The sequence below is a fragment of the Sphingobacterium sp. UDSM-2020 genome (assembly GCF_016132525.1).
GTDB lineage: Bacteria > Bacteroidota > Bacteroidia > Sphingobacteriales > Sphingobacteriaceae > Sphingobacterium > Sphingobacterium anhuiense.
Genome location: NZ_CP066166.1, coordinates 950,223 through 1,007,893 on the forward strand (window position 1 = coordinate 950,223; position 57,671 = coordinate 1,007,893).

Genomic DNA, 57,671 nt, shown 5'->3' on the forward strand with positions numbered 1-57,671 from the left:
CGTTGGGACTGCAAAGGTAGAAATCTTTTTGGTTTCTCCAAAATAAATGTGAAAATTTATTTTTTTTGTTTTCCTGCTGTTTCTGCGTTTAACCTGAATTAAACCCTTCTTTTTTCAGTGCCTATCCTTTCGGATCAACCGTTCCTCCCTTGCGGAGTGGTGCAAAGATAGCGACTTTTTATAATCACTTCCTAATCTTTTCCGGAAATAGTTTGCCGTGAACGGGTAAACGGCTTATAACCTGACCAATAAATTTACCTATGATCTGTTCTCGGCGCTGAGAAACGGGTAATCCTGGCTTTATACTGTAAAAAAGGGTATATGGGCGGATGGTTCGTCCTGGGCCGTCTTTTATGGATGCAGTATGCTTTTAGGGAATAGCCAAGTGGAAATTATATCTTTTTCGGAGTATTGATACAACGGCATCATCGACACTATATATACTATAATACTATTACTGATAAGGTGATTCATGTCTCCTCATGCTGCCCGCAGGGCCGACATCTTTACTTTATACTATATAGTATATACTACAAAATATACTACAAAAGGGATCCTGAGAAGTGCTGCCGCTTTGCAATAGCCAGCTATCCCCCGTCAGATACTCAGGAATAAGGCATATTATAACCTGATCCGGAATTGAAAGGGAACTGATTATTACTTAAATTGGGATTTATAGAGAGATTACTGAGATTTTATAGGGGGTTAATAGAGCTTTACCCCTACTAACCCCCTATAAACCCCCTCTTATCCCCCTGTTATACCTCTATTATATTCGAACAAGATCCCTACTTGCTTATAACATGATATCACCCTGCTAACAATGGTAGGTTTCTAACAATATGCCTCACATGTTATCCTCTTCAACATCAAAAATTGTTTATGAACATCGAATAAAAAATCACTCTTACTATTGGCTATATGAATAGGATAATTATTCAAGATTTCTACCATAAACTTCTACTAAGCGGAATTTTCATTAAACCATCACTATACATTCATTTAAACATAGGTTGAAGGCATCGTAATACTGATTCATCTTAACGCTGCTATCCTTAAAAAAGTAAGAACAATATTATACTCATATTTCCATAATACCGGGATAATGTAAAAAACATCATTTATTCACATGTCCTTATTCATAAGGAAACATAGAGCTCCTTACTTTGAGAAAATGATTCATGATGATAAAAGTTGCTTTTTTTGCGGAGATAATGATTCCTGACTTTGACGGAGCTTCACGAACAATTTTTCAACTTGTCGACCGCATCGATAAAAAACGGTTTGAATTTTTGTTCATATATGGAACAGGGCCAGATCAAGTACAAGATTTCGAGTCCTTGAAAATTCCATCTTTAAGCATTCCGATACAACAGAACTATAGTATGGCGATTCCAGCGCTAGCAGATCAACGCTTAAAAAAGAAACTCCAGGATTTTAATCCCGATATTATTCATATTGCTACACCTTCTCTTTTAGGTTTCTACGGGCAGCGATATGCATTAAAAAATCAAATACCGGTCATCAGCATCTACCATACACACTTTGTCAGCTATATTGACTACTATCTCAAGCATTTTACTTTTTTGGTTGGCCCTACAAAGAAAAGAATTATCCAGACACAGAATAAATTCTATAATAACTGTGATAAAATCTATATTCCAACAAATAGCATCGTTTGCGAACTTACAAAAATGGGCATTAACCCAAGCTTGATGCAGATCTGGAAACGTGGGATTGACAACAGTCTATTTTCTCCAGACAAAAAAGATCACAATTGGCTACAAGAAATAACAGGAAACAGTCATCCGACGATATTATTTGCCAGTAGGCTGGTTTGGGAGAAGAATTTAAAAACCCTGATCGCGATCTACAGCTTATTAAAGCAACAGAACATTCTTTTCAATTTTATAGTCGCTGGAGACGGTTCTGCAATGGACTCTTGTCGACAGCAGATGCCTGAAGCTATCTTTCTAGGCAAATTGAATCATCATGTCCTTGCCAAGTTGTATGCTTCTTCAACCTTATTTGTCTTTCCTTCACATTCCGAGACTTATGGTAATGTCGTTATCGAAGCCATGGCATCATCGTTACCTTGTATTATTGCAGATGGCGGAGGTTCTGCAGATTTAATAACCGAAAGTGTAACAGGCTTTAAATGTAAACCGCAGGATGCGGCAGCTTTTGTTAATCGCATTATACACTTACTACAGGATATTAGATTAAGAAAGGAGATTGGACATGCGGGATTACAATTCAGCAAATCAATAGACTGGAGTTCTTTAGCTAACACCTATTTTGAAGACTTAGAACAAATGAACAGAACCGCTAATGATTCAATCATTAAATTTCAGGTTGGTTAATGCGTAAAAACATTTTCAAAATTACAATTAGTCTTGTCGTACTCTCTTCGTTGCTTGTCTTTATCAGTCACATTGATCTTAAGGCAGTATTAAAAGAAGTTACTAACATAGGGTGGAATCTCCTCTGGATTATAGTCATTACGGGTTTAGCCTATGTATTGGCTACAGCGGGATGGCAAAATTGCTTCATCGAAAAACCGAAACGGACTTCCTTATGGCAGCTATTCTGCATCCGACATATCGGGGAAACAATAGGACTATTCAATCCCACTAGCATAATTGGGGGCGATTATATAAAAACAGTCTTGCTGAAACCGACGGGTACATCTGAACAAGAAATTTTAAATTCAGTTTTAATATCGCGTTTTTTGACCATTATCACGCAATTTTCATTATTTGGAATTTCTGGTTTTTGGTTTTTAATGAGCTCTTTTAATCAAAATATTCCTAAACAGCTGCTAGCGGTACTGTGGATATTAGTGATTACATTTTTTTGTATTCCACTGATTATTTTTATTATTCTCAAGAAATCCAAAGAACTACAAGTGGCTTCTACGCTATCCTGGAAAGCACTCCGAAAACTAAGTATACGTATTCAGACGATCCTAAATGCGGTACTAACTTTTCATCAAAATCAGCCGTGCAAATGTTATCGTGCATATTTTTATTTTTTCTTACACTGGACTGTTGGTGCTTTGGAGCTTTTCCTCATCCTATACTTTTCAGGTATTACGATTCCGATTATCCTGAGTCAATTTATGGACATGGGTATAATTATTATCAAAAGCTTTGGCGCTTTTATTCCTGCTCAAATTGGGGTGGAGGAATTCGGGAATAAAATTTTACTGACCAGTGCTGGTATCTATACGGTTCAAATCTGGTTGATCATCGCTTTAATAAGACGTTCTAGACAAGTTTTTTGGATTGCATTTGGTTTTTTAGCTTATTTCGGAATTAAAAAAGGGGGGATACTATCCTAATATGGAAATTCTTTGTGTAAGTCATAAATTTCCGCCCACTATCGGAGGGATGGAAAAACAAAGCTTTGAGCTTATTAACGGATTGGCTCCCTATACAACTGTACATAAAATAGTTTATCAGGGGGATGAATCTATTATCAAATTTTTTTACCTTTTAAATAAGCGGATTCTAGCGTTGCTCTTATTACATCCTAATATAAAGGTTATTCATTTTAATGATGGTCTGATTGCGGCTGTGTCTTTAAGACATAAGGGTTATGAACAGTTAAAACGGGTGGTTACTGTTCACGGCCTTGATGTGGTTTTTCCTTTAGCCTATTTTCAACGTAAAATTATTCCTCAATTCAACAAATTTGACAAAATAATAGCTGTAAGTACTGCTACAAGAGAGGCTTCCATCGATCGTGGTATTCATCCCGATAAGATTGAAGTGATTCAAAATGGTGTAGACCATAGTCTTGTCTTGGATAACACTCTGGCTATTGAACCTGTCTTAACGAAATATGGAATTGCTACAAAGGCCGAGCATCTCATCATCGCCCTAGGCAGACCTGTGAAACGAAAAGGCATTTCCTGGTTTATTAAACATGTGCTACCTCAACTTCCATCAGATTATAAGCTGATCTTAATAGGTCCTTTTTCTCCAACCTCAACAAGGAAAGAGAAATTGCTTTATGCTCTCCCATCTTCTCTACGGCATCTAACGATGTTGTTCTTAGGATTTCCATCCGATCAAAAATCTATACGTCATTATTTACGGGATCCTAATTTCAAAGATCGGTTACAGCATATCGGAAAAATTCCTACGACTGATTTGCAATGCTTGTTACGCCACGCGGGATTATTCATTATGCCTAACATCAAAGTCGCAGGCGATATGGAGGGTTTTGGTTTGGTTTGCCTGGAAGCTAGTATCTGTGGGGCGACTGTATTTGCTTCGGATATTGAAGGGATCAGTGATGCGATCAGCCATCAGAAGAATGGAGTTCTTCTACCTCCTGAGCAGGAGAATTGTTGGATTTCTGAAATTAAAAATACGCTTGAACATCCTTCGCTTCTCAAGAACAGAAGCGAAGAATTTCAAGCATATTCTTTAGGACATTACAGCTGGGATAAAATGGTAAGGGCTTATTTTAATTTGTTTCAAAGCCTAATTGCACATTCTTAATGTTTCTTTTAGCTCCTCTCCCCTTCCTATTGTAGAAGAAAGCTGAGATATATGGTTTCAGATTTCCCTTCATGTTTATATTTAAAAGTAAACCATCTGTCAATACCTCAAGTCCTTGAGCAAATCAAAAGGCACTAATTCCTGTAATATCGTTACCTGTTATCAACAGGTGAATATCATGGGTTCCTTCGTAGGTTATCACAGATTCTAAGTTCATCATGTGACGCATCATCGGAAAATCTCCCACAATTCCCATGGCCCCTAATATCTGTCTTGATTCTCTAGCGATTTCTAATGCCATGTGTACATTATTACGTTTTGCCATTGAAATCTGTGCTGGGGTTGCTTTTCCTTCATTTTTCAGTACGCCTAAGCGCCACGACAATAATTGAGCTTTTGTAATCTCTGTGAGGAATTCTGCTAATTTCTTTTGTTGTAATTGATAGGATGCGATCGGTTTCCCGAACTGTTCTCGTTCTAATGCATATTTGACTGCAGTTTGGTAACAGTCTATTGCAGCTCCGATTGCTCCCCAAGATATGCCATACCGCGCGGAGTTCAAGCATGAAAAAGGTCCACGGAGCGAATTTACTTCTGGAAGAATATTTTCTGCGGGAATTGCTACGTTTTGAAAGATCAGCTCTCCGGTTTTGGAAGCGCGTAGTGACCATTTGTTTAGTGTTTCAGGAGTGGAGAAGCCATCCATACCTCGTTCTACTATGCACCCTCTTATTTTATCTTGTTCATCCCTTGCCCACACTATTGCTATATCACATATCGGAGCGTTGGTAATCCACATCTTTGCTCCATTAAGGATATATTGGCCGTCTTTTTTTAACAAACGGGTTTCCATGGCTGCTGGGTCTGAACCATGGTTCGGTTCTGTTAAACCGAAACTACCGATATATTCTCCTGAGGCCAGCTTGGGAAGATATTGTTTTTTTTGTTCTTCACTTCCAAATGTAAAAATGGGATACATGACTAATGATGACTGTACGGAAGCTGCTGACCGGATGGCGGAGTCTCCTGCTTCTAGCTCTTGCATAATAATACCATAAGCGATATGATCTAATCCTGCACCACCATATTCTACTGGTATATAAGGGCCCAAAGCTCCAAGAGCTCCTAATTTTAACATCAGATTGGGAATATCCTCATGATGTTGAGCGGCACGGTCTATAACTGGCTTTATTTCCGTAGTGACAAAATCACGAATGGATTGTCGGATGAGCTTATTTTCATCAGAAAATAGGGCATCTATATTAAAATAATCACATGTTGAATTCATATCTGTCATAATTTAATATCTAAATATAGCCAATATTTAGAATATAATTCATTATATTTAAAATATAAACGAATAATATAAACCATTATGATAAAACAAGAATTAAAAGAATTGGGCATTCTAGCGACCAATCTGGGTTCTTCTACGGGACAAAATTGGTTTGCAACTGGTGCGGATATTACTTCCAGTTCTCCCGTTGATGGTCAGGTAATTGCTACAGTAACTTGCTCCTCCCATAATGATTATAAAGATATCTGCGCTCAGGCGAAAAAAGCATATGCGATCTGGCGCCTTGTTCCTGCTCCGCAAAGAGGTGAAGTGATTCGGTTATTCGGGGATAAATTAAGGTCATTAAAACCTACGCTCGGAAAGCTTGTTTCTTATGAAATGGGAAAATCACTACAGGAAGGCATGGGCGAGGTGCAAGAAATGATTGATATCTGTGATTTTGCAGTCGGTTTATCACGTCAGCTTTATGGTTCAACGATTCATTCGGAACGTCCCTCCCATCGTATGTACGATCAATATCATCCTTTAGGTGTTGTTGGTGTTATTTCTGCATTCAACTTTCCTGTGGCTGTTTGGGCATGGAATACAGCACTAGCATTGGTATGTGGAGATGTTGTGATCTGGAAACCGAGTGAAAAAACTCCTTTATGTGCCATAGCTTGTCAACAGATTTTGGCAGGTATATTAAAACAGAAAGAATTACCAGAAGGCATCTCTAATTTGATAATTGGAGATAAGACTGTGGGTGAATGGTTAGTAAATGATACTAATATTCCTTTAATATCTGCTACAGGCTCAACTGCAATGGGAAAAACAGTAGCACAACATGTTGCTGCTCGCCTTGGCAGGTCTATTTTAGAACTTGGCGGAAATAATGCGATCATTATTACACCGGATGCGGACTTGAAGATGACGACGATTGGTGCTGTATTCGGCGCTGTAGGTACGGCCGGTCAGCGCTGTACTTCAACGCGTAGATTAATCATTCATGAAAGTGTGTATGAACAAGTCAAAGCATCATTGATAAAAGCATATGCTCAACTACAGATCGGAGATCCTCTACTTCCAGAAAATCATGTAGGTCCACTGATCGATCAAAAGGCAGTCGCACATTATTTAGATGCCCTATCTGAAATTGAGAAACAAGGGGGTAAGCTGATTGTCACCGGTGGTTTACTCACTGGAAAGGGATTTGAAAGTGGTTGTTACGTAAAACCTGCGATTGCTGAAGTGGAAAACCATTATGATATAGTTCAACAGGAGACTTTTGCTCCAATTCTTTATTTAATAAAATATCAAGGTGATGTCATGGAAGCAATCACTATCCAAAATGATGTGAAACAAGGGCTGTCTTCGGCTATTATGACGAATAATCTGCGCGAGGCGGAATTATTCCTCAGTGCACAAGGATCAGATTGTGGAATTGCTAATATCAACATCGGAACATCGGGGGCAGAGATCGGTGGTGCTTTTGGAGGTGAAAAAGAAACTGGTGGTGGACGCGAATCTGGTTCGGATGCCTGGAAAGCCTACATGCGGAGACAAACCAATACCATTAATTACAGCACCGAACTTCCTTTGGCACAAGGAATAACTTTTAACCTTTAAATGACAACGACATGAGTACAGTTCACGAAATATTATCTAAACATTTGCTCGCAGATGGTTTTCCAATTGTGATGGATATAGAAAAATCACATGGCTCTTATCTAGTCGATCAAAATGGAGATGCTTATTTGGATTTATTCAGCATGTTTGCATCTGTTGCTATCGGTTATAACCATCCCTATCTCCTAAAGCATCAAGATTTTTTAGGTAAAATGGCGATTAACAAACCTGCTTTATCGGATATTTATCCCAAAGAGTTCGCTGATTTTATGCAAGTCTTCGAACGCGTAGCGCTACCAAAGGAACTGCAGTATTGTTTTTTTATTGCAGGAGGAACTTTAGCCGTGGAAAACACTTTAAAAGCTGCTTTTGACTGGAAGACACGTTTAAATTTTGCTTCAGGAATTGAAAAGGAAGCTTCTCAGGTCATTCATTTCAAAGAGGCATTTCATGGGAGATCTGGTTATACACTTTCGTTGACCAATACGAAGGATCCTAGAAAACACATGTATTTCCCTAAATTTAACTGGCCGCGCATCAGCAATCCAAAACTAACATTCCCGATCACGGAAATTGTTTTAAAGGCAGTTATTGAAAAAGAAAAAACAGCCATTCGAGAAATCAGAAATGCACTTGACAATCATCCGAATGATATCGCCTGTATTATTATAGAACCAATTCAGGCAGAAGGGGGAGACAATCACTTCAGAAAAGAATTTCTACAGGCTCTGCGCGATATCTGTGATGAGCATGATATTTTATTGATTTTTGATGAGGTACAAACTGGAATTGGCTTAACAGGATCGATGTGGGCCTATCAAACGATTGGAGTTGTTCCCGATTTAATCGCATTTGGAAAGAAGACTCAGGTCTGTGGTTTGCTTGCCAACAAAGCAAAGTTTGACCGCGTAGAAAAACATGTTTTTAAAGAATCGTCCCGTATCAATTCGACTTTTGGAGGTGATTTTACTGATATGATTCGCTTTAAACTTATTTTAGAAGTGATAGAGCAGGAAAAATTAATTGAACAGATCCCTAAGAAGGGTGAACATTTTATTCAAAAACTGGAAGCTTTAGCAAGTAAGCATGAACAGATAAGCAATATAAGGGGAAAAGGATTGTTTATCGCTTTTGATTTTCCCAATGAGCAGGAAAGAGACAAGTTTATTAAGGACGCTTTTGCAAAGAAACTGATTTTACTGGGCTGTGGAGAAAGGACGATTCGTTTTAGACCGCATCTGAATATTCAGATGAACGAAATCGATGAAGCATTTACGATCATGGAAGGGATCTTATAGCATCTTATTTGTATAGATTCCCTATTTCAAATGAATCTCGTTACATTTGCCTTTATTATCAATATAAAATATGGATGCAAGTAAATTAGCGTTGGTTCAATTGGTGACTATTATCCATTTTGTATTAATGGCCATCGCATTATTCAGATTATTTAGGCTCAAGGATGTAACCGGGGGCTTTGTTATACTATCAATATTGGGCATGTGCGTTCCTATACTAGGTCCCTTTGGGCTTATCTTGATTGTAAACAAGAAGAAAAAAGAGATCGATCTAGCAGATACTAAGAAAAGAAGCTCTCCTGTACAAAAAAAGAAAAAAGCCCGAAAATAATATTTAAGGGCTTTTTTTATTTATCCAAGTGGTAGCTCAATTGCTTCACGTGGAACGAAATTTCCGCTATCATCTGTTATGAAACTCATCGGACTATCCGGATCCTTAATAATCTCAAATAAAATGAAACCCCAAGGTTTCCAGAAATTTTCCAATACCTGACCGTAAACCTTTACCTGCCAGTGATCAAAAATGGGCTTCATGGACATATCTGCCAAAGGCATCGGTTCGACATATATCATTTTGGTGGTATTTAGATAGGTATATTCTGGAAGACGGTTGAAGAGGTATACAGAATAAAAATAACGTGCTGCTATTTCTTCAAATTGAACTGGGTGCAGTGTTTTTCCTTCTACCATTTTTAAAATATCTTCATGGTAGATATTATTCGTTGCATTATCTTGTAAACAGGCAACAATTCCAAAGTCATTCATTCTCAAAGAAAAAATCAGGGTATTGATTTCATCGCGATAATTAAACGTTTCCGCAGGGTTATCTACTTTACTGATAAAAATTGAAAATGGATTGGTTCCTTCAAATTCCATTGGTTGCAGTAAGGACTGCAACATCGCATGCAAGTTTTTGAACTTCTGAACGAGCACCTGAGAGAAATTCATCTCTTCGCCTGTTAAGGTCTGTTGACGAATACCGGTCTGAATTTCATTAAATACAACACCATACAGTATTTTAGACATCCACTGAAATAGTGTGATCTGCGGTAATTCGTTTACAGCATCAAAACCTAGTGCAAATGCACGTTCTACCTCAGATTCCATTTTTTCAATTACCAATGCGGCCTCGACGGAACAAGGAAGTTTTAGACTTTTATAAGTGACGAGAGACTCGTCTAACATCTTAAAAGGCTTTTCTTCTAAATCAAAGGCACGCATCATCCATACTGGAAAAACCTGAATTTGTTCGTCCACAGATGAAAGCTCCTTCCCTGTCAAGAAACAGGTTTGGTTATCAAACTTAAATGTTTTAAATGGATTGTATAGTGATGTTGACATATAGGGCACAAAGGTACACGTTTTATAAAAAGTAAAGTCATCACAAAATAAAAATTCAGATCCTTTAATATAAATTAAAATAATTATCTTTCTTACATAAACCATCGTATCGATATTCAGGATACATATGTGCCAATTAAAATTGATAGACAATTAATTATCTAAATTACAAAATGAAACTAGCCCAGTTAGTACCAGCAGTACTTTTATATTTTATTTGCAATGTGGCTCTCTGTCAAGAAATTTACAAAAATAAAGAATTTGGTTTCGAGGCAGAAATCCCTAAAGATTGGTCCGTTTACAAAGAAACTCCTCCTCCCAGTTCGAATTACATGATTATAGCTTGGGGAATGCCAAAATTATATTCTGAAATGGAGAAAGAAGAAATTGAAAATTCAGTTTCCATAACTGCGATCAAATCCAGTAGCATTAAAGATGCGGCCGAGCTCGCCGAAAAAGAATATAAAAGAGTAAGCGGTTTTGCCATGAAAGTTGATAGAACAAAAATCAATTCAACGGAAGACGTATGTTTCATAACAAGTTCTATTATAAAATTTAGATCCTACGTTTCTAAGCAATATTTTTTCTATAAAAAGGGAACTGGATATATTTTAACTTTCACCGCCACCCCAGGAACATACACCGAGAATGAACCAAAATTTGATGAATTTTTTAAATCTGTAAAATTTGACTAATCAAAATTGTTAGTTTTGATCTTATCTCAATAAAATAAAAAGGGCATCTCTTGTGGAGATACCCTTTTTATTTTATTGAGATAAACAATTTACGCTACTCCTACCTTAAAATTTTCAAAAGTCAAAGCAGCATCTACAGTATTTCCCTCTTTTGTCTTCACGCCTTTTAAAGTTGATGTCTTTCCTTTTTCAAGCAGGTTTTTCATCTCTTTTTCTTCCAGCATAATGCCATTCAAGGTGCGCCATATTTTGAAATCACACCCTCTTGCATAATGGTCACATTGTGCGACTTTGTCAAATAACTGAATTTGCCCTGCTGCACATTTTGGACATTTTATCTTTCCTTTCTGCAACGGTTTGATTTCTTCATGGGCAATAGAAATTCTTAATTGCAACAGTTCTTTTGTAATGCGTTCGGTGTAGTCTTTGATATGCTTCATAAAGACCTCATACGAAACTTTATTGGCCCGCATTTCTTCCAGTTTCTGTTCCCATTTACCCGTTAGCGTTACTTTGGCTATGGAGCGGTCTTTTACCAGGTTATAGACGGTCAACCCTTTATCTGTGGGAATGAGTTTCTTTTTATCGCGCTTAATATAATCTCTTTGAAACAGCGTTTCAATAGTTGCTGCCCGCGTAGCTGGAGTTCCCAATCCACAGTCTTTCATAGCCTGACGCATTTCATCGTCATCGATTTCTTTTCCCGAAGTTTCCATTGCTTTTAACAATGATGCTTCAGTGTGTATCGGCTTTGCCTTGGTAAATCTTTCGGATAGTTCTAACGATAAGATTTCCAATAACTCTTCTGGTGTCAATTTAGGTAATTGAGCATTTTCATTATCTTGATCTTCGGTATTTTTATCTTCGTCAGGTAGTTCAACTTGATCTGCTGATAGGCGCCACCCATACTGCTTGATAACTGTTCCTTTTGCAATTAACTCGACACCTCCTGCATTGATCACAACCGTGGTAATATCTTTTAAACAGACATCGGAAAAACTTTCTACCATACGTTTAGCAATCATATTGTAGATATTGCGCTGCTCCTGAAGCAAAGCTCCTGGCTTTTCATCGGTCACTAATAATGCGTGGTGATCGGTCACCTTCTTCTCATCTACAGATCTTTTATTGAGCTTTGCTCCGATTAGATTACGTGAAATCGTCGCTATACCTTCTTCCGCTGTATCGGCTAAATGTTGAAATAATGCTTCAATCTGTTCGAATACATCTTCTCCAATATAACGAGAACCTGTACGGGGATAGGTGATGACTTTTTTCTCATAAAGTGTCTGTGCTATATTTAAGGTCTGATCGGCAGAATATCCGTATTTCTTATTGGCATCCTGCTGTAGAGAAGTCAAATCAAATAATAAAGGCGGTTGTTCTTTCGTTTCTTTTGCTTCAACTTTAGTTACTGTGGCCTCCGAGCCAATGGTAATCTTAGCAATAGCTTCTTCTGCAACATCCTTTTTATCTATTTTTTCGGAAGTAGCTTTGAATTTGATATTCTCTTTTTCAAAACCGGCCTGAATTTTATAGAAAGTCTGGGGTTTGAAATCTTTGTTTTCTAAATATCGAGAACAAATCATGGCCAATGTAGGAGTCTGTACTCGACCAAGTGATAATAAACCTCTATTACCAGCGGCCAAGGTGATAGCCTGTGTTGCATTGATTCCAATAAGCCAATCGGATTCAGAACGGGAACGTGCTGACATATATAAACTGTCGTATTCTGTTCCTTCTTTGAGATTTGCAAATCCTTCTTTAATTGCTTTGTCCGTTTGCGAGGATATCCACAAGCGTTTAAAAGGAACTTTTGCTCCCAGGTAGTAGTAAATGTTTCGAAAGATCAATTCTCCTTCTCGCCCAGCATCAGTTGCGACGATTACTTCTTCTGCTTTATCTAACAAATACTTAATCGTATTCAATTGCTTTAGTGCACCAGCATCATCAATTTGCTTGCCATCACGCTTTAACTTTTTTGATTCCAGTTTAAATTCTGTGGGAATAATGGGCAAATTTGCGATTGACCAATTATGAAATCCGTACGCTTGTGGTGTACACAGTTGAACCAAATGCCCAAAAGCATAGGTGAAAGCATATCCATTTCCTGAAATGTAACCATCATTGGTTTCTTTTGCACCCATAACTCGGGCCAAATCTCGTGCAACGGATGGTTTTTCGGCAATAACGACTTTCATATTTTTTATTTAGATAAAATACACGATCGCGAAAAGGTGTCTTTTCACAATCCCGAAATTTTTAATATTGTATATTCTTAAGCTTAATCTATTGAAGGAATAATCATACCTGTTATCTTGCGATATAGATCGATGGCATAGACATCTGTCATTCCTGAAACAAAATCCAAAACGGATCTAATTTTAGAATAAGAATCTTCTTGGTCTGTATAAAATTGATGTGGAATTAATGCTACTAATTTTTCATCGTAACTATTTTTATTCTTTTTTAGATAAGCTGGAACAAACTCGGCCAAGAGCGCGTTCATCACTTTATAGCCCGCTACCTCAATCTGCACAACCGTAGGCGCGTTATAAATCTTCGCTACTGATATTTTATTAATTCTTTTGAGATGTGCTACGATATCAGCGTCTAGAGCATCCATCAGTGCAGATGGAAAAGTACCTTTTAAAAGTTGTTCCTGCTCATTATAAAAAACGTCAACACATGCTTTTGTCAACGTATTGATTGCTTTTGCTCGTAACAGTGCAACTCGGCTGGCGGTATCGTAAAGAGAATCCAAACGGGCTCTTAGATCTTCTCCTCCACATAGTGGTAATAGTAAATCTTCAACTTCGGGATAAGATAAAATTTTTAAATGATGTGCGTCTTCTAAATCGATAATATTATAGCAAATATCATCTGCGGCCTCTACGAGATAGACTAATGGATGCCGTAAATACCCCTTAGGATTCGTTGGGTCTTCCAACAGTCCTAACTCTGCAGCTATCGTTTCAAAGGTTTCTCTTTCCGATGCAAAGTATCCATATTTTTTACGGTGGTGATTTTTCTTGATATGACCATCAATCGCGGCACAAGGATATTTAACAATTGATGCTAAAGATGTATAGGTTAAAGCAAATCCCTTATCATCTTTTCCGTTAAAAGGATGTGTCAGTATTCGCAATGCATTGGCATTACCTTCGAAATGTGTCAGATCTGCCCATTCTTCCTTCGTTACCTGTTCTTGATATTTACGACCATCACCCTCTGTAAAATAAGTCGAAATGGCAGCTTCACCGGAATGTCCAAATGCCGGATTTCCCAGATCATGAGAGAGACATGCGGCAGATACCATATTGCCGACTTCTTGTAGATAGGGATATAATTCATCAATCTCTGAATCTGCATCTTTCATCTTTGTGTAAAACAAACGTCCCAATGATCTTCCGACGCTAGCTACTTCTAGACTATGGGTAAGTCTATTGTGAACAAATACCGCTCCTGGCAACGGGAATACCTGCGTTTTATTCTGCAATCTTCTAAATGGAGAAGAAAAAATCAATCTATCGTAATCACGTTGAAATTCTGAACGTGCTATTAAATGACTATCACTGACACGATGTTCATATCCCCAGCGTTTAGCGGATAGTAATTGTTTCCAATTCATACTTGTATTTACAGACATATTGCAAATATACATTTTTTGATTTTCTAAGTGCGTTGGCTTTTTCGAAATTGATTTTTTATAAATAGCAAGAATCGTTTTTTAAAAAGTTTATAATCTTTATCTTTAACAAGGAATCAAAACAACCATCATCATGAGTAACTATCATTTGCCGTCTATCCATAATTTTACCAGCACTGTTAACGAGAAGAACACGCACCTTATTATTTTAAAAAATACGCGCGGGATGCAGGTTGCCCTTAGTGATTATGGTGCTCGAATAGTCAGTATCCTTGTCCCTGACAACAAAGGGAAACTTACTGATGTTGCTTTGGGTTTTAGCAATATTGGTCTTTACTATCGCGCTGATGAACAATATCATGGTGTCACAGCAGGAAGATTTGCAAATCGTATCGCAAATGGAAGGTTCGAATTAAATGGTAAAGAGTATCAGCTTCCTATAAATAATGGCATCAATTGTTTACACGGTGGACCTGAGGGTTTTCATAAAAAAATATGGGATCGTCGTGTCAGTTATGAATCACAGGCTGAATTTTACCTCGTTTCCAAAGATGGCGAAGAAGGGTTTCCTGGGAATTTGAATGTTTCGGTTACATATACGTTAACAAATGACAATGAAATTATTATAAAATACAGAGCAGACAGCGATGAGGATACCGTGATCAATTTGACCAATCATACTTATTTCAATCTAAATGGAGAGGGATCTGGAGATATTCTAAGTCATCAGTTAAAAATAAACTCCGATGCTTACCTTGCTGTCGATGAGAACCAAATTCCGATTGCAACAGTTCCGGTAGAAGGAACGCCTTTCAACTTTAAAGAATTTAAATCCATTGCGCAGGATATTACTGCTAATGACGAACAGCTGATTGCTGCCAAAGGATATGATCATTGTTTTGTCAACAACAGCCCTATTTCTACAGCTTGCGCTACGGCATACGCTCCGAAATCGGGTATACGCTTAGATGTTTTTACTAGTGAACCAGGGGTACAATTGTATACAGGCAACTGGATGACGGGAAATGACACCGGTAAATCTGGAAATGTTTATCTGCCCTATGCAGGTTTCTGTTTAGAAACACAACATTTTCCGGATAGTCCCAATCAACCGGACTTTCCTTCCACAGTTTTAAAAGCGGGAGAAGAATTTATATCGGAAACTCATTTTAAATTCTCTCTTGAAAAATAGCATGAATTGGTTAGAAAGTTAAATGGTTAGAAAGTTAGATTACTTTTTACACTAACTTTCTAACCGACTAATTGGTTACTATTTCACCAACTGGCTCAAAGCATTTTCCACTTTGTCAAATCCAAATGCGTCGATTACTTCTTTAAACATACGTTGTATCTGATCATTACCTAAATTACCGATACTTCCTTCATGGGTATGGTTCACTTCTTTTGATGGCTGGAATTCTCCTGCATCAATCGCAATACCAATATTTTTATAGGCTTCACGGAAAGGAACACCTTTTAGAACTTCATTATTGACAACTTCAACTGAGAATAGATAATCGTATTTTGGATCATCTAAAACATCTTTTTTCACTGAAATATGTTCTAGCATAAACGTTGCAATTTCTAAACAATCATTCAATGACTTAAATGCAGGGAAAAGGTTTTCTTTTAGCAATTGTAAATCACGGTGATATCCAGAAGGAAGATTAGTTGTCATCAATGCGATCTCATTGGGTAATGCTTGAATTTTGTTGCAACGTGAACGGATCAATTCAAAAACATCAGGGTTCTTCTTATGTGGCATAATACTAGAGCCTGTTGTTAAATGTGCAGGGAATGAAATGAAACCAAAATTTTGATTGATGTATAGGGTAACATCCATGGCAAATTTTGCTAAAGTAGCCGCGATGGAACTCATCGCCTGTGCTAAGATACGTTCTGTCTTACCTCTGCCCATTTGTGCATAGACTACATTATAATTTAAATCATCAAATCCCAATAGATTTGTTGTCATTGTCCGATTTAAAGGAAAAGAAGATCCGTAGCCAGCAGCAGATCCTAAAGGATTTTTATTACATACTTTCCATGCTGCTTTCATCAATTCCAAATCATCGACTAAACTTTCTGCATATGCTCCGAACCACAATCCAAATGAGGATGGCATAGCGATCTGCAAATGTGTATAACCTGGAATCAGGATATCTTTATATTGTTCACTTAATTTAATCAATTGCTGAAAGAAAATCTCTGTATTATCGACCATGTTTTGGATTTCGGTTCTGAAATACAGTTTCAAATCTACGAGTACCTGATCATTTCTTGAGCGTCCGGAATGAATTTTCTTTCCTGCTTCTCCGATCCGCTGTGTTAATAACATCTCTACTTGTGAGTGTACGTCTTCAACAGAATCCTCTATTTCAAATTCTCCGGCACTAATTTCTTGATAAATATTTTTCAGTTCCTGCTGTACAATAGCAAGGTCTTCATCGGTCATCAAGTTGATACTATTCAGCATACGAGTATGGGCCAAAGATCCCAAAACATCAGCGGCTGCTAACTGCAAATCCATCACTCGATCATTACCTACAGTAAAAGATTCGACAAATGAATCAACATCTATATTTTTTTGCCAGATTTTCATTTTTTTAGTACGCTATTTATATACTTGACAAAAATACCATTTGAAAACAAATAAAACAATTGAAGTTCAGGTCATACTATGGATCGATGTGACAATTGATCGAATTCGATCGATTGTTTTACAGTAATGTGGGTATGATTTTATATTAATTAAAAATATTTTTATGTTAAATGTTTGTTAAAACTCAGCAAACAGCGATAGTGAGTGAGCGATTACTTTGTTTTTAATTCACCCATTGTGACAACAATTTAATTTTTATATGTTTGTATCATAAGGGAGAGTGAAATATAAAAATATACGTTTTAAAGTTAGCAAACACTTACTTTTAAAACCGTAAAAAAACCAAACTATGATAGACCATAACGTCTCTAAACTTTAAGAAATTGAACCCTAACTAATTATAAACCAAAATTATACAGGCATATCCCTCCAAGATATGCCTTTATTCTTTTTTATATTTATCTTTGTACCTATAATAGGGTGAATTTTCACGAAACAAAAACTAAAACGATGGGAACAGAAAGCAAAAGACAACAACGTTTTGCAGGTGTATTACAGCAAGACTTAGCTGAATTACTGCAACGCGAAGGTAATAGTTGGGCTCCTGGGGCATTTATTACGGTTACGCGTGTACGTGTAACACCGGACTTAGCTATAGCAAGAGTTTATTTAAGTTTTTTAAATACCAAAACGGCTCCTGAGGATTTAAAAGCAATCCGCACTAAAACAACAGAAATTCGCTACAAATTAGGCTCTAAAATTAAAAATCAAGTTCGGATTGTTCCACAACTGGATTTCTTCTTGGATGACACCAATGAATATGTAGAGCATATGGATAAAATATTTGAAGAAATTAGTAAAGAAACGAGACAACCAGATTAAACAATCTGGTTTTTTTGTCTATTTTTAAAAATGGTTTTCAACTTAGATCCTGATAGTATTAGCTTTCCACATCCTGAACTTGCTGATGAAGATGGTTTACTGGCAGTTGGTGGTGATTTGAGTGCGGATAGACTGATCTTAGCCTATGAGAATGGTATATTTCCTTGGTTTAGCGAAGATTCTCCTATACTTTGGTATGCTCCACATGAACGGTTTGTCATCTTTCCAGAGCATTTAAAAATCAGCAAAAGTATGCTTCAAATCTTAAAAACTGATAAATTTTCGATTACTGTCGACAAGGCTTTCACCGAAGTCATCCACAGCTGTGCTAAGATTGAACGTAAAGATCAAGACGGAACCTGGATTACTTCTGATATGATCGATGCTTATCAGGAACTACATCGGATCAATTATGCGCATTCCATAGAAGTGTGGGAGAATGAAAAATTAGTAGGTGGTTTATATGGTGTTTATATCAATCAGGTGTTTTGTGGTGAAAGTATGTTTTCCACCGTATCTAATGCTTCAAAAGCTGCTCTCATATATTTAACTACTCATTTCAACTTGAAATTTGTAGATTGTCAATTCCATACGCCACATTTGGCTTCTATGGGCGGTACAAGTATTTCGCAACAAGAATATCTGTCTATATTAAAAGAACAAAATGCAAACACCTTATAAATCTTACTTTGATATCCCTGAGGACGTTTCTTATTTAACTACACCAGGTTCCGGCTTAATTCCCATCTCATCTAAGGAATGGCGTCTGAAAAGAGATGCTGAATTTTTTTCAACAGCAACAGATCTGCGTGAAAAACAGGGTGAATTTAATCTCGCGGTAAAAAAGAGTATCGGAAAGTTCTTCACAACTGCTATTCACAATGTTTATAACACCGCTAATTTTTCAACAGGATTCAATGCTTTGTTGGACCGCTTGCCAAAGGATTCAAAAATTTTATTGTTTGAAGGAGACTATCCTTCTGTTAATTTTCCTGTTATTTCTAGGGGTTTTGAACATGTGACAACCCCTGTTGATGAAAAGTTGGAAGAGCATATCATGCATGCTATTAAAAAACACGAACCGACTGTTTTTATATTTAGTATCGTGCAATACATTTCTGGTATCAAAATCAATCTCGAATTTATTAAACAATTGAAAGAGAAATTTCCGGAATTGCTTATAATTGGTGATGGTACTCAGTTTTTGGGAACTGAAGTTTTTGACTTCTCCCAGTCGGGATTTGATGTTGTTGGTGCCAGCGGTTATAAATGGCTTTTAGGTGGTTATGGCAACGGTTTCCTTCTTGTTAGTGATTATGGAAAACAGATCTTGTTTCCAAACTTGGACACACAAAACGTCGAAATTGACAAAATGTGGGCAGGAAAAGGTATCGATCAGCTTTATTTTGAGCCCGGACATCTAGATACTTTATCTCACGGAACATTACAAAAGGGTCTGGAGTTTTTGTCCGAACTCGGTTTGGAACACACCGCTGCTTATACGCAACAGTTAGTAAAGCTTGCCAAACAGGAATTGGGTAAAAGGAAAATATTAACCGAAGTGGCTATTAACAGAGCTGAAACAAGTACAATCTTTAATTTGCAGATTGATCAAGGGCACTTTAATATATTAATGGAAAACAATATCAAATGCTTTCCACGTGGTAATGGTATAAGAATCGGATTTCATCTTTATAATGATAAAACAGATTTAGAAAAATTATTAAGAATTATTGATACTAAAATTTTAAAATAACATGGGTTTCAAAATAGGCGATTTAGTACGGTTTGTAGATGAACCAATCGAGGGACATATCACCTCCTTTCAATCCAATGACCTCATCGGTGTAACAGATGATACTGGATTTGAAATACCTGTACAGGCAAGTAAATTGACTTTAGTGCATGGAAATATGCGCCGTGATGATGATGAGCTTAATGAGCTAGCTGAAGAAATACCTTCAAAATTTATTGAGAAGGGTATCTTACTGGCAATTTCTGGTGATCATAAAGATGGATTAGCGAAATTGCATCTCGTGAATCAAACTTCTTATGAATTACTGGTTAGCATTGCGGATACCAATGTCAATAAGGCTAAAGGCATATTTGCTGAAAAAATCAGTAAACATGATTCTGTTCAATTCTACTCTGGAAATTTTGCTACTGTGGGTAAATGGCCAACATTCCGTTTTCAGATTATCAGACATGCCAACAGTTTGCAAGCGATCCAAAATCCAATTGTAAAAGAACAGCGTGTACGTCCTGTCGATTTAACAAATCCAAAGGAGATCAACGATATCCTTGGCGAAAAAGTATGGATATATGAACTGGATAAAGAAGAAGAAGATTTAGGCTTAGATAAACTGAAGTCTCATTTTATTTCACATCGTCCGAATAAAAAATAAGCTTGGAAAATTTCCAAGCTTATTTTTTATTCTTCAATCTGTTTAACTTTTTTCACACTCAGTAATAAAAGTGCAATACCGACTAAATAGACAATCCACCCCCAACGCATATGTATTGATTTGGATAATAGCCGATCTGCAAATCCCCATCCGAAATAATTATTGATCTTAAAAAATACGGCAGAAATACTGATCAGGTACCAAACTGCTGCTACCCGAGTCATCAAGCGATATCCTGTTAATTGCCTTACAAAGAAAAGTAGGGCTGTTATTCCTATAATCATATAGGTAATAAAAAACAATGCAGCATCTGTTTGATAGAGGTTCCAATTTCCCTTAATCGGCACCTTTAACATCGGCAACATCCCTGCTAAGAGGCAGAGAATCAAACCTGATAAGGCTAAGCTTTTTCTGATGATAATCATAATATCCAAATTAATATGGCGCAAAAATAATCATCTGCCTGATGAGTTTTGATATTTATTTTTATTAAAAAATAAATCCTTATAAACCCGTTTACTTCATATACTTGGTGTAATTTTATACATACTATACATTTCCTATTACCGAAGATAATTCTTACTGCTATAAAGAGATTATTTCATCTCTATTTAAAGACAAATTTGGTTAATCCATATGATCAACTATGCTAAATCATTGGACTCTTTAAACAGGTTTTAGGAAGTAGTCTAATCATGGTTATAGCGTGTAATATATGTGACCGTGCTCATATATTTGTATATTGAATATGATATTGGTCACATAAGTTACAGCACTCACATTCAAGTATTTAAAAATCACCAATTTAACATTAATTTAACACTATTTGTAATCATTCTAAATTCATCTGTTTGACAGATTTTTGACATATAGCAAAAGCTTTTAAACTACATTTGCAGAGTTAAAATTAATCGAGGGTATTGCTTTGAAGAATCTTAAGGTATTAGCATTCACACATAAACACGTAGAACTTAAAGATTTAGGTAATCTAGTTATTTGTAATGAGGAGTTAGAAAGTAGACTAATGAATCTAAAACATAACATGGATATTCCTGAAGTATTCTATATTGGCACTTGTAACCGTGTTGAATTTGTGTTTTATGGTGCTCATGACTTAACAAATGAATTCATTGCACAATTTATGGAGAAACTCAATTTCTGTGTCCCTCAGGAAAGATTGCAATGTTATTTAGGTCAGGTGAATAAATATGAGGGTATGGATGCGTTAAATCATCTTCTTCGTATGTCATGTTCTCTTGAAAGTTTGGTTGTTGGTGAGAAGGAGATCTTAGCACAGGTCCGTCGGGCATACGAAAGATGTCGAGAGGCTGGATTTACCGGTGACTTCCTACGCATGCTAATGGACCGTCTGGTAAAAACGGCAAAAGAGGTCTACACCCACACTAAAATATCCAGAAACCCAATTTCTGTTGTTTCTTTAGCATACCGCAAATTAAAAGAAATTAAATCTGTTGAGAACCCAAGAATTCTGATTATCGGATCTGGGGAAACCAATCAAAATTTAGCAAAGTATTTTCAGAAAAAACAATCCAGCAATTTTGTAATTTTTAACCGTACGGTTGAAAATGCGCAGAAATTAGCTACTGAACTTAATGCTGAAGCCTATCCTTTATCGGAATTGATCAACTATAAAGGTGGATTTGATATTCTAATTACTTGTACAGGTGCTACAACGGCCATCATTGATAACACACTATACCAATCTTTATTAAATGGAGAAATGGATAAGAAAATCATTATTGATCTTGCCATTCCAAATGATATTGATGCTGAAGTTTTAGCCAACAATGCGGTCCACTATATTGAGGTAAGTTCTCTACAAGCGATTGCCAACAAAAATATTGAAGAACGTTATAGTGAACTGTCTAATGCTGAAAAGATTATTTCAGACAATATTCAGGAATTTTTACCTATCATTAAACAGCGACGCGTTGAAGTTGCTATGCGTCAGGTTCCACAAAAAATTAAAGAAATCAAATCTTTTGCATTAAATGAAGTTTTTGCTTCGGAGGTTCAGGCCTTAGATCCGGAAGCGCGTGATGTATTGGAAAAGATTATTAATTACATGGAAAAAAAATACATCAAAGTTCCTATGGTAATGGCTAAGGAGATTTTAGTCAAAGTAAACGAAAATGGTGTTAATTAATTAAGAGCGACCTGAAACTCTTTTTCACACTGCATTTGGATTTATTCTGACAGTAACGTGTCAACAAATCAATACTATTTATTTATTTTTGCCTATCTTAATTATTAAAATAAGGTAAAGTATATAGATTGTGAATAGAAAACTTATCATTGGTACTCGTGGAAGTGCACTTGCGTTATGGCAAGCAAACTTCATCAAAGATCGGCTGGCTGAAATTGGCATTGAATCTGAATTAAAAATCATCAAAACTCAAGGTGATATCATTCAACATCTCCGTTTAGATAAACTCGAAGGAAAAGGTTTTTTTACCAAAGAATTGGAAGAAGAATTACTTTTGGGAACCATTGATCTAGCTGTTCACTCTCATAAAGATTTACCTACTGTAAATCCTCCTGGATTAATCATTGCCGCAGTATCCGAACGTGAAAACCCTGCAGAACTATTAATTATTCATAAAGATTGTGTAGATATTAAGAAACGTCTTTCTTTAAAACACAATGCCACTGTGGGTACATCATCTAACAGACGTAAAGCACAACTATCTTCTATAAGACCTGATCTTGAATTTACAGACTTACGGGGTAATTTACAGACCCGTATGCAGAAACTTCGTGATGAGCAGTATGATGCCATCATGTTAGCAAAGGCTGGTATTTCGAGAATCGATATGGACATCTCGGATTTCCATATTGAGGAAATTCCTCCTGTTGAATTAGTTCCTGCACCTGCTCAAGGTGTACTGGCTATTCAGATCCGCGAAATTGATACAGAATTATTTCAAGCTCTTCAGCCAATTAATAATGAGGAGGTACAGAAGACCATCGCCGTTGAACGTAAAGTGTTGAATCTATTTGACGCTGGCTGTCATGCCCCTCTTGGTGCTTATTGCCGTAAAGTGGGTGATACGTACGAAGCATGGACTTCTATAGCAGATACCAGTGATGATTTTCCTGACCGTTTTTATGTGAAAGGAACTGATCCGGCACTATTACCTGAAATAATTTTCTCTAAGTATGCGAAAGATCGGATATTACCAAAATCTGTCTTTATAAGCCGGGATCTGGATGAACATTCTTATTTATCCCGCTTCTTTGCAAAGCATAATATTCAAGCTGATGCACGCTCTTTAATCAAAATATTTCCAATAATAAATAAATTGGATCCGTTTATTTTAAAGCATGTGGACTGGATTTTCTTCGGCAGTAAAAATGGAATTGAACATTTCTTTAGCTTGGAGCCACGACTAAGTAAAAAAACTAAAATTGCAGTAGTTGGACGTGGATCTGAGGAGACTTTGCGCAAATTTGACCGTGTTGCTGATTTTTCAGGCGAGCAGTCCGGAATTAACATGGAAGAAATCGGGGCTAACTTTGCTGCACTGGCAAATGGTGGTACGGTTTTAATTCCTCGAGCAAAAGGTTCTTTAGAAACAATTCAGAAAGCGCTTAGTCCAGAAACCAAGGTGATCAATATGCCTGTATATGAAACTGTACTTGAGGATAATGTCAATGCAACAAGTGCTGAGGTCTTAATATTTACAAGCCCGAGCAATGCTGAGGCTTATTTTGTGAATAACTTAATTGAACCTGAGCAACAGGTGATCTGTATTGGACGCTCTACGGCTGCTATTTTTGACGAAATGGGTCTTTCCTATACGCTGCCTTATTCACCAGATGAAATTGGCTTAGCTGAGGCCATTTTTGGATTAGACTATAAATCATAATACGATTGGAAGGATTTAACATTCTTCCAATCTTTTTTTAATACATATAACATGTTACAACGTCCGAGAAGAAATCGTAAATCTGCTGTGATTCGCGATATGATTCAAGAAAACCGCTTAAGTACCGCTAATTTGATCTTTCCACTCTTTATTGTAGAAGGTCAAAATCAAAAAACTGAAATTTCATCTATGCCAGGTATCTTTCGTTATTCGATTGACAACTTATTGCGTGAAATTGAAAGCTGTTTAAAACTTGGATTAAATTCATTTGATTTATTTCCTGCTGTCGAAGAATCTTTGAAAGATAAATTCGCAACTGAAAGCTACAGAAAAGGTACGCTATATCTTCAAGCAATCGAAGAGGTCAAGAAAAATTTCCCTGAAGCTTGTGTCATTACTGATGTTGCTATGGACCCTTATAGTTCGGATGGACATGATGGTATTGTAGAGAATGGAGAAATCCTAAATGATGAGACTTTAGTTGTTCTGGGTAAAATGGCTTTAGCACATGCGCATGCTGGTGCAGATATTATCGCTCCTTCGGATATGATGGATGGCCGTATTGGTTTTATCCGTAATATTCTAGATGAAAATGGTTTCACCAATGTGTCATTGATGTCCTACACGGCAAAATATGCTTCTTCATTCTATGGTCCTTTTCGTGATGCTTTAGGTTCTGCTCCTAAAAAAGGTGACAAAAAGAGTTATCAAATGAGTTATGCTAACAGCAGAGAGGCATTAATCGAAGCGCAATTAGATCTGGAAGAAGGTGCTGATTTTTTAATGGTAAAACCGGGTCTTCCTTATTTGGACATCATTAAATCATTACATGATAATTTTGATTTGCCTATTGCTGCGTACAATGTCTCCGGCGAATATGCTATGATCAAAGCTGCTATTGGTAATGGTTGGTTACAAGAAACCGCTATATTGGAGACTCTAATGAGTTTCCGTCGTGCAGGTGCTACTGCAATCTTAACGTACCATGCTAAAGAAGCTATAGAAAAAGGTTGGATTAAATAAACAACTTATTAAATAACAGATGAAGCCTAAGGATAATCCTTGGGCTTCATCTGTTATAGCTAAGTACTCATCGTGATAACATCTAGATGGTGTTTTGTATAATGCTATTCCTTACACTGAAATGAGAGATTTTAGTAAATAATTGGATACTTTTGTCCTGTAAATTATAATCAATATGACACAACAAAATAGCGCTCACACGAAAACTGCTGATATTTCTAGGGAGAAGTCGGCACAACTTTTTGAAAAAGCGAAACAATATTTTCCTGGTGGCGTAAATTCACCAGTACGTGCCTTTAAATCTGTTTATGGCACCCCTTTATTTATTGAAAGAGGAGATAAAGCTCATATCTGGGATGCGGATGAAAATGAGTTTATCGATTTTTGTTGTTCTTGGGGTCCACTTATTTTAGGTCATAACAACGATCAGATTCGTGAGGCAGTAATGGCACAATTAAGCAAAGGTTTAAGTTTTGGAGCACCTACTGCTCTCGAAAATGAGCTGGCTGAATTGATTATTTCTAACAATCGATTTATTGAAAAAATCCGTTTTGTAAGCTCAGGTACTGAGGCTGTCATGTCGGCTATCCGCTTGGCTAGAGGGTACACGAAACGTGATAAGATTGTTAAGTTTGAGGGTTGCTATCATGGACATTCGGATTCTCTTTTGGTAAAGGCAGGATCTGGATTGGTTACTTTTGGTGAAACTTCTTCTGCTGGCGTTCCTAAAGCATTTGCTGATGAAACCATTGTCATTGCATTAAATGATAAAGAGGCGTTGGCCGCAGTTTTTGATCAATTTAAAGATCAGATTGCTGCTGTTATTATTGAAGGGGTTCCTGCCAATAATGGTCTTTTACTCCAGACCAAAGAATACATTCATTATTTAAGAGAGATAACAACACAAAATGGAGCCTTACTTATCTTTGATGAGGTGATCACTGGTTTCCGACTAGGTTTTGAAGGTGCTGCCGCTTATTATGATGTGCAACCTGATATCATTACCTATGGAAAAATTATCGGAGGTGGTATGCCGGTTGGAGCTTACGGGGCATCTAAAGAATTGATGAGCTGTATTTCTCCTGATGGTTCTGTTTACCAAGCAGGAACATTATCAGGTAATCCAGTTGCAATGGCTGCCGGAATCGCCACATGTAAAGTCTTAACACAGCCCGATTTCTATAAAAACCTGAATGCAAAAACGGAGTCATTCGTTTCTGAAATACGAAACTATATTGAAGAAAAGAATTATGAAGTAAAAATCTTTACGATTGCTTCGATCTTCTGGTTTGCTTTTACAGATCAAGAGGCGATTTTGAAAGCGAGCGAAATTGATCCAAATTCGATGGAATTATATAAATTAATGCATCGTGAATTGCTGAATCGTGGTATTTACTTTGGCCCTTCTGGTTATGAGGTCGGCTTTATCTCGCATGCGCATACAGATGAAGATTTAATTACGGCTAAAAGACATATTTTCGCGGCATTGGATTTAGTTTTCGGTTAATCGTGAACTTTTTCATAAGTAATCTGTTTATATTTATTGAATGATCAATCAATAATAATTATGAAAAAAAATATCTTAAAGTCTGTTGCTGCTGTTTTGGCTATCACAGGAACATTAGCTTCTTGTCAAAATACCGCAACTAAAACAACAACGGGACAGGATTCTACTGTTTCTACTGATACAGTTGCTGGTACTGAAATCACGGTAACACCAGTCTCGGACTCGAAAGCATTTCCTGGTGCTGACTTGAAAATTGCCTCTATTACATCTGAAAAGGTTGGAACGGATTCGGCAAAAGTAACTGTAAAGTATGCTGTTAGTAATTTTAAACTTACTGAACAAACTGCCCATGAGCATCATATGGCAAATTCTCATGATGGTCAACACATTCACTTTATACTAGACAATAAACCTTATGCAGCTCTATATAAACCAGAAAACACGGTTACTTTAGCGCTGAATTCAGAGCATTATCTGATGTCATTCTTATCTCGCTCCTACCATGAATCAATTAAGACAACTGAGGCTTCTAAATTGGTTAAATTTAAGATTGACAAGGATGGAAAAGTAGTTCAAGATGCAGCAGTTACAGCTCCATCATTATTCTATAGCCGTCCAAAAGGTGAATATAAGGGTGAAGATACGAAAGTATTATTGTTAGACTTTTTCTTGGTCAACACAACTTTAGCCGCTGACGGCAATAAAGTATTAGCGGATGTGAATGGGAAACAATTCACATTGGATAAATGGGGCCCATATGAAATAAAGGGCTTACCTTTAGGTGATGTGAAGGTAAAATTGACACTTGTGGATAAGGATGGTAATGCCATCACTGGTGACAATGTTTCTGTAGAAAGAGATATCAAATTATTAGCACAATAACTTTTTATGTCTTATATAAATTCTAAAAATGTGATTAAAGTTCTATACAAAGGTAATATGAATATCTAATTCATGGTTTAGTTACTATTAGCTTATTTTATTAATAAAAATCAATTTTGCAGCACATTTTGCACCATAAAGAATCTGAGTAGAGAATAGTAAGTATTAGCTAATAATTTCTGTATATGGAATATGATGTTAGTGATTGCTAAAAACGGATATTTATAGAGATTTTTATTTTAATTGCAATAAAAGAGGTTTCATGTATGATTATACATGAAACCTCTTTTTCTGTATTAATATCCAAAATGCTTTAAGCTAACTTAATTATGTAAAAACTGTCTTTTGTTAAGGCTTAATATTAAAGTATTCTTTATCATAATAACAACTTTTTTGATTACATCTTATTTCTTTAAAAATTCAACTTCAAACTTGTCCAGATAAGGAATACCATCAAAACCAAAATCTTTCAAAATTGGGATATTCATCCAATAAAGTGTTAAAGCTGAAACATCATAAGCCGTCGATATAATGGAGTATTTTTCAACCTTTTCATCAGGTTTCGAGCTTGGTGGAAAATCATCCCCGAAACTTACCCATCTGTAAGAACCTGTAATAGGAATGTTAGTGCCCCCATTAATTTTATTAAAGAATTTATCCTCAAGCCCCTCATCCATTGGCCAATACCCAATTACATTTGAATAATTTGGATGTTTCGTAATATCAGTTAGCTTAAATGTATTTTTAACCGTTTCCTCACTTAATGCAGTATTAAAATAAGTAAGATTTGCACTATGAAAAGATGTAGGAACATCATTATCACCTGCACGATGCCCAATTCTCAGGGCTTCAGTAGTAGTTAAACTTTTATTTCTACTTATATTCATACTCTTAGATTGTAATTTACCGTCAACAAACATTTTTAAAGTACGGGTATTTGCATCTAAGTAGTTGACTGTCATCGTTAACGTATGCCAATCTGTACCAGGTTGATCATCCGCAGTTATATCAGATTTACCTACACCACCATTTAATGTTCCACCTACAGTCACAACCCATCCACCTCCGGGATAATAAGCCCATTGCCAACCTGTAATATTCTGCCCATTAAGATTGGTACTATGACCGAAGAAAGAAGAGTAGCCGTTTGGCACAGCATTAAATTTAACATCCATCTGGACCGTAAAGCTTTTTGTTTCACCCGCATCAAACAAACCTGTATTATCAGTTATAATTGCTTTCGAAGTTTTCTCGGCAAAAAGAACACCATTAAAACCTGATTTCTTTAATTCATACTCCTCAAATGATGGATTGTAAAGCATAATAAAACCATTTTGACTATCATTTTTTCCTCCTCCGTGATTAGTTGTTACAATAATTAACCAATCTTCTTGATCATAGTTCTTTCTCGCTTTCACCCCATCTAAGAGATTTCCAATATAAGTATCTGTTTGATTAAGTGCTGCAACGAAAGCAGGATTGGAAGTATCAAATCCTCCATTATTTCCAGCTTCCTGTAATGCTTTAAAATTGACAAAAATCGTTCCTAAACTATTTTGACTCAAGATTGATAAACTACTATCTTTAACTGCTAAATCGGAAGCTACTACTGGTGAATCATCTGCATTCCGAATATAATCTCTTAAGTTAGTTGATGGTGTAACCATAGCAGTTGTTACTGTTTTATATTGCGTAACGTAATCCAGTACATTTCTATAATTGACAATCTCACCATGGTCTTCGTTATCTCCATCTTCTGTACGTTCAAAACTTTCATCGCTAATGTGGTGTTTCATTAAAGAAGTGCCCGTCAACATTGATACCCAGCCAGCGGTACTTGTAGCCGTTGCCAAAGTATTAAAAGTATACTTTGCATTTTTTTTCATCATAGCTATATTCTTTGGCAATGATTTTTGTAATTCCGCTCCGGCAAGGCCATCAATAGTGATGACCAAGACCTTGCGCTGAGCTGTACTCAAATCCTTTATTTCTTCAAATACAGATGGGGGATTATCGTATTTTTTACATCCTACAATAATTGAAACACCAATTAAGATTAGGAAAAGAGCTGTATGTATTTTAAAATTTAATTTCATCTAAATATCTATTTTAATTTTATCAATTATGGCTTAATTAAGTTTAATTCACCAAACACAACGTAAGGGTTAGTTGTATATCCATCCTTTACAATAACTTTAAAATATTTAGCACTAATATTTCCATTGGGAAATATGTATTCAAATCTATTGTTACTATTTGGCAAAACTGCATTACCAATTTTTTCATAGTTTACATTATCTCTGCTATAATAGATCTCAATATTTTTACCATCTCCCGCTCTATTTCCACCAGGTCTGTTGTAAAAATACATTCCTTTTATTGCTTGAGTAGCACCTGCATTTAAAATAAACGTGAATGGATAAGATTCTCCTGCCTGTATATTAGAATATTTAGAATGATAGAAGCTGTTTGGATCACCATCAACCAAATTTGCAATAGAACCCTCTTGCGCAGGACAACTAACGTAATCAACTGTAGTCTTATATACAATTGGACTGGTTCCACCTGTTTTCGTCAATGGATTATATGTCCATACCTGCTTTGTTAAAAGTGGAAATCTCGCTGATACAGCTGCTGCAACATTCGGACTATAGTCAATACCCCATGCATCAAAAAATGGTGCTAGATCTGTTTTAGTATATTCTGATAATTTTTCGTAAACCCAATTATGTTTAGTGATATCAGTAGGGTTAGTACGAATTGCCCGACGAGCTTCTTTATAAAGATGTACCATCGCATCATATCCATATACTTCAAAAATCTGTACAAAAGGTGTCATTCTTTTAAATGGGTCATCCATTGCGACGTCCTTATCAAAATTTTTAACAGTAGCATTAGCACTAGGATTACTCGCATATTTAATTGCTTCTGGAAAACCTTCAGTTACACCAGGATGCAACTTAGAATAATTAGCACCGATACGATTCGCTACTTTAAAATTAAACAAATTGTTTGTGGTTTCGCCTAAGGTACTCCAGCTCCAAATGCTTCCCTGTTGACAGTTGTGTCCAAACTCATGATAAGAACCCCACATGCCTTCGCTTGTACTGATCTCTTTTAAGCTTGTCATTCCTCTAAACCATTCGGAATCATTATAGCCCACAAATGGAAAACCATTATGACCGTACCCAACAGTTAACTGAATATCCAATACTCCTCTCCATGCGCCTTGTGGACTACGATCCTTCTCATATGGTGCATCGTCTGAAAGTCCCATCCATCCATTAAAGTCTTTTTCAAAGACATCATTCCAAAGAGTCATTACCTTTGTAGGGTCGTTGATCGGTTCAGATGAACTAAAAGACTTGATAACTCGATCTCTTGGGATTAAAAAAACGACACGTTTTGTCCTAAACTCTAACCAAGGGACATTAGATGCTTTTACTTTAGCGATCCATTCGTCATTGCTCATTTCCCCCAAAACAAAATCAGGCGATACGCAAGCATTAGTAATCGTAAATTCAACAGGTTTTTCATATGCTCTATTGGGTTGAATGTAAATGGTACCACCATATAAGTTACGAACATAGTTAGCTCCTGCATATAGGCGTTGTCGCATATAAATTACAGGGTCTCGCAATAATGGAAATTTACCACTTAAATTATCCGTATGCCCACCTATTTGGACAGTAAGTCCCTCAATTCCTTCAGGTACAACGATTTTAACAAGCTCTCCTGGAGCTGCATAAAAACCTGTACTATATTGGGGCTGAGGGGCTACAGAAATGCGCAAATTTTGACTCGTTTGATCTGTAAAATTGAGATCTAATGTAAATTTAGCATCCACTACTCGAGGTTCTTTCTGATCAACTAAACCCGGGAAAACCTTTGCTTTTGCATACATCGATTTATCGATGATACGCATATTTGTATCAATCTGCCCATCTTCCACATTTTTAGAATCATCAGGATAACCATCCGAAATATTATAGCCATATTTCTTGCATGACACAGTGCTGATTAACAACACCATACTACATATAATTGTTATGATTTGATTAGTTTTCATCACTTAGTCTCTTGGTAAATTAAAAGAAGGGTTATAAAATTTCCCCATCAGTCCCCAGTTTTTAGGTACCGAAATATTCATCCAATTATAAATCATAACTGGGATATCGACCCCATTGGGCACTACCTTAAAAATTGATTGTGAAATAGTTGGGGTAATATTTGGCGAAAAATCACTGAAGTTAACCCAATTGATTTTATTTTGAATATGAAAAGGTGTCGATTTACCCGTTAAGTCATTCAATACGTCTCCTTCACCTTCATTACATTTCCAATAACCTGTTAAATTATTGTAATAAACATCATTTTCTTCAGTCAAAGGAGTCATTTTACTCTTCGCAATGATTACATCATTCGGAAGAGCTAAATTATAAATTGCAAAGTCACTAATCAAACAATTGACATTCCCATCACCGATTGATCCCAATCGTAGTGGGCTCGATGTATTCAGATTTCCAAGATTCGTTATATTCAGATCTCCTCCTGGTGCGGGAATTCCATCGATGAATAAAGTCAAATAACGAGTGGTGCCATTCTTCCAAAATTTCGCTGTAATATTATGCCAAATACCATCGGCAATATTTCGTGTATGTACACGTTGTGTATTACCTTGACCAACTTGACTTAGATTAATACCTACTGTACCCCCAGATTCCATAAAGAAAAGCCAACCAACTACTCCCCCGCTAAAACTTGCCCGTTTTGATACAAAAGCAGGATAAATCGTACTACCCTGATCCCATCTGATATTAAAACGGATTGTTGCATCTTGATCAGCTCCAAAATTTGCTAAATCAGCATTACGTTGTTCAGCTCTTGAATTTGCTCCTTGATACCGTTGCGTTGTACCGACATAAGGCAAAGCATCCATCTGTGGCTTATCATACTTATCCGCCGTAAATTTGGGGTTATAGAAAGCATAAAATGCATTTCTGGATCCATCCGCATAGATATTCGATCCAGATTCTCCTCCCGAGAGACCGCCTCCAAGACTCGATGCAATAACCACCATCCAGTTCTCGCCTTCGTAGGTTTTACGTGCTTTTAAAGCCTCCAAAATTTCTCCGACATAATTATCTAAAGTTTGAATGGATGCGACATAAGCAGGATTAGATTCTGAAAAATCAGAACCGCCAGCAAGAGCTGCACCATCAAACTGACCAACTAAAAGGGATGCATTACCGGTGGCCAACTCCTGAATAAGTGCTTTTTTAACATCAGCGTCATTCGCCAATGTTTTCGTTTCAGTTGCGTCTTTCGCAAGATTAGCATTTATCGCAGCATTACTGGTAAATGAAACCGTTCGCACATTTTTCAATTCATCTTTAATACGAGTAAAAATTGTTGGTGTTGCTACATGATTGAATTTTTCAAAATTATTCGCTGTAACGTGATGTTTTGTGTAATCAACACCAGTCAACATATTAGTCCACGCCGCAGCCTGTGTATAAGGATTATAATTATAGTCCGCAACACCATCATACGTATAGATGGATCGAAGGGTAATTTGTGTCAAATTTTTTGGAGCCAACTCTTGGATAACCGAGCCTTTCACTCCATCTAGAATTAAGTATAGAACGCGCTTAGAGCCATCTCCTACTCCTAAAGTATCGTTTTTAGAGGATTCAGGTAAGCTATTAATAAAATCTTTATTACAAGCCCCATTCATGAACAATGTTCCCATAAAAACAATGAAACCCAATATCCTTATGCCGATTGTTGATTTCTTATTTCTTTTCATATCTTTTAAATTTGGGTCTTATTTTTTGATCAATAAACGTAAAATATTGCCTGGTAAAGTTGAATTGAATCGTGAAATACTTCCCACCAGAATGACCTTCGATTCATTTGCCATCTCCGTTTCAATCATGTCATATATACGACCTTTGAATCCGCCTGTATTATTATATCCAGAGGCCAATTTACCATTAGCTTCTAAAATCATAAAACCTTGTCTCAGGTAATCACCATATCGATTAAAGGAACCTGATACAATAATCTTCCCACTGTTCAACTGTGCTGCGAAAGTCACTGCACCACCGGTTATTTTTTCACTGATAAAAGTATCATCTAGCGTACCATCGCTATTTAAAACAATAATAGCATTAGCCGATTTACCGTTAAATGAGTTAAATAAACCGCTTAAAACAATCTTTTTCGTTACTTCATTATAACGGATTGAATTGATATCACCATCAGAACCCAGACCAATATTAAAAGACTGATCGACTGAACCATCCAAATTTAGTCGGACAATACGATTACATGCGATTCCATTGAAACTTGTAAAATTACCTACCAAAATCAATTTCCCATCACTCTGCATCATTGCATCGTTGATCGAACCATTCCCAGCTGTTTCACTTTGTCCTTTAGCAGGATTAAAATGATAAGTGGAATCCATCGAACCATCTAAATTCAATTTAGCTATTTGCAACATACGTGTCACATCATAAACTTTATCATCATAGGATGAATTAGGATAGTAAATACGTTTATAGTTTTGGAAGTTGCCTATGACATAAAGTTTTTCACCAAAGATGAAAGTTTTTCGAACGACACCATCAACACCACCGTTAAATGCTGGAATAGTATCTGCATTTTTCCATACTTTTTCTGGGGTCGGATTCACAATATCCAAAGTGCGCATCGTGTCCAAAGATCCATTATCATTCAGTCTGGTAATATTATTTATCGTTTGACGGGTTGGCCTTTTCGAATCATAAGCCGAAAAATTACCCGCTACAATAAATTTACCATTATAAGATCCCGTATTAATCCTGTTGATAGAATATATCGTTTTACTCGCACCAAATGCGCCAATTCCAAACCTCATATAGTCATCATCATATGCTCCCTCCGGGCCCATTTGCACAATACCTGCTTTTGGTTTCTCTTCCGTTGCTTTCAATTCAAAACTGTCAAAAGCACCAACAAGCCAGAATTTATTATTTGGTAATTGAATAATGTCATAGATGCTTGCATCTCCACCAGTTCCCAATCTAGTAGTACCATTAACTGCTCTAAAAGAAACATCGACAGACACTTTTCCACCAATTTTGATTACTGGACCAAAGAAAGACTGTTCATTTGCTGTAACCCAAATTGATCCCGTACTTGACATAGCGGGAACAACAAAATTCAAAGTGGAATCTGTATAACTTAATACCTCTGCCTCAAGTTCGTTGACAAAAACCTTAAATTGATCTTTATATTTCAGCAATCCATTAACTTTCAATTCTAGTGCTGCTCCAGCATTTACAATGTCTGGATCTGTTGTCTTTGAAATAAATTGGATATCTAAAACTTGTTTGCCTCCTGCGTAAGGATCTTCTGCTAAGTCCTTACTCTTAGAACAAGAATTTGTTATGCAGGAAACTCCTAGTCCAATGACAAGCAACAACCCTATTTTATATTTTATTTTATGTAACATTTCTCAAATGATTTATAAATTAGTAAATTCATTAAGGAGTGGCGGGAGAAATACCTCCAGAGATAACTAGATCTATAAAGCTCTCCGTATCAAAACCTAGAGTATGCTTTACTCGATTAAGAACATGAACAGCGCCATTCGTCGTCTGAACATCTGACATGGATACAGGTATATTAACTAAACGAACCTGCGGATTTGATAAATCTGGTATATAAGCCAAAAACAGTTGTCTATAACCTGCATATTGCATCCCCCCGGCATCATTATAAATGACACCAACATTCATCAGCCGTCCATCAAAACTCGTGTAATTTTGCCCTGGGAAAGTAGTATAGGCTAAAGTATCACGTTGCGGATAATCCTTTAAAAGATTTGTCCCTTTAAAAATATATTGAGACAATACGGTACGCCAAACTGTTGGTTTAATCTGTGTCAATTGCGATACCGTATCCTTTCCATTAAACCGCAAGGTTTTATTAAGACGCATGATAGCCTTATTTACAGAACCTCCTGGCGGAACGAAAAAAGTAACATTTTCCTTTTGAAGAACATCTTCTAAACCTGCCAATTTAATAATGGTCAATGTGCTATCAAATACAGGACCTTCTGACTTCAGAAATTCAATCGTCGTCCCATTAAATTTTGGATCATGAATACCTGAATCGTAATAATATTTTTTACAACTCGAAGACAATAACACGACTACTGCGACAATCAATAGCGCTATTTTATTTTTAACGTTTATCATAATTAATTCCAAAAAGTATTACCTGTTAAATTAGGATTTGCACCGCGCTCTTCCGCTGTGATAATTAGTGGCCATGTCCATGCGCCACGGTTGAAATCTCCAACAGACATCACGGTTTTCGCAAACTCTGTATCTATTACACGTTTTGTTCGAACCAAATCGAAGTAATATTGACCTTCGCCAATGAGTTCACGACATCTTTCAGCAAAAATGTCATTCTTCAAAGTCAAACCAGTACTAAGAATATCTGGAGCGCCCGCTGCTTGCCTGACCTGATTCAAATATCTATGTGCTGCGGCCTCATTATTCAATTCTGCGGCCGCTTCTGCTGCGAGCAACAAAGCGTCTGGCAACCTAAAAATAATTGCACTATCATCGCTATACATCGTAATATTAGCACCAGACCCCTTCGAATAGGTATTGATAAATTTTTTAAATTGAAAATCAGCACTTTCTGCGCTCATATTCTCAAACCAAGTCGAGCGACGAAGATCAGCGTTTGATGCCGGAAATAATTTATCAATGTATTTCTTATCGTAGCTTAAAAAGCTTTTAGTCTTATCTTCTTTTCCCCGATAAGGGTAATGTGAGAAGAAAAAAGAATAATTTGCATAATCAGAGAATGTCTCTCCATAATTAAAGTCTTGCAATACACCGAAAAGATTTTCAGCAGAACGACCTTTAAAGATACGTTTTGTATTCTCCGTTGAAATAGTCAACAGCGAATAATCCTGATAAGTTGCTATCTCTTCTGCAAGTGAAAGTACGGCAGCGTAATACCCCTCTTTGCTTTCCGTATCCCAAGCTGCTGCCCACATATTCAAATGCATCAATAAAGCTATTGCACTCGCACGAGTAGGACGAACACCGATCATATTGGATGAGCTCTGTCTAATGGGTAAGTCATCTTTTACAGCCTGCATATCAGCAATACATTTTTTCATCACTTCAACTTGATCTTCACGTGGAAGCGCTTTGCTATTATATGCATCAGTATAATAAATAACATCACCAAACATGCGACATAAATATAGGTAACTTAAGTTTCGTGTAAATACAGCTTCAGCCTGATATTGCTTTCTATCTGTTTCTGAAAAGTCAGAAGCATCTAAGCGGCCCGTTTCATAATACAAAATATTGCTAGCCGCAATGACATCATACCAAGCTTTCCAATTCATATTATCTTTTAATCTATTATGATAAGTTGTGGAACCATTCATAATGGTTGTCATATTGTTGGAAATCAAACTATTAATTGGACCACTACCATCACTATCCAAATTTTCAACGACCTTAACATAATTTCCACGAATATCCAATGACGGAATTAACATAGTTTCTCCAAACTTTTTTTTCAATTTCAGATATATACCATTCGTATAGCCTTCCACATCTTTTTTCGTTTTCCAAAAGTTATTCCCCGACAAAGCGTCAATGGGTGTAACATTTAAAAACTTTTCACAGCTTGACAGTAACAATGTTGATGCTGCGAATAAATAGGTTATTTTTTTAAATTTCATGATCTCAAACGTATTAAAACTCGATATTTAAACCCAAAGAAAATAATTTAGGCAAAGGATAATTGCCTCCAAAGTCACGTCCTAATGCACTTACAGTCTCCGGATTAGCTCCAGAATATCGTGTAATATATCCTAAATTTGCTGCCGAAAAATTCATGCTCACTCTATTCATTCCATATCTTCTTGTCAAGTTTTGATCAAAGTTGTAATAGACTTTTATGGAATTGAGTTTTAAGTATGATCCATCCTCTTGGAATAGAGTTTGATTGTAACGGAATGGATTAATACGACCATTACGCACAAAATCCATCGGATTACCATAGGTTGCAATATCACCATCCTGCTTCCAATAATCAATCATTGATAAAGGAACGATACTACCCATAGTAGTCGGATTTCCAAAGCGCGAGAATTGGTAAGCTAAAGTATTATTCAGCACGTCCCGTTTTAATGTAAACGAAGCATTCACCTCTACACTCCACTTTTTATATTGTAAAAGAGAAAATAATCCCCCTGTTATTGCCGGTTGTGAATTACCTGCTATAACACGGTCATTATTGTCCAACACATAATTACCATCCAAATCTGTGAATATAGGATCGCCTCCTTTAAAATAATTTAAGGGATCATTTCCGCCCACACGGTAAGGTAAGCCAGTAACAGGATCCACAGGTACTTGTCCATTGTTTGCGTAAACCCCCTTCGTATTGAACAAGAAATTGGACAATGAATTAATTCCCAGTCTTTGATAAATATCTTGACCATCACTACCTGTAGAAATTATTTTTTCACGTAAACCGTCCGGTAATGCTGCCAAAATCTCTCTATTGATAGCAAAACTTCCGGACATGGTCCACTTAAATGGACTTGTTGGTGCTAGAGGACGTCCTGTAACTTGAAACTCCCATCCATAATTCACATTACTGATCTCAGTTGATGCAATTTTGTTAAAAGAATTGGTCGATGAAATGACTTTATCTTGGAAGATATTATCATTTTGCTTGTAATAACTATCCATTGACAACGTAAATCTATTGCTAAATAAAGAGAAATCTACCCCTGCATTATAGGTGGTGGCTTTCGACGGTTGTAATGATAAATTTGGTAAATAATTTAGGTCAGTTACCACAGTTGGGTTGTTATTATAGCGGTCAGAGCCATAGTATTTACCATAAGTGTAATAGATATTACCATTTGGTGAAATATTAGAACCATAACTTAAACGTACAGAGCCATAATCCAGCCAGGTAGCGTCTTCCATAAAACGTTCTTTCTCAATATTCCATTTGACTGCAATAGAAGGATTTTTGATATAACCTGCATTAGGACCATTGGTCGACAAGCCGTCTGCACGATAATTTAAGTCTAATACATACCGCTGTTTATAGTTATATGAAAACTGCCCTGCAAAAGCCACCGTACGCAGATCATTATACTCAAGCGTTCCACCTTTGGAACTTGCAAAACCTGTCTGCTTGACAATTGGACCTTGCAATTGATCATTCACGACGCGGTCATTCTTCATTGCATCCGATTTAAAAGCTGAAGCTCTTAATTCTGAAAATCCAAATAATGAAAAATTATGCGCATCCTCGCCATCCTCTTTAAAAGAAAAGACATAGGAAAGTTGATTTCTGTTGTAAATAGTTGTAGCACGATCATTATAGGTATAATACAATGCTTGATTATTATTCAACGCCGCCGGTGTAAAATTATCTTTCGTACCTGACTGACCATTATAATTCAAGTAAGATGATGCTTTAAAGTTTTTAAAGAAATCATAACTTAAATTAACGGTTGCTGTTGTAATCAACACTTTATTATCATCTTCCGTTTTCAAAGCGCTCAAAGCACTATTCACAGAAGAAAATAGCGTTGGAGCTGGCAACAAAGAAGAAGCATCAGCAGCAGCTGCAACACCCGTATTAAACAAGCCGTTACCGCTACCCATACGTTGCCGTTGGATCGAATTATTTAATTGTGCTTCCAATTTAAACCGTGGATTTGGATTATAGATCATATTCATGTTCAAATTGTACCGACTATAACCTGTATTTTTTTGAACACCTGTTTCATCATAAATCCCTAAAGCTACTTTATAATTAAATTTAACATCCCCTCCCGATACGTTCAGATTGTGTGTTTGATTATAAGTAGGCTTGTAAAAATATGATTGCCAATCAGTGGAATTATTATAATAAGGATTATAACGATCGGACAAAAATGGTGTATTAGCGATCATATCCAAAGCATGATAATAAGAAGTATCGTATTTCATAATTTGATCAATACGTAGTAATCGTTCATCCTTTCCACCTATTACAGTTCTTAATTGTGGGACTGTGGATAGGAATGCTGAACCATTATAGCGAACAACTGGAACTTTCGAATTCCCACGCTTGGTAGTAATTAATATAACGCCGTATGCACCTCTAGAACCATATAGTGCCGTTGCAGCCGCATCCTTCAACACGGTAATATTTTCTACATCTTCTGGAGGTATTTGTGAGGCCGGCGAGACACCAGGGCCCGCTTGTTGAAACCCATACGAAAAATTGGCATTATCATCAACAGGCACACCATCGATCACATACAAAGGTGATGTGGGTGTCAAAAAAGCCGCATTACCATCACCTGATACATTAATATTAGAAATACCCCGAATCGTCACGCTTCCACGCACACCTGGCGCACCAGAAGTATTCTGAATATTAAGACCAGCTACTTTACCTTGCAGTAAACTCATGATATCCGATGCAGGTACACCTTGAATATCTTTTCCTGAAATTGTAACAGCAGATCCCGTACTTAAAGCTCTATTTTTAGTTTGATATCCTGAGGTAACTTTCGCCTCATTCAACATTTGAGTTGTTGCCTGTAAAGTCACTGCGATATAGGTTTTGTTATTTACAGCCACAGCAACCGTTTTATAGCCCAGAGATTTAAATGTAACCTCTCCATTATCAGGCACGGTGATTGTAAACTTACCATATCGATCAGAACTTCCTATTGCTTTTCCTCCTAAGGAAATACTTACTCCCGATATTGTCTCATTAGAACTCGAAGAGCCACTCGTCACGACCCCCGTCACCTTGATCTGCTTTTGAGCATAAACAAGACTATGCGAACTTAAAGCCAATATGATACCTATCGTATATATATACTTCATTTGAAATACTTTTAATTTAAGTTTAAATTGATTTATTAATCGTTGGTGAATTTCGGTTGATCTCGTTTAAACCAGAAAGTCAACTCCCAATCTCCTTTTTGGTAAATATTAAAATTAAAATTTAGGTAATTATTTTGAAGTATGTTTCCAAAAGCCATACGATGAAATTTGAATATAACACGAGCTTGGCCTCCTGAAGAAGTTGTATATTTTGTAGGATACGCACTTAAAGGAATTGGATAAGCAACATCATATTTCACCTGAAAATTATCCTTAGTCATATTGAAACCGTGCACCAAATTATTCCAATCTGTGTCTGCGAACTTATTCGGATCTATTGGATTGGATAGTGAATCTACAAACTTAAAAGTCAAACTATTTCCATTACCTGTTTTTTTAAATAATACCTGAATATCGGAGCTCGTATTGAGCGGTTGTCCTCTTTCACCAACGATATTGGTTCCTGAAGGATTGACAGAGATATTCGTTCCTTGGCCAGTAATGGGATCCAAGTTAGAAGGTTCATAAGGTCTTTCACGGAATGGAGTTAAGCGCATTCCCTGAAAATATCGTCTACCACCAGAATTGGACATTTCTACGTCAAAAACATAACCCGAGTCCGGCTGAGCAACCACCATATTAGAGTTAGCTGCGGCCCACATAATAAAATCCCCTGAACGAGGTCGAATTTCAAATAAAGGATGATTCTCTATTTTACGTTTTGCTTCAATTTCTGCCAACGATTTTTCAGTGCCATCATAGATACCTTGCCATACGAGAACAGGATAAAGCTGTGTCAATTCCGGAGCAGGATCCCCATTGAATCTTCTCATATTCAGTATCTTAAAATCAAGAGGAAGTGATGAGTTTCCATATTGAAATATATTCGTAAATAACGTATTTCGGCCTAATACAGGTTGGTAAAGCGTCTGTGTATATTTAGAATTATAAGCGATAGACAAGGTCTCTTCAGGTAGATTTTTCTTACACGAAGAGAAGATAGCTATACCTAAAAATACAGGCAGACCTATTTTAACTATATTTTTTATTCTTTTCATAATTAAGTCTTAATTGTTTAGTCTTTCCGTAAACTCCTTAAAGCCGAAGTTATGAATGGATTCCAAAATATTAATTGTAGCATTGTTGGTCTTAATATTAACCGTGGTCGCTTTTGTTTTACCCCAATCTTGAGTAAAAACAGATCCAAAAGGATTACTAAAATTTAAGGTACTTGCTCCACCACCGACATAACCAGATGAACTCTCTTTGGAATATCTAATATGCATGGGATAATCAAATAAAATGGATTGTGCAATGATGCCATCCGAACTGTTAATATATGCATCTGTTGTTCTATTACCACGAATAATATATTTACATAAAATCTCTTCCAATCCTTCAAGATCTAAATCCTTCAAGAATAATGCATCATTTCCTTCTAAATCTCGCTTAATATTCAAGTATTTAATGGCAGTTTCAAAGTTTTTATTAACTGGTGCAAAAAGTGTTACTTGTTGATTAGTCAATGAGTCTTTTAAGTCTGGAAAACGGTCTAAAACCACTAACAGGGAATCGAAGGTACCCTGCGGTTGTGCTTGGAGATATCCCAATGCAGAACCATTGAAGGATTGGACCTTGTTTTCATAATTGTAATAAGGTGACTCACTTTTAGTACATGCATACATCCCTAGTGAGACAAGCACTAAGAAAAAGCGTACGCTATTATTTTTTTTTATACTTTTCATGTTGCTATATCTATTATTTCCAATACGGGTTCTGAGTTATACCTGGATTTGCGGTTATCACATCTTGAGAGATTGGCCAATAAATACCTCCAGCCTCTTCAAACTCGCGAAAGGTCATTGGTTTACCATCTTTATTCGCAAAAATTGTCTTATGTTTCTTAATCCTATTGTAACGAACGAGATCATACCATTTCCAACCTTCCGCCATTAATTCACGTCTACGTTCTTGAAAAATAGCATCTATAATATCTGGGTTTTTAACGGATGAAAATGTAATTCCTCTCAAATCAGCAGCTTTATTTAATGATTCAAAAGCTCCATTCGTATCTCCTAATACTGCCAAAGCTTCTGCGTGCAATAAACTGATCTCCTCCAAACGACTAAATAAAAGTGTCGAACTAAATAAAGTAAGGTTACCTGAGGTACTTTCCGGCGAAATAACCTTAATCTTATTAAAAACAGGCATTTCTGATTCAAAATTATAGAAGTAATTGGTACGATACTGTTTGGTTTTTGGATCAATTCCAAAACGCAGATCCTTAGGATCAGTAAAGATATTCATGATACTATCTTTATTGACAAACATCTCAGGTTTAGATTTCGGAATAAATGGTAACGCAAGAGTTAAACCCTCAATATGCCCATTATTAGTTGCTAATCCATTTCCTGATTCAAAAGGAAATCCAATTAGTACCGTTGCGCGTTTAAAAGCGAAAGGACTGTAACCATTATCGTTTTCTGTCAGATGAGCCATATTTAAATAAGTCGTACCAAAAGAACCATCACCGTTCAATTTCGTATGGTTATCAAGTATAAACTTTGTATATGCTGCAACATCTACATAATTACCTTGCCATGCGGCAATATGCGCTAAAATACCATATACGGAAAGACGTGTAAATATGTTGCCATTCCAAGAAGCCCATCCTTCGTTATAATAATCTCCTGGTAAGATCGGATCTGTACCACCATATCTAAATGGAACCACCTGAGCTGCGTTCAATAATTCTTTAGTTGCAAATTCAAGAACTTTACTTTGTGAAGTTCTATTTTTAGCCTCAAAACTACCATCATGAGAAGAGGTTAGTAGAGGTACATCACCCCATATACGTGTCATATAGAAATAGGCAAAAGCGCGTAAAATTCTTGCTTGTGCTACATCTACATTATTATTGGTTTTAGTATATCGTACATCCTCATCCATAATTTCTGAAGACCGCTCAATAAAAAGGCTCGCAGCACTGATGACGGCATAAAATCTTCTCCAATTAGTTATTCTATTTATAATAGGATAAGATGCATTTAGCTGACCATTTACAATTGCTTTTAAATCATTACGATTGGTAATCGTAAAATCACCCTGTCGAAGATCGCCCATTAGCCAGTGGCCATTATCAGAAACAGTAGCAGAACGCATCAAACCGTATACAGACATTAAATTGGCTTTGGCATCCTCCAGCGATTTCCAGTTTGTTTCCTCTGAAGCCAACCGATTAGAGGAAACATCATTTATTTTGTTACAGGAATATGTGCTAGCACCTAACATTATAGTTAAAAAGGCCAGAGACAATTTACCTGTCCATAATTTTATTTTTATTATTACGTTATTCATGTCTAATATTCCTCTTGTTTATAAATCTAATTTAAATCCTACAACCACAGTTTTCGGGATACTCAAATTAGCACCATCATAATAACCATTGAAATTAATTAACTCCGGGTCAGTTCCTGTAAATTTTGTTATAGTTAGAAGATTCATTGCTGTGACATACAGATATAATCGTCTGATTGGCTGATCCGATTTTTTAAAAATTGCAGCCTGAGTCATATCATAGCCTAGTGTTAAAGACCTTAACTTCAAATAAGATGCATTCTCTAAAAAAAGATCTTGATCCACACGGTAAGGATCTACATCACTCCAAGGGTTATAAATCGGATAATTCTTTTCATTATCAAAACTTTGCCATGAGGACACTTCGCGAACGGAATTGATGTCATTACCCGCTTCACGGTTAATAAATCCATATCGTTTTGCCTCATATTGGTTGATTGCTTTATTACCCGTTGCAAAAATGAAATTAAAATTCAAATCAAAATTTTTAAAGGCAAAGTTATTATTCCAACCTCCGACAAAACTTGGAAGACGATTCCCCATTTGGACTTTATCATTGTTATCAATACGGTTATCCTTATTATGATCTTTCCAAATTGGATCACCTACCTTGATAGGAATACCATTAAATGTCAAGCCAGCAGGTATTTCAGATTCAGAATTATAAATACCTTCATTATTATACAACCAGAAACTCCCAACTGACTTACCGACTTCCAATCTATTATCCCCATTAATTAACTCCTTATAACCTTCCGGTAAAGACGTTACTTTATTTCTATTGTAACTCAAATTAATAGCAGAATTCCAATTAAAGCCGTTCTTATTTTCAACAATAGCGCCGTTAAGCGTAAACTCTAGACCCTTGTTATTAATATTTAATCCTGATTTATAATTTAAACTATAGCCTGTTTCTGTCGGTACTGGTACGCCAACAACTTGATTTTTATTATTTCTGTTATAGGCAGAAATTGAAGCATTGATACGATTATTAAAAAAAGTTCCATCTAATGAAACGCTTGTACGTTCTGCAATCGGCATCTTAATATTGTAACCAATAAAACCGCTGTCATAAGGTCTATTGATACCTAACACAGGTCCATAACCTGGGATAGTAGGCTCTTCATACCAACCATTTTCCGACCGATATTGTGGCCCAGCTGCATAACGGTCATCCAAAAATGGACTTACAGTCCTACCCCAAGCTCCCACAATATTTAATTTATTTACAAAAGAATAATTCGCTAAAAATTGATTTTTTAAATTATAATTGATATTAAAGGCTGGTGTGGTTACCCATCTGCTATCTGGCTGACCATTTGATGATCCATCTCTTCTCACGATAGCACTAAAGTCAACTATGCTTTTGTATTTATATTTTGCCGAACCATAGAAGGAAAGCATATTATGTACCTCTTTATCAATATATCTAAACACGTAAAAATCGGTAGCATTCAGATCGGAAAGATTTACTTTATTCAATTTTACATAATCATTTGGTCCATTATAAGCACGAGCATAGTTATACTTATACGTATCACCTTGATAAATCTGACCAGCCTCTAGTGCTAACTGACTGTCCTCAGAAAAATCAAATTCATATGATGCTGTATTGTTAAGGATCAGTCGTTGATTATATCCAAAGTAATTAGATATATAACTTACACCATCCAATAATGTAGAGGGAGTAAAATAATCACGAGTTCCCTCATTGTAATCAAACATAAGGGAACTAGACAAAATCAATTTATTGATGTTTGCACTTAGTGTCAAATTACCGCCTAATGTTGTCACACGATTATTATCAACATTTTTCTTGTTTTCATCTAAGAATCCATTGTAGATTTCTTTGTTTGGAGATAATGGTGTGGATAAATCTGGAATATATCGTTGTTCTGCAAAGCGATCTCTTAAACTTTTGTTACGTGTACGATCTAAACGTGTTGCATTTACGTTACTAGAGACAGTCAACCAGCTAAATGGTGCCATATTAATTCCAAAAAACACATTATAACGGTTTAAATTTGTGTCATCTGCATTTCCAGCATTTTTAGTCCCTGAACCAAAAAATCTAAAATTAGCACGATCATTTCCACCGGTAATACCCATATCAGCAGAATACGTAGGTGTATTTTTGTAATATGAATCATTCCAATTTGAAGGACCAAAATAAGCTGTATTTGTAGAATCTCTTAAATAAGGTGCATAAGCATCAAACCTTTCTTGATTGCCGTACTTTTCATAAAAAGGTCTTCTAAAGCTATTTTCATAAACCCCGTTTACTGTATTTACCTTAGGCGCTGGGGCAAAGCCAAAATAAGAATTGATACTAATATCCTTTTGACCTGATTTTGCATTTTTTGTGGTGATATAAATCGCACCATTTGTGGCATTGGGACCCAACTTAGCTAATTCATAAGGATCTTTAATAACAGCAATAGATTGAATATTACTTACATCAATTTGCGACAATAAATTTGTAGAAGGACCAATCCGGTTATAATCATACTTCTGAACATCAAACGCAAAAGGATTCTCAGGAACGATAGGAACACCATTTACATAAATAGCAGGTTGTAGTGCGTAGACATCTCTTTTGGAAAATAAGATTCCAGAAGCACCTTGTACAATTATGCTTTGCTCTGTACCTGGTTCGCCATTTGGCTCCTGTACATAAACCCCCGCAAGATTGCCTTTGATAATCTGCTGAATTGATAAATTAGGTACGGGGTTACATAGCGCATATTGATCGTATCTCTAACAGATTTAAATTTCTGCATGGCCTGCACCATTTGGCCAATTGTGTCAGTTTTCACATCATAATCGGAATCCTCATTTTTAACAGTATCCCGCAAAATATGTGAGCCAATTTGAACAGGGCGTTTAAATAGGCTTTTTTTTGCGTATAAAGATTGAGTTCCAACAATAGATAAAAAAAAAGCACATGAAACGCTTGTGTAAATTTTAACCATTATTTTAATTTAATTTAAGTTTATTTTCATTAATAGTGATCCGCATATTTTAACCTCAATTAAGAACAAGCTGACCTAAAACAAATTGACAGAACAATAATTACGATAATGTTTGATATCAAATCTGTTTCAGAAACAGATCAAACTAAATTCATTAAACTTTTAGAACTGATCAAAAAATTTTAAAAATAAAATGGAGTTTTTGAAATTCCATTTTTATTCTATTTGCAATAAAAATTCTAAATAATGTCAGTACTAGTATTAGACTAGGTTTAAAAAAAATTTAAAGAGATAACGCTATTGGTTAGGACAGCTGTTATTACTCTTTCATATTATACATTAATAATTGTTAGTTGGAACAAGTATAGAATAATTATTAAGTATTATTATAACTGCACAACAACGAAAACGATTGCGCAATCGACACAACCGATTGCAATACCATTATGTATAACATATGTTTTGTTACAATATCATAATTCTTGATAAAAAAGCGACCAAAAAGGATTTTCATCACTTCTTACCTCATGCAACAGGTATAAAAAATAATAGGCTTTTTTAAAATTGTTGACACAATTTATTTAATCATGATAAACAGAAAAAATACAAATTAAATCAAATTGATGATCATAAAAAAGGAGAATGCAAAAAAGCAAATAGATACTAAGGCATTAAATTAGCTTTTCAGAAGCTTAGTAGCTTTCATGATGTAATCAAGAAAGATTAAATCATCTGATCATCTATAAATCTAAAAATTAAATTTTTAGATTTATCATTTAATTACTTACACAAGCATAAAAAAAGGAGACCACCTGGACTCCTTTTTTTGATATTAAATAAATAAACTTTTAAAACCCTACACTTTTCAAATTTAACCCTGCTCTTTCATCTAGACCAAACATTAAATTCATATTTTGTACGGCTTGTCCTGATGCGCCTTTCAACAAATTATCTGTTGCATTTAAGATTAATAATTTGTTACCGTGTTTTTCTATATGAACAATACTTTTATTTGTATTGACAACTTGTTTTAAATCAATATTTTTACGACTCACATGGGTAAAGGGATGTCCCTCATAATAAGCTTCGTAAAGTTCATAAGCCTGTTCTTCAGATAAATCTGAATCGACGTATATAACTGAAAATATGCCTCTTGCAAAATCACCTCGTTGCGGAACAAAATTGATTCTCTCTGCAGCTCTTTCTAGTAAGGATTGATCTGACTGAGGAAGGAATCCATCCTGCAATTGTGCTAAGGATTCCGATATTTCCTGCAAGTGCTGGTGTTCAAAAGATTTATAAGCTGATAGGTTATTATTGCGCCACGAGAAGTGTGTAGTCGCGCCTGGTTTCTGTCCTGCTCCTGTAGATCCTGTCGTTGCATTCACGTGAATCTGACTCGGTAATAAACCCTTATCTGCCAATGGCAAAAGAGCCAATTGAATATTTGTTGCAAAGCAACCCGGGTTTGCAATATAGTGAGCTGTTTTAATTTTATCTCTATTCAGTTCAGGTAAACCATATACAAAATTCTTACCGTTGTACGCCGTATTCGCTTTCAAACGGTAATCTTGTGATAGATCAATTATCTTCACTGAAGGATCAATTGGATTTTCATCCAAAAACTTACGAGCATCTCCGTGACCTACACATAAGAATAATACATCTATATCTGAATGAAAATCTGAAGAGAATGTTAATTCCGTATCACCAAATAGATCATTGTGTACTTCATAGATTTTATTGCCTGCATTGGAGGCACTATTGGCAAATACAATTTCAACTTCCGGATGATAAATCAACACGCGTAATAATTCTCCTCCAGTATACCCTGCTGATCCTACTATTCCTACTTTTATCATTTTTTAGTATTTAGATTTTAATTGCACTACGATGCGATGGATGGACTACTAATTTAAGATATCCAGTGACACATCTAACGGTCCAATGTATGTAAAAAATGGATCCCTATCTCAAATGGTGAGCATGGGATCCATTGTATTTTAACAAAGAAATAAGTGCCGAATTCGAATTAAACGAATTACAATAACACTTACTTTCCGTTAACTTTATGCCAAATAATGGTTTGATTACCAAATATTTTAGAGAATCCTTTTACATCGTCACCTGTATATCCAGCGTTCATTTCACCGTATGTTCCAAATTTATTAGACATTAAATCATATTCCGATTCGATACCAATAACGACAAAGCGGTAAGGGTGTAACTCGATAATCACTTTTCCTGTTACAGTTTCCTGAGTAGATTGTAAAAATGCCTCGATATCACGCATTACAGGGTCGTGCATTTGTCCTTCGTGCATATAATTGCCATAAAACCCTGCAATCTGATCCTTCCAAGCTAATTGCCATTTAGTCAACGTATGTTTTTCTAAAGCATGGTGTGCTTTTATCAAAATAACGGATGCAGCTGCCTCAAATCCTACACGGCCTTTAATACCAATAATGGTATCTCCTACGTGGATATCACGACCGATACCATAAGGTTGTGCCAATGCTTGTAATTCTTGAATTACACGTACCGCATCTAATGCTTTTCCATTCAATGCTGTTGGTTCACCTTTTACAAAATCAATCGTAATCTGCTGAGGTTCTGTAGAAGTTACTGGTGTTGGCCAAGCAGATTCTGGTAAATACTGATTGGATGTTAATGTCTCTGCTCCTCCTACTGAAGTACCCCAAAGACCTTTATTAATCGAGTATTTAGCTTTCTCAGCTGAATATTCAACACCATGTTTATTTAAATATTCTATTTCATCTTCGCGCGATAATTGCAAATCACGAATTGGCGTAATAATTTCCACTCCTGGAATTAAGGTATGAAAAATCATATCAAAACGTACCTGATCATTGCCTGCACCTGTAGATCCATGCGCTACACATTCTGCTCCAATTTTCTTAGCATAATTGGCAATAGCGGTCGCTTGACAAACTCGCTCAGCGGATACTGATAATGGATAAGTTGCATTTTTCAATACATTACCAAAAATCAAATATTTAATAGTTTCGCGGTAATAGTCTTCTGTTTCATCAATAGCTGTATGCGACTTTACGCCTAAAGCATAAGCTCGCTCTTCAATCTGTTTTAATTCCTCATCGGAAAAACCTCCTGTGTTAACTACTACTGAGTGAACTTCTAAACCTAAATCTTGTGTTAGATAAATACAACAAAATGATGTATCTAACCCACCACTGAATGCTAAAACTACTTTTTTCATCTTTTTGGATTAATTCATTGATAAACCTCGGAATGAGACTTAAACAAAAATATAAAAAACTTAAAACTCCTTAACTACTTTTTTACTCTTATGGAAATTAGCTGCAACAAACTTCTTTGCTGATTTCCATAATTTTGCTTCTATACGTTTCAACAACGATTGTTTCTGCGTAATACGCTCTAATCTTTCTTTTGCTTCTGCTTTTCGCTGAATTTTTTCTTTCAATTCGCGTTCCTTATCAACAGGATCCCAAAGCATAGCTGTACACATACAGTTTTTACGATCCTTACTTAATAGGATATCGTAATTCACACAACTTTGGCATCCTTTCCAAAATTCTTCATCTTGTGTGAGCTCGGAATAGGTCACAGGTTCATAACCTAGTTCTGAATTAATTTTCATAACCGCCAAACCTGTCGTTAAACCAAAAATCTTTGCATGTGGATACTTTTCGCGAGATAAATCGAAGACTCTTTTTTTAATTGCTTTGGCTAAACCTACTTTACGAAATTCAGGATTGACAATTAAACCAGAATTGGCAACATAATCACCATGTCCCCAGGTTTCAATATAGACAAACCCAGCCCATCTTCCATCCTTGTGTAAAGCAATAACGGCTTTACCCTCAATCATTTTATTAGCAACATATTCTGGCTTGCGACGTGCAATACCAGTACCTCGAGCTTTTGCAGACTCGAACATTTCATTGCAAATCTGCTCAGCATATGCAACATGCTCAGGTTTTGCGGGAATAATTAAAAATTCTGAAATAGTCATTGACTTACGACCCAAATAATAAAACTAACAACCGAAATTGCGTTTTGTTATGAAAAAACAATTAATAAAATCGTGGAGCGCCATCATCGGACCTGATGATATTACTGAAAAGAAAGATCACTACCTCATATCAAGCCCGAGGTAGTATGGGTCGTCGAAAGCGAAGAACTGGAATCTGCCTAAAAATAAAAGAACAATACCTCTTACCAACAAACTTTTTAAAAGCATGTAGCAAAGAGAATTTTAATGTATTGTTATTCTTCATTTCTAGTTATCGTCTTCTTAAAGGACGTTGCAAATGTATAAAATAATTTTTTTCTTTTCTGCAATAATAGTACGCATTTTTTATAAAATGACAAAAAACCACAAAAACTTAAAACCACTCAACTTACAACTTATAAATCAATCACTTAAATCATTTTATTGTAATGAATAACTGATGAATAAAAAAACCAATCTGGTAACAAATGTCTAGAATCATTAATAACTTGCTATCAATACTAAAAAAAATAAAGAAATAGAAACTTTTAGTATTCTCATTAAAATTAGATAATTTTGTGCTTCATCGGTGATCTTATAAAGTTCGCCATTAGTACACAACAGCATATGGACACTCCTAGTATCATTTTTTATTGCATTTTCGGGATCCCTTACTTTATTTTTATGTATTGGTTAGTTAAACAAGATAAACAAAAATATGCTTGGGGAATTGCACTTATCACAGTAATTGCTGTTCTCGCAATATATGTTTCGCAAAAGGCGAGCAAGGTTGCGATGGATAATTATCAACAACATCAAATTGATTCTAGACAAATCGAACATGATGAAAAAGTCGATAGTTTAAATCATAAATAAAAAAAGCGCCTTTCAGGCGCTTTTTTTATTTATGATTTACTTCTCTATATGCTCTAAAGCAAATAGAAATGCATAGTTTAAAGCAATATCTTTGAGATAGTCAAATCGTCCGGATGCCCCACCATGACCGTACTCCATATCCGTTTTAAGCAGTAACACATGATTATCAGTTTTCATCTTTCTTAATTTCGCGACCCACTTTGCCGGCTCAAAATATTGAACCTGACTATCGTGCAATCCTGTTGTGACTAATATATTTGGATATTCCTTTCCTTCTATATTTTCATATGGGGAATAGTTCTTCATATAATAGTAAGCTTCCTTTTCATTAGGATTTCCCCATTCGTCATATTCATTGGTTGTTAATGGAATGCCCTCGTCCAACATCGTATTCACGACATCCACAAAAGGAACTTGTGCAATAATACCATTCCATAGATTTGGTTCCATATTGGCTATCGCTCCCATTAAAAGTCCACCTGCACTTCCTCCTTGTGCATAAAGATGTCCCAAGCTTGTAAATTTCTGATCAATTAAATAATGACCACAAGAAATAAAATCTGTAAATGTATTGATCTTATTCATCATTTTACCTTCTTCATACCATTGTCTCCCCATCTCCTCACCTCCTCGGATATGTGCTATTGCATATACAAAACCGCGATCTAACAAACTCAATCGAGCACTATTAAATGTAGGATCTATCGCGTATCCATACGAACCATATGCATATAATAGCAAAGGTGCCGAACCATCTTTCTTAATACCATTTTTATAGACAAGAGAAATGGGAATAGCAGTACCATCACTTGCTTTTGCAAAAATGCGTTCCGTACTATATGCATGCGTATCATAGCCCCCAACAACCTCTTGTTGCTTCAATAAGATTTTTTTCCTAGTCACCATATCGTACTCATAAGTCGATAAAGGTGTTACAAGCGAGGTATAGCCGAAACGTAATTTTTGTGTATCGTATTCAACATTAGTACTGGGATAAACTGTATAAGCTACTTCTCCAAAATCAAGATAATACTGTTCTTCATTTTGTAAGTTGTGTATAGCTATTTGAGACAATCCTTTTTTCCTTTCGGTAACGACCAAATAGTCTTTGAATTCATCTACCTCACTTACTAATACATCTTCTCGATGTGGAATAAATGCTCTCCAATGTTCTCTACTAGTCATACCAAGCTGACACTGCATAACCTTGAAATTTTTTGCTTCGTCATTTGTTACAATGAGAAAGCGATCTTCCAAAGCTGTAACATGGTACAGCACATTTTTCATTCTTGGTTGAAACACCTGAAAATTTCCAGCTGGGTCATCAGATTTCAGATAAAAAACTTCTGATGAAAGCGTTCCTTCTGATTCAATAAATATGTATTCACCATTCTTTGATTTTCCGACACCGATGTAATTGGTATTATCAATTTCTTCATAAACGGTTACATCATCATCTACAAGTGTTCCTAATGTATGTCTATTAATTTTTTCACTTAATAATGTAACTGGATTTTTTGCCGTATAGTAAAGCGTTTTATTATCCTTAGCCCAAGTAGAGTTTCCTGATGTTTTTGGTATTTCGTCTTTATAGATTTCACCCGTCAGTAGATTTTTAATGAAAATGGTATATTCTCTTCGTGATACGGTGTCGACACCAAAAGACATTAAGTTGTTATCGGGGCTTACCGAAAACCCTGTAGCAGCGTAATACGCATAACCTACTGCCATGGCATCAATATCGAGCAGAATCTCTTCGCTCGCATTAAGCTCATCCTTTTTTCTACAAAACTTAAAATACTGCTGCCCATCTTCTGTACGGGTATAGTAATAATATCCATTTTTAAGATAAGGAACAGATTCATCTTTTTCTCTAATCCGTGCTTTCATTTCCTGAAACAATTGCTCCTGCAATTTTTCCGTTGGCTTTAGCACAGCATTCGTATAATCATTTTCTTTTTTTAAATAATCAATTACCAATTCAGCGTCAGGCCCCTCCTTAAAGAAATCATTCATCCAATAATAATCATCGATCACTTGATCGTTGTGAATGTCTCTCTTATGTGGTTTAATCACCGCTAAGGGAGCTTGAATACCTTTTGTATTTAATTGTTCTGAAGTATATTGCTCTGCTCGTGCTGTTCCTATTATAGCGCTTAAAATAATCATATTTCTAATTTTCGTAATGATCAAAAGACTGAATTAACCAAAGAATTCAGAATTATGTAAAGGTAAAAATACGGATGTATCAGTATTATTTAGTAAAAATTAACATTTTAAGCATCATACTAGCATTATATTTGCAGATCGTAACCACATCAAAATATCAAAAGATGAATTTAAAAAGATTACTGTATGTATTTGCTATTGGATTAACCCCCATTTTGGGCTACGCTCAGGAGAATAAAAGTGTACCTGAAAACTGGTTTAATCTGGATTATGAAAAAGATGGTGTACTGGGCATAAGTACAGAAAGAACTTACGAGAGTTTACTAAAAGGTAAAAAATCTACACCTGTTATTGTAGCCGTTCTGGATGGCGGTGTTGATGTCAATCATGAGGATTTAAAAAACATAGTCTGGATTAATTTGAAAGACAGTATCTCGAATGGAGTTGATAACGACAAAAATGGATTCATTAATGATAAATATGGCTGGAATTTCATTGGTAACGCAACTGGTGAAAACGTGCATTTTGATAATTTGGAATTAACAAGACTGATCCGTAAACATGCTCCAAAATATGATGGAGTAACGGCTTCGACCGTTATGACCGACCAAGAAAAACGTGCTTACAATGCTTATTTAAAAATGGTAGATGCCTATAATGAGAAATTGGATGAAGCAAAATATGGTGCACTAAATTATGTTGCATTGAAAGAGAACATCGATAATCTTATCAAAAGCATCAATAAGGATAAGTCTGCGATAACAACAGCAGATCTAGATAGTCTCAATCCTCCGGGCAACCGTCAAAAGATTGCGATTAGAATTGCGAAAGAAGAAATTGAGAAAGCTGGCGGATTTAAAAAGTTTTATGATGATTTAACTGAAGGCGCAAATTACTTCGGAAATCAAGTCGCCTATCATCTTAATAAAGAATATGATTCACGTTCTATTGTTGGTGATAACTACGATGATGCACGTGAATATCATTATGGAAACTCGGATGTTACAGGTCCTGATGCACTTCACGGAACACACGTAGCCGGTATCATTGCAGCTGATCGCAAAAATAATATTGGCATTAAAGGGGTCGCTAACGATGTAAAAATACTTTCAGTTCGCCTAGTGCCAGATGGAGATGAGCGTGACAAAGATGTCGCAAATGGCATCCGCTATGCTGTTGATAATGGCGCTAAGGTTATTAACATGAGTTTCGGAAAAGGATACGCTTATAATAAAAATACGGTAGATGAGGCAGTAAAATATGCTATGTCAAAAGACGTTTTACTTATTCATGCTGCAGGTAACGACAGTGAGGATAATGATATTTCACCTAATTATCCGAATAAATTTTATACAGATAGCTTAGGTGCTATAACAGGCGTTGCAGATGCATGGATTACTGTTGGTGCGACAGGGCCTCGGAAAGATGATGAGCTGCTGGCAAGTTTTTCAAACTATGGTAAAGCTTCCGTGGATGTATTTGCTCCAGGATTATATATCAATTCAACTGCTCCACACTCTGAATACAAAGAAGAACAGGGTACAAGTATGGCTGCACCTGTAGTTGCCGGTCTTGCTGGTATGTTACGCTCTTACTACCCGCAGTTATCAGCTCTTGAGACAAAAGATATTATCATGAACTCTGTTACAAAGTTAGATGATTCGGTTCGAATTAAACTGGAAGATGGTTCTTATAAGACAGTCAAATTAGCTGATATTTCTATTTCAGGCGGTATAGTTAATGCTTACATGGCTGTGCAAAAAGCAAATGAATATCTCATTAAAAAGAAAAAATAAAATATTGACATAATATTTGCATCTTGTTTTACGTTTTACTAATAAATTTAACAGTAACAACAAAGATTGCGTATGGTCGAAAACTTTACAACAGAAAATGAAGTTAAAAACATCGAAACAGAAGTAAAAATCTCTGATGAGGATGTGGAACAACAATTAAAACTTCAGCTACCAAAAATCATGATGAATCCAAGTGATTCCTGTATTGATAGAATTTTGAATTACTCAAAATCTGTAGTCAACAAAAAGGCTTAGTCGGGAGATTAAGCCTTTTCTATATTTTAAAAACTTAACTATCTTTGATAGATATGTTGAAAAAAGATAGATATAAAGCTTTTGTAGAATATTTTTCTAAAAATAGCCCAGATGCACAAACAGAATTAAATTATAGTAATCCTTATGAATTATTGGTCGCTGTAATATTGTCTGCACAATGCACAGATAAACGAATCAATCTGGTGACTCCTAAACTTTTCCAACAATTTCCAACTGCCGAAACTTTGGCGAATAGTAGTGCTGAGGAAATATTCACGTATATCCGTTCAGTAAGCTATCCGAATAATAAAGCGAAACATTTGGTTGGAATGGCCAAAATGCTGGTTGATGTATTTGATTCTACAGTTCCTGAAAAAATAGAAGATTTGATAAAACTACCCGGTGTCGGCAGGAAAACGGCAAACGTCATCTCTTCAGTGGTTTACAATCAACCTGCAATGGCTGTTGATACACATGTATTTCGCGTTAGTAACCGGCTTGGTCTCACGAGTAAAGCTACAACTCCACTTGCTGTGGAAAAACAACTGGTCAAATATCTGCCTGTTGAAACCATCGCTATTGCTCATCATTGGCTTATATTACATGGTCGCTACATTTGCTTAGCCCGAAAACCTCAATGTGACAAATGTGCCATTACTTACATGTGTAAATATTTTGAAAAAACGCATCAAGTGAAAGAAATCAAAGAAAAAGTTAGTTAAAAACAGTAGACTAATTTTTTTAGTAAAAATATTTTGCAAATTAAAAACTATTCCTTACTTTTGACTTAACAATACTAAGAATATGAGCAACCCAGATAAATTAAAAGCATTACAGCTTACATTAGATAAATTAGAGAAATCATATGGCAAAGGCGCCATTATGAAATTAGGAGATACTACTGTTGATCCCATTGAATCAATCTCTACAGGTTCTTTAGGTCTTGATATCGCATTAGGTATCGGAGGCGTTCCTAAAGGTCGTATCATTGAGATTTACGGTCCTGAGTCTTCTGGTAAAACAACCCTTGCAACGCATATCATTGCTGAGGCTCAAAAATCAGGCGGTATAGCTGCTTTTATTGATGCTGAACATGCTTTTGACAAATACTATGCGCAGAAATTAGGTGTTGATGTTGAGAACTTATTAATTGCACAACCCGATAATGGCGAACAGGCTTTAGAAATTGCCGATAATCTAATCCGCTCTGGAGCTATTGATATTATTGTCATTGACTCCGTCGCTGCTTTAGTACCTAAAGCAGAAATTGAAGGTGAGATGGGGGATTCCAAAATGGGACTTCAAGCACGTTTAATGTCTCAAGCTTTACGTAAATTAACAGGTACAATTTCCAAAACAAACTGCTGTTGTATTTTCATCAACCAGCTCCGTGAAAAAATCGGTGTTATGTTTGGTAACCCTGAAACAACGACAGGTGGTAATGCATTAAAATTCTATGCATCTGTACGTCTTGATATCCGTCGTACTTCTCAGATCAAAGATTCTGATGAAGTATCTGGTAACCGCATAAAAGTAAAAATTGTTAAGAATAAAGTAGCTCCTCCATTCCGAATCGCCGAATTTGATATCATGTTCGGAGAGGGTATTTCAAAAGTTGGTGAAATCATCGACTTAGGTGTTGAATACAATATCATTAAGAAAGCTGGTTCATGGTTTAGCTATGGAGAGACAAAATTGGGACAAGGTCGTGATGCTGTAAAATC

Annotated in this window: 44 protein-coding genes (1 of these 44 only partly in view); 22 read left to right on the top strand and 22 right to left on the bottom strand. The window is 36.1% G+C overall.

The genetic code is table 11. From position 1 onward, the window contains the following. Window positions 1-1,181 precede the first annotated feature (1,181 nt). The 3 genes from JAZ75_RS04025 to JAZ75_RS04035 are packed head-to-tail and all read left to right on the top strand — an operon-like array spanning window position 1,182 to window position 4,511. Complete coding sequence (locus JAZ75_RS04025; protein ID WP_232789351.1) at window positions 1,182-2,363, top strand: glycosyltransferase family 4 protein; 1,182 nt, start codon at window positions 1,182-1,184, stop codon at window positions 2,361-2,363. Continuing rightward, the gene (locus JAZ75_RS04030; protein ID WP_208700329.1) at window positions 2,363-3,343 is read left to right on the top strand and encodes a lysylphosphatidylglycerol synthase domain-containing protein; all 981 of its coding nucleotides are present in this window, start codon (window positions 2,363-2,365) and stop codon (window positions 3,341-3,343) included. The genes JAZ75_RS04025 and JAZ75_RS04030 overlap by 1 nt, the downstream gene beginning before the upstream one ends. A 1-nt stretch (window position 3,344) precedes the next feature. Continuing rightward, window positions 3,345-4,511: a glycosyltransferase family 4 protein gene (locus tag JAZ75_RS04035; protein WP_208700331.1), complete on the top strand. Its 1,167-nt coding sequence runs from the start codon at window positions 3,345-3,347 to the stop codon at window positions 4,509-4,511. Between the two features lie 124 nt (window positions 4,512-4,635). Here the strand turns inward: JAZ75_RS04035 and JAZ75_RS04040 are convergent, their stop codons facing one another. After that, window positions 4,636-5,808 carry an acyl-CoA dehydrogenase family protein gene (locus JAZ75_RS04040; RefSeq protein ID WP_208700333.1) on the bottom strand — a complete coding sequence of 391 codons (1,173 nt, stop codon included), beginning with the start codon at window positions 5,806-5,808 and terminating at the stop codon, window positions 4,636-4,638. 78 nt (window positions 5,809-5,886) lie between these two features. Here JAZ75_RS04040 and JAZ75_RS04045 point away from each other — a divergent pair, with 78 nt between their 5' ends. The 3 genes from JAZ75_RS04045 to JAZ75_RS04055 all read left to right on the top strand — a co-directional run bounded on the left by JAZ75_RS04045 (window position 5,887) and on the right by JAZ75_RS04055 (window position 9,045). Further along, window positions 5,887-7,416, top strand: coding sequence for an aldehyde dehydrogenase family protein (locus JAZ75_RS04045; protein ID WP_208700335.1), 1,530 nt, complete (start codon window positions 5,887-5,889; stop codon window positions 7,414-7,416). An 11-nt stretch (window positions 7,417-7,427) separates the two neighbouring features. Next, complete coding sequence (gene lat, locus JAZ75_RS04050; protein ID WP_208700337.1) at window positions 7,428-8,714, top strand: L-lysine 6-transaminase; 1,287 nt, start codon at window positions 7,428-7,430, stop codon at window positions 8,712-8,714. A 70-nt stretch (window positions 8,715-8,784) separates the two neighbouring features. Further along, complete coding sequence (locus JAZ75_RS04055) at window positions 8,785-9,045, top strand: hypothetical protein (RefSeq protein ID WP_021190586.1); 261 nt, start codon at window positions 8,785-8,787, stop codon at window positions 9,043-9,045. 20 nt (window positions 9,046-9,065) lie between these two features. Here JAZ75_RS04055 and JAZ75_RS04060 read toward each other — a convergent pair whose 3' ends face one another. Further along, complete coding sequence (locus JAZ75_RS04060) at window positions 9,066-10,055, bottom strand: hypothetical protein (protein WP_208700339.1); 990 nt, start codon at window positions 10,053-10,055, stop codon at window positions 9,066-9,068. 173 nt (window positions 10,056-10,228) lie between these two features. On the opposite strand from JAZ75_RS04060, the gene JAZ75_RS04065 reads away from it, so the two are divergent. Continuing rightward, on the top strand, window positions 10,229-10,750 hold the full coding sequence (locus JAZ75_RS04065) for a PsbP-related protein (RefSeq protein WP_208700341.1): 522 nt from the start codon (window positions 10,229-10,231) through the stop codon (window positions 10,748-10,750). An 89-nt stretch (window positions 10,751-10,839) separates the two neighbouring features. Here JAZ75_RS04065 and JAZ75_RS04070 read toward each other — a convergent pair whose 3' ends face one another. Next, complete coding sequence (locus tag JAZ75_RS04070; protein ID WP_208700343.1) at window positions 10,840-12,951, bottom strand: type IA DNA topoisomerase; 2,112 nt, start codon at window positions 12,949-12,951, stop codon at window positions 10,840-10,842. A gap of 83 nt (window positions 12,952-13,034) precedes the next feature. Further along, the gene (locus JAZ75_RS04075; protein WP_208700345.1) at window positions 13,035-14,399 is read right to left on the bottom strand and encodes a deoxyguanosinetriphosphate triphosphohydrolase; all 1,365 of its coding nucleotides are present in this window, start codon (window positions 14,397-14,399) and stop codon (window positions 13,035-13,037) included. A 133-nt stretch (window positions 14,400-14,532) separates the two neighbouring features. On the opposite strand from JAZ75_RS04075, the gene JAZ75_RS04080 reads away from it, so the two are divergent. Continuing rightward, on the top strand, window positions 14,533-15,591 hold the full coding sequence (locus JAZ75_RS04080) for an aldose epimerase family protein (RefSeq protein WP_132771496.1): 1,059 nt from the start codon (window positions 14,533-14,535) through the stop codon (window positions 15,589-15,591). A gap of 78 nt (window positions 15,592-15,669) precedes the next feature. Here JAZ75_RS04080 and argH read toward each other — a convergent pair whose 3' ends face one another. After that, window positions 15,670-17,001, bottom strand: a complete 1,332-nt coding sequence (gene argH / locus JAZ75_RS04085) for an argininosuccinate lyase (protein WP_208700347.1) — start codon at window positions 16,999-17,001, stop codon at window positions 15,670-15,672. 510 nt (window positions 17,002-17,511) lie between these two features. On the opposite strand from argH, the gene rbfA reads away from it, so the two are divergent. The 4 genes from rbfA to JAZ75_RS04105 are packed head-to-tail and all read left to right on the top strand — an operon-like array spanning window position 17,512 to window position 20,288. Continuing rightward, window positions 17,512-17,883, top strand: coding sequence for a 30S ribosome-binding factor RbfA (gene rbfA, locus JAZ75_RS04090; RefSeq protein WP_132771498.1), 372 nt, complete (start codon window positions 17,512-17,514; stop codon window positions 17,881-17,883). A 30-nt stretch (window positions 17,884-17,913) separates the two neighbouring features. Continuing rightward, window positions 17,914-18,564, top strand: a complete 651-nt coding sequence (aat, locus tag JAZ75_RS04095) for a leucyl/phenylalanyl-tRNA--protein transferase (protein ID WP_208700349.1) — start codon at window positions 17,914-17,916, stop codon at window positions 18,562-18,564. Continuing rightward, complete coding sequence (locus JAZ75_RS04100) at window positions 18,548-19,639, top strand: aminotransferase class V-fold PLP-dependent enzyme (protein WP_208700351.1); 1,092 nt, start codon at window positions 18,548-18,550, stop codon at window positions 19,637-19,639. Before aat ends, JAZ75_RS04100 begins: the two co-directional genes overlap by 17 nt. Before the next feature lies 1 nt (window position 19,640). After that, a complete protein-coding gene (locus tag JAZ75_RS04105; protein WP_208700353.1) occupies window positions 19,641-20,288 on the top strand; it encodes a hypothetical protein in 648 nt (215 codons plus the stop codon). Window positions 20,289-20,314: 26 nt separating this feature from the next. Here JAZ75_RS04105 and JAZ75_RS04110 read toward each other — a convergent pair whose 3' ends face one another. After that, the gene (locus JAZ75_RS04110; RefSeq protein WP_021189576.1) at window positions 20,315-20,713 is read right to left on the bottom strand and encodes a hypothetical protein; all 399 of its coding nucleotides are present in this window, start codon (window positions 20,711-20,713) and stop codon (window positions 20,315-20,317) included. Between the two features lie 500 nt (window positions 20,714-21,213). On the opposite strand from JAZ75_RS04110, the gene hemA reads away from it, so the two are divergent. From hemA to JAZ75_RS04135, 5 genes are all read left to right on the top strand, one after another. After that, complete coding sequence (gene hemA / locus JAZ75_RS04115) at window positions 21,214-22,455, top strand: glutamyl-tRNA reductase (protein ID WP_132771502.1); 1,242 nt, start codon at window positions 21,214-21,216, stop codon at window positions 22,453-22,455. Between the two features lie 130 nt (window positions 22,456-22,585). Further along, complete coding sequence (gene hemC, locus JAZ75_RS04120) at window positions 22,586-24,178, top strand: hydroxymethylbilane synthase (protein ID WP_208700356.1); 1,593 nt, start codon at window positions 22,586-22,588, stop codon at window positions 24,176-24,178. 51 nt (window positions 24,179-24,229) lie between these two features. After that, a complete protein-coding gene (gene hemB, locus JAZ75_RS04125; protein WP_132771504.1) occupies window positions 24,230-25,201 on the top strand; it encodes a porphobilinogen synthase in 972 nt (323 codons plus the stop codon). Between the two features lie 175 nt (window positions 25,202-25,376). Further along, window positions 25,377-26,708 (top strand): glutamate-1-semialdehyde 2,1-aminomutase, encoded by a 1,332-nt coding sequence (gene hemL / locus JAZ75_RS04130; RefSeq protein WP_021191931.1) that lies wholly within the window; start codon window positions 25,377-25,379, stop codon window positions 26,706-26,708. A gap of 60 nt (window positions 26,709-26,768) precedes the next feature. Beyond that, window positions 26,769-27,590, top strand: coding sequence for a hypothetical protein (locus JAZ75_RS04135; RefSeq protein WP_168127868.1), 822 nt, complete (start codon window positions 26,769-26,771; stop codon window positions 27,588-27,590). 404 nt (window positions 27,591-27,994) lie between these two features. Here JAZ75_RS04135 and JAZ75_RS04140 read toward each other — a convergent pair whose 3' ends face one another. The 15 genes from JAZ75_RS04140 to JAZ75_RS04210 all read right to left on the bottom strand — a co-directional run bounded on the left by JAZ75_RS04140 (window position 27,995) and on the right by JAZ75_RS04210 (window position 50,872). Beyond that, window positions 27,995-29,686, bottom strand: a complete 1,692-nt coding sequence (locus JAZ75_RS04140; RefSeq protein WP_208700358.1) for an alkaline phosphatase family protein — start codon at window positions 29,684-29,686, stop codon at window positions 27,995-27,997. Between the two features lie 26 nt (window positions 29,687-29,712). Then, complete coding sequence (locus JAZ75_RS04145; RefSeq protein ID WP_208700361.1) at window positions 29,713-31,659, bottom strand: M60 family metallopeptidase; 1,947 nt, start codon at window positions 31,657-31,659, stop codon at window positions 29,713-29,715. Between the two features lie 3 nt (window positions 31,660-31,662). Next, entirely contained in the window at window positions 31,663-33,399 is a 1,737-nt protein-coding gene (locus tag JAZ75_RS04150) for a LamG-like jellyroll fold domain-containing protein (RefSeq protein ID WP_208700363.1), read from the bottom strand. Window positions 33,400-33,417: 18 nt separating this feature from the next. Beyond that, the gene (locus JAZ75_RS04155) at window positions 33,418-35,091 is read right to left on the bottom strand and encodes a DUF5008 domain-containing protein (protein WP_208700365.1); all 1,674 of its coding nucleotides are present in this window, start codon (window positions 35,089-35,091) and stop codon (window positions 33,418-33,420) included. Between the two features lie 31 nt (window positions 35,092-35,122). After that, window positions 35,123-35,839 carry a fasciclin domain-containing protein gene (locus tag JAZ75_RS04160; RefSeq protein ID WP_208700367.1) on the bottom strand — a complete coding sequence of 239 codons (717 nt, stop codon included), beginning with the start codon at window positions 35,837-35,839 and terminating at the stop codon, window positions 35,123-35,125. A 2-nt stretch (window positions 35,840-35,841) separates the two neighbouring features. Further along, a complete protein-coding gene (locus JAZ75_RS04165; RefSeq protein ID WP_208700369.1) occupies window positions 35,842-37,359 on the bottom strand; it encodes a RagB/SusD family nutrient uptake outer membrane protein in 1,518 nt (505 codons plus the stop codon). A gap of 13 nt (window positions 37,360-37,372) precedes the next feature. Next, window positions 37,373-40,528 carry a SusC/RagA family TonB-linked outer membrane protein gene (locus tag JAZ75_RS04170; RefSeq protein ID WP_208700371.1) on the bottom strand — a complete coding sequence of 1,052 codons (3,156 nt, stop codon included), beginning with the start codon at window positions 40,526-40,528 and terminating at the stop codon, window positions 37,373-37,375. 35 nt (window positions 40,529-40,563) lie between these two features. After that, window positions 40,564-41,586 (bottom strand): DUF5007 domain-containing protein, encoded by a 1,023-nt coding sequence (locus JAZ75_RS04175; RefSeq protein WP_208700373.1) that lies wholly within the window; start codon window positions 41,584-41,586, stop codon window positions 40,564-40,566. Window positions 41,587-41,595: 9 nt separating this feature from the next. After that, on the bottom strand, window positions 41,596-42,273 hold the full coding sequence (locus JAZ75_RS04180) for a fasciclin domain-containing protein (protein ID WP_208700375.1): 678 nt from the start codon (window positions 42,271-42,273) through the stop codon (window positions 41,596-41,598). Between the two features lie 13 nt (window positions 42,274-42,286). After that, window positions 42,287-43,885 carry a RagB/SusD family nutrient uptake outer membrane protein gene (locus JAZ75_RS04185; protein ID WP_232789352.1) on the bottom strand — a complete coding sequence of 533 codons (1,599 nt, stop codon included), beginning with the start codon at window positions 43,883-43,885 and terminating at the stop codon, window positions 42,287-42,289. 18 nt (window positions 43,886-43,903) lie between these two features. Then, on the bottom strand, window positions 43,904-46,597 hold the full coding sequence (locus tag JAZ75_RS04190) for a SusC/RagA family TonB-linked outer membrane protein (protein WP_208702345.1): 2,694 nt from the start codon (window positions 46,595-46,597) through the stop codon (window positions 43,904-43,906). Further along, window positions 46,516-46,857 (bottom strand): hypothetical protein, encoded by a 342-nt coding sequence (locus JAZ75_RS04195; protein ID WP_208700377.1) that lies wholly within the window; start codon window positions 46,855-46,857, stop codon window positions 46,516-46,518. The genes JAZ75_RS04190 and JAZ75_RS04195 overlap by 82 nt, the downstream gene beginning before the upstream one ends. Window positions 46,858-47,705: 848 nt before the next feature. After that, window positions 47,706-48,719, bottom strand: coding sequence for an N-acetyl-gamma-glutamyl-phosphate reductase (gene argC, locus JAZ75_RS04200; protein WP_208700379.1), 1,014 nt, complete (start codon window positions 48,717-48,719; stop codon window positions 47,706-47,708). 191 nt (window positions 48,720-48,910) lie between these two features. Continuing rightward, the gene (gene argG, locus JAZ75_RS04205; protein ID WP_208700381.1) at window positions 48,911-50,095 is read right to left on the bottom strand and encodes an argininosuccinate synthase; all 1,185 of its coding nucleotides are present in this window, start codon (window positions 50,093-50,095) and stop codon (window positions 48,911-48,913) included. A gap of 60 nt (window positions 50,096-50,155) precedes the next feature. Then, window positions 50,156-50,872, bottom strand: coding sequence for an N-acetyltransferase (locus tag JAZ75_RS04210; RefSeq protein ID WP_021191927.1), 717 nt, complete (start codon window positions 50,870-50,872; stop codon window positions 50,156-50,158). A gap of 663 nt (window positions 50,873-51,535) precedes the next feature. Here JAZ75_RS04210 and JAZ75_RS04215 point away from each other — a divergent pair. Then, a complete protein-coding gene (locus JAZ75_RS04215; protein ID WP_021191926.1) occupies window positions 51,536-51,727 on the top strand; it encodes a hypothetical protein in 192 nt (63 codons plus the stop codon). A 36-nt stretch (window positions 51,728-51,763) separates the two neighbouring features. On the opposite strand, the gene JAZ75_RS04220 is transcribed toward JAZ75_RS04215, so the two are convergent. Then, on the bottom strand, window positions 51,764-53,896 hold the full coding sequence (locus tag JAZ75_RS04220) for a S9 family peptidase (RefSeq protein WP_208700383.1): 2,133 nt from the start codon (window positions 53,894-53,896) through the stop codon (window positions 51,764-51,766). A gap of 164 nt (window positions 53,897-54,060) precedes the next feature. Here JAZ75_RS04220 and JAZ75_RS04225 point away from each other — a divergent pair, with 164 nt between their 5' ends. The 4 genes from JAZ75_RS04225 to recA form a co-directional block, all read left to right on the top strand. Continuing rightward, window positions 54,061-55,692, top strand: coding sequence for a S8 family serine peptidase (locus tag JAZ75_RS04225; RefSeq protein ID WP_208700385.1), 1,632 nt, complete (start codon window positions 54,061-54,063; stop codon window positions 55,690-55,692). A 72-nt stretch (window positions 55,693-55,764) separates the two neighbouring features. Continuing rightward, window positions 55,765-55,947 (top strand): hypothetical protein, encoded by a 183-nt coding sequence (locus JAZ75_RS04230; protein ID WP_132771512.1) that lies wholly within the window; start codon window positions 55,765-55,767, stop codon window positions 55,945-55,947. Between the two features lie 53 nt (window positions 55,948-56,000). Continuing rightward, window positions 56,001-56,669, top strand: coding sequence for an endonuclease III (gene nth, locus JAZ75_RS04235; RefSeq protein WP_132843608.1), 669 nt, complete (start codon window positions 56,001-56,003; stop codon window positions 56,667-56,669). Between the two features lie 82 nt (window positions 56,670-56,751). Continuing rightward, window positions 56,752-57,671 carry the 5' portion of a recombinase RecA gene (gene recA / locus JAZ75_RS04240; protein ID WP_021191922.1) on the top strand. Its footprint extends 100 nt past the window's final position, so 920 of the gene's 1,020 nt are visible here — the first part of the coding sequence; it begins with the start codon at window positions 56,752-56,754; its stop codon lies beyond the right edge, outside the window.

Excerpts from the sequence above, each read along its gene's own strand:
- JAZ75_RS04025 (WP_232789351.1), top strand. The coding sequence starts at position 1,182 with ATGATGATAAAAGTTGCTTTTTTTGCGGAGATAATGATTCCTGACTTT.
- JAZ75_RS04030 (WP_208700329.1), top strand. The coding sequence starts at position 2,363 with ATGCGTAAAAACATTTTCAAAATTACAATTAGTCTTGTCGTACTCTCT.
- JAZ75_RS04035 (WP_208700331.1), top strand. The coding sequence starts at position 3,345 with ATGGAAATTCTTTGTGTAAGTCATAAATTTCCGCCCACTATCGGAGGG.
- JAZ75_RS04040 (WP_208700333.1), bottom strand. The coding sequence starts at position 5,808 with ATGACAGATATGAATTCAACATGTGATTATTTTAATATAGATGCCCTA.
- JAZ75_RS04045 (WP_208700335.1), top strand. The coding sequence starts at position 5,887 with ATGATAAAACAAGAATTAAAAGAATTGGGCATTCTAGCGACCAATCTG.
- lat (WP_208700337.1), top strand. The coding sequence starts at position 7,428 with ATGAGTACAGTTCACGAAATATTATCTAAACATTTGCTCGCAGATGGT.
- JAZ75_RS04055 (WP_021190586.1), top strand. The coding sequence starts at position 8,785 with ATGGATGCAAGTAAATTAGCGTTGGTTCAATTGGTGACTATTATCCAT.
- JAZ75_RS04060 (WP_208700339.1), bottom strand. The coding sequence starts at position 10,055 with ATGTCAACATCACTATACAATCCATTTAAAACATTTAAGTTTGATAAC.
- JAZ75_RS04065 (WP_208700341.1), top strand. The coding sequence starts at position 10,229 with ATGAAACTAGCCCAGTTAGTACCAGCAGTACTTTTATATTTTATTTGC.
- JAZ75_RS04070 (WP_208700343.1), bottom strand. The coding sequence starts at position 12,951 with ATGAAAGTCGTTATTGCCGAAAAACCATCCGTTGCACGAGATTTGGCC.
- JAZ75_RS04075 (WP_208700345.1), bottom strand. The coding sequence starts at position 14,399 with ATGTCTGTAAATACAAGTATGAATTGGAAACAATTACTATCCGCTAAA.
- JAZ75_RS04080 (WP_132771496.1), top strand. The coding sequence starts at position 14,533 with ATGAGTAACTATCATTTGCCGTCTATCCATAATTTTACCAGCACTGTT.
- argH (WP_208700347.1), bottom strand. The coding sequence starts at position 17,001 with ATGAAAATCTGGCAAAAAAATATAGATGTTGATTCATTTGTCGAATCT.
- rbfA (WP_132771498.1), top strand. The coding sequence starts at position 17,512 with ATGGGAACAGAAAGCAAAAGACAACAACGTTTTGCAGGTGTATTACAG.
- aat (WP_208700349.1), top strand. The coding sequence starts at position 17,914 with ATGGTTTTCAACTTAGATCCTGATAGTATTAGCTTTCCACATCCTGAA.
- JAZ75_RS04100 (WP_208700351.1), top strand. The coding sequence starts at position 18,548 with ATGCAAACACCTTATAAATCTTACTTTGATATCCCTGAGGACGTTTCT.
- JAZ75_RS04105 (WP_208700353.1), top strand. The coding sequence starts at position 19,641 with ATGGGTTTCAAAATAGGCGATTTAGTACGGTTTGTAGATGAACCAATC.
- JAZ75_RS04110 (WP_021189576.1), bottom strand. The coding sequence starts at position 20,713 with ATGATTATCATCAGAAAAAGCTTAGCCTTATCAGGTTTGATTCTCTGC.
- hemB (WP_132771504.1), top strand. The coding sequence starts at position 24,230 with ATGTTACAACGTCCGAGAAGAAATCGTAAATCTGCTGTGATTCGCGAT.
- hemL (WP_021191931.1), top strand. The coding sequence starts at position 25,377 with ATGACACAACAAAATAGCGCTCACACGAAAACTGCTGATATTTCTAGG.
- JAZ75_RS04135 (WP_168127868.1), top strand. The coding sequence starts at position 26,769 with ATGAAAAAAAATATCTTAAAGTCTGTTGCTGCTGTTTTGGCTATCACA.
- JAZ75_RS04140 (WP_208700358.1), bottom strand. The coding sequence starts at position 29,686 with ATGAAATTAAATTTTAAAATACATACAGCTCTTTTCCTAATCTTAATT.
- JAZ75_RS04145 (WP_208700361.1), bottom strand. The coding sequence starts at position 31,659 with ATGAAAACTAATCAAATCATAACAATTATATGTAGTATGGTGTTGTTA.
- JAZ75_RS04150 (WP_208700363.1), bottom strand. The coding sequence starts at position 33,399 with ATGAAAAGAAATAAGAAATCAACAATCGGCATAAGGATATTGGGTTTC.
- JAZ75_RS04155 (WP_208700365.1), bottom strand. The coding sequence starts at position 35,091 with ATGTTACATAAAATAAAATATAAAATAGGGTTGTTGCTTGTCATTGGA.
- JAZ75_RS04160 (WP_208700367.1), bottom strand. The coding sequence starts at position 35,839 with ATGATAAACGTTAAAAATAAAATAGCGCTATTGATTGTCGCAGTAGTC.
- JAZ75_RS04165 (WP_208700369.1), bottom strand. The coding sequence starts at position 37,359 with ATGAAATTTAAAAAAATAACCTATTTATTCGCAGCATCAACATTGTTA.
- JAZ75_RS04170 (WP_208700371.1), bottom strand. The coding sequence starts at position 40,528 with ATGAAGTATATATATACGATAGGTATCATATTGGCTTTAAGTTCGCAT.
- JAZ75_RS04175 (WP_208700373.1), bottom strand. The coding sequence starts at position 41,586 with ATGAAAAGAATAAAAAATATAGTTAAAATAGGTCTGCCTGTATTTTTA.
- JAZ75_RS04180 (WP_208700375.1), bottom strand. The coding sequence starts at position 42,273 with ATGAAAAGTATAAAAAAAAATAATAGCGTACGCTTTTTCTTAGTGCTT.
- JAZ75_RS04185 (WP_232789352.1), bottom strand. The coding sequence starts at position 43,885 with ATGAATAACGTAATAATAAAAATAAAATTATGGACAGGTAAATTGTCT.
- JAZ75_RS04195 (WP_208700377.1), bottom strand. The coding sequence starts at position 46,857 with ATGGTTAAAATTTACACAAGCGTTTCATGTGCTTTTTTTTTATCTATT.
- argC (WP_208700379.1), bottom strand. The coding sequence starts at position 48,719 with ATGATAAAAGTAGGAATAGTAGGATCAGCAGGGTATACTGGAGGAGAA.
- argG (WP_208700381.1), bottom strand. The coding sequence starts at position 50,095 with ATGAAAAAAGTAGTTTTAGCATTCAGTGGTGGGTTAGATACATCATTT.
- JAZ75_RS04210 (WP_021191927.1), bottom strand. The coding sequence starts at position 50,872 with ATGACTATTTCAGAATTTTTAATTATTCCCGCAAAACCTGAGCATGTT.
- JAZ75_RS04215 (WP_021191926.1), top strand. The coding sequence starts at position 51,536 with ATGTATTGGTTAGTTAAACAAGATAAACAAAAATATGCTTGGGGAATT.
- JAZ75_RS04220 (WP_208700383.1), bottom strand. The coding sequence starts at position 53,896 with ATGATTATTTTAAGCGCTATAATAGGAACAGCACGAGCAGAGCAATAT.
- JAZ75_RS04225 (WP_208700385.1), top strand. The coding sequence starts at position 54,061 with ATGAATTTAAAAAGATTACTGTATGTATTTGCTATTGGATTAACCCCC.
- JAZ75_RS04230 (WP_132771512.1), top strand. The coding sequence starts at position 55,765 with ATGGTCGAAAACTTTACAACAGAAAATGAAGTTAAAAACATCGAAACA.
- nth (WP_132843608.1), top strand. The coding sequence starts at position 56,001 with ATGTTGAAAAAAGATAGATATAAAGCTTTTGTAGAATATTTTTCTAAA.